Genomic DNA, 48,392 nt, shown 5'->3' with positions numbered 1-48,392 from the left:
TTCTCTTTAATATGTAACTGATCCCCATTACCGTTACTAAAAGTGCCATTCCTAAACTGCGCAATAAGCGATTTTGTTGCTCTCCTGTTTTTGGTAAAGTAGCTTTTCCAGATACGGTGGTTTTGGTCGTACCTGTAGAATTATTTTTTGTGGTGCTACCATTTTTTGAAGTTGACGTTTGATTTGATTCTTTCTTTTCGGTACTTTCTTTATTTTTATTCGTTTCAGTTGTGGTATCCACTTTACTTTGATCTTGTTTGTTGTCGTCATTCTCAGTTGGTTTATTTGTTTGATCCGTCTTTTCTTGGCGTGTAATTTCTGAGATGACTGATTTCTCTCCGGCTTCATTTTCTGTATAGTATTGAACTGTTTCCCCATTTGCTACAGCTTTAGATAAATAAATCGTCGTCGGTTCTTCTACTTTTACATCTACTAAACGAGAAGAATTGACCTTTTCTTGTTTGGCTTTTCCGATGATTTCCCCGTTCAAAACAACGTACATCGTTGTTCCTCCTGGAATAACCGCCGTCATTTGTTTTCCTTCTGTACCATAAATGAAAGCAACGTTTCCTGCTAACGCTACTGTTGTTTTGATTTTCTTATAGATAAACGTGATCGTGTTTGTTCCCTTTTCAATCATGACTTCTTGTATCGCTAACTTCGGATTAACTAGTTCATATCCTTTGATTAGTAACGCTTCTTCTTTGTGAAGCTTCCCAATCTCTAAATCAGTTATTACTTTTTTCTCCGCAATTGATTGACCTTGCTCATCGATATATCGGACAGTCAGATCGGCTTTTTCATTTTCTGACGGTGATGTTTCTTTGGCTTTATATATAAATGTAATGGTGTTGCCATCACTTTGTACTTCTATCGTTTGGACTTTGGCACTCAGCAATTCGTATCCTTCGATAAGTAACGCTTCTTCCGTATATGTAGAGCCGACTTCTAAGTCTTGGATTATTTTACCATTAGCAATCGATTGACCATGCTCATCAATATATTTCACAGTCAAATTGGCTTTTTCATTTTCTGGCGGCGTTGTTTCCTTAGTTTCATATATAAATGTAATGATATTGCCTTCGCTTTGTATTTCTATCGTTTGGACTTTGGTACTCAGCAATTCGTATCCTTCGATAAGTAACGCTTCTTCTGTATGTGTAGAGCCGACTTCCAGGTCACTTATTATTTTATCTTCAGCAATCGATTCCCCCTTCTCATTAATATACTTAACAGTTACAGCTGCTTTTTCTTTAGTCACTGGATTTTCATCATAACGGAAAGTAATGATATTGCTATTTGGATCCTCGGAAACATTGATTGTATAAGTTTCAGGCCCTACGATCGTGTAGCCATCAATCACCAGTGCATTTCCTATGTATTCTGTTCCAATCTCTAAATCATTAATTACCGTAGGTTCGGCAATCGGTTGACCAGTTTCATTATGTAAATACTGCACAGTTACTGACGAGAAACTTTCTTCAGGACTATCTTCAATTTTCTTATAGTAAAAATTGTGATGCATCTCTGCCGTTTCCATATAAATAGTCACTCTATCTGGCGAGATCAATTCATACCCTTCTACAATTTCAGCGAATAAGGTTACATCATTTCCGACGAAACCGACTTCCTCTGAAAACCAAAGTACTTTTTGTGTATCTACATCTACCCCATTGACAGATACCCATCCTATTTCCGGTTCAGGCATGGATAGGTCCAATGTTCCTGAATCATGTGGTGGTTGCACCTCATCAATCATTTCGATTTCACTTACTGCGTTGGATGCTGCCAATACGTTAGGTGCTAGCAACCCCACTACAGTGGTCATCAGCAATGCTGAGTTCATAATTGTTTTCATTTTTTTTATTTTTTTATTTTACTTTCTTTTCGTCATTTAATTTATCTGCTCCCCCAGTTATATTTGAAATTTGGCTAACCTAGCTTTTTCTTACTTTATTCTAAGGTTGGTTACTTTTATTTATGTACTTGAATCCGATTATCCACCTCCTTAAAAAACGTTATTTAAAATAAACAATAGTAGTTTAACCTACATATTAATGTTACCTGTAACATATAAGATTCGCAAGATTATTTTATTATTAAACCAAGGTTTTCTGTGTGTTAAAATAAAAAAATATCTAGTTAAGGAATTAAAATTATGATTTTCACATTCTTAAAAAAATTCACAAACGTTATTTAAAATCCGATTCTGTTTATTTAGTAAAAATGATTGATTAACAAAAAAAGCCCGTCACGGTAAATGATTAATCATTTTACCATGACGAACTGGAAATTATTTAGTTACATTTTATAAAATAGATTTAACACATAACTTCTTTAATCAAAAAATTAGTTTACTGTTTGAGAAACATTTATTTCTGTCTTCTTACTACTATACTGACTCATATTTTTAAATAATTGTTGAAGTAACGGACTTTGATTGTGTCCTTCAATTGCTGCTTGATCACGCCAATTTTCAACCATGACAAATTCATTTTCAATATCGATTGATTCGTACAATTGATAGCTTAAGCACCCGTCTTCTTTTCTTGTACTTGCAACAAGTTCATTTACTTCCGCAAGAAATTCATTTCTTTTTTCTGGTTTGATTGAAAATTTTGCATTGATAACGATCATTTTTCCACACTCGCTTTATTTAAAAGTTGTAATTTTTTCTGGAGCCAATCGAACAGATTCATATCCTTCTTCTACTGCTTTCCCAACAGATAAGATCATCACTGGAACATAACGTTCTTTGTCGAGATCAAAAGCTTCAGCCAATTGGTCTGCTTCGAATCCCCCGATTGGATTTGTTTCATAGCCGTGACTACGAGCAACTAGCATGAATTGCATTGCAGCTAAACTAGCATCAATTTTCACAACGTCATTCATTTGTTCACGTGTAAAGTTTTGGTAATAAGGAAGGATCGCAGCAAGTTGTTGGTCTCGGACTTCTGCCGGCATCTTACCTTCTGCTACTGCTTGGTCATAGATTTCTTCCCCATATTCGTAGCAGTTCATATCTCCAAAGATCATGACCATAGCTGATGAAGTATCATTTTGTCTCGTATTAAAACGGATCAATGGTTTCAATTTTGCTTTTGCTTTTTCACTTTCTGCCACCACAAAACGCCATGGTTGCATATTAACTGAAGATGGTGCTGTTGTTGTTTCTTGTATCATTTCTAACATTTCTTCATGAGAAATCTTAACCGTTTCATCATATACACGAACGGATTTTCTTCCAAATACAACACTTGAAAAATCATTGTTTACTAATTCTTTGCTCATTTTTCTCTATTCTTTCTCCTAATGTAGTTAATAAAGTTTATTCAATAATTTTGTTAGTTCGGTGATTTCTTCATCGGTCAACGAAATGCACAAAGAGTCAGCGGACTGTTGATGATTATTTTCACACTTAGCCAGTTCTCGTTTGGCTGTATCCGTCAGTAGAACAAATACTTCACGATTATTCGCTGGATTGCGTTTTCGTGAAACATAGCCTTTTTCTTCCAATATCTTCAAATGTCTAGAGATAGCTGCATTGTCTATTTTCAGATCTGTTTGAATTTGATTTTGTAAACATTTGCCTTTTTCCCATAAAAACATCAGCATTTCATATCTCGTCAAACTGAATCCAGTTTCTTTCTCGAACAAAGCTGATCCTTCTTGACTGATAATTTTGATTTTATAGAGTAACTGACTGAGTTTTCTTAAATCCATCTCCATCCTCCTTCCGTTGACTTGTCAATTATTGACTTATCAATAATATAAATGTTTTAGTGAGACTTGTAAAGCATAAAAGTTTGAATAACAAAAAAAAAAGAGAAAGCTATTCCTCTTTCTCTTTTGACTCTATACTTTTTGATGTTGGTGAAATTCACCAACATCTTTTTATGTTTATGATGTAAAAACATAGAAAAGACACCCTGAAATCCTTTAGAATTAATTTGGCTAACCAATTCATAAGAGGATTCAAGATGTCTTATACTCAGCTTATCAAAGATACCCTAAATATTCTAGACCTAACTATCTATTTCGAGGAAAATTGTTTAACCAAAGAAAGATATAAAGGGCAAATTTGCTTGATTTACAAAGGTACTCTTCAATACACGCCCGAAGAGTGTCCACATTGTCTCAAACCGACGATTGCCTTATTTAGAAAGCTGTTTTCTCGATTGTCCTTAGCGACTCGAAAAGCTGTTGAATTCATTGTTATTGATAGGTATGCGCCTTATGTTTCATTGGTTAAAAAGCTTTTCCCAAATGCTCAGTCAAAAAGAAGAAGCAAAGTTGAACGATGAAAAACGAGTTTGGCGTGCCAGTTTCAAAGATTACTTAACTGAAAGTGAGATTGTCGACCGATTGTTAGCCACTTGTCCCAACTTGCGATAAGGCTATCAGTTATATCTAGATGTTCTTTATGCAGTAAAGAAAAGAGATCATTTACTATTTGAGGACTGTTTATCCAGAGAAGTCAGCCAGCTACCTGAAACTTATGCGACAACTTTGCGAACATTTAAAAAGTTTCTGCCACAGATCCGAAATGCCCTCCGCTACAGTTATTCAAACGGACCACTAGAATGTTTAAACAACCATATTAAAGTATTAAAATGCAATGCTTATGGGTTTCGAAATTTTTATCATTTCAAACGTCGGATCATGATTCGACACGGTAAAACCATTTTAACCAAATAAAAAGAACAGAAAGAAGTTTTTCTTCTTTCTGCCCAAATTATTCTAAGATTTCTCTTTACCAACATCATTCGACAAAGAGCCTCTCTTTTAAACTATTTTTTATTTATGAGACAAGCGCTGGTTCATAAATTTTTGAAGAAGTTTCAAAAATGGCTTCTATAGTAGTTAAATCATATACATCCGCATATTTTGCAACCACTTTCCCACATTTTTCTAATATTTCTTCATGATCACTTTCTTGGTATTTTTCCACACATAACACGATACAATTTTCTAATTTATTAATGACTTCACCTACTACTACATGCTTTAAACCGATTGGCTTACACGCATATTTTTGTCCCAAAATGATTTCTTCGTTATTCATATCTCATCCACCTTTAATCGTTCTAACATTTTATAAAATGATAATAGCATTAAAATTAGATTATGAAAACCAAAAACCATTATAATTTTAGAAAAAAATCAAAAGAACGACTTTTTCGAGCGTTCTTTTGATTTCACTTATTAAAGTTATTGAATTTTTTTAAGAAATAACATCTAAAGGCACGATATCAATAAGCATTTCTACGTATTTCTCAAGATATTCTTGATCAATATGATCGTATCCGCCTGTTACACCACAATCAATATCTAGAACGCCAATCAGACGCCCTTCTTTGATCATGGGCACAACGATTTCAGATTGAGCTGCAGAATCACAAGAAATATAGTTTTCATGTTTCTTAACGTCATCAACGATCAATGTAGTTTTTGTTTGTGCTGACTCACCACAAACCCCTTTTCCTATTGTGATCCTAGTACAAGAAACACGACCTTGAAATGGACCCAAAATCAATTCTTCGCCATTATATAGGTAATAACCTGCAAAAACTGTTTCTGGTAATGTCTCGTTCAACAAAGCAGAAGAATTCGCTAAATTTGCTAGCCAATGATCTTCTGCCTCTAATAATCCTTTTTGCTGTAATAATAAAATTTGATAGGCATCTTCTTTTTGCTTTTCTGTCCACAACATCTCAACCACTCCTTCTATGAAAAAATTATAGCTTAGAAATGATTTGCTGACTAGTCATTGAGAAAAAACTGACCTTACTAGACAGAAAGACGGGAAAAGAACATCCTTCAAATATAAAATACTTTCATTATTAATTTTTAGCACGGACTCATTAGAAAATTATTCTGCTTGCTGGATCTCTTGTTCCAAGTTTGCATAATCTATTGTCGTTCCAATAAACGTTGGATCATCGCTGGGAAAATGTTGAACAAGTGTTTCGATTTTACTGATTTCGACAGTGCCTTTTGTCAGCTCAAAATCAATGACATGCCCTCCGAATTGTTTAGCTTCATCGATATAGTGCAAATGAAATCCAGCAGCTGCTACTCCTTGAAACAGTTCTGGCGTATAAAATCCAACTAACGTTCCTTGACTATTTGTTTCATGAAATTCAGGTTGAGACTCTGATATTTTTGCTAATCTTCGGTAAGGCTTTTCTTGTTTTGGCATAATACGTGTGTGGACTGTTTTAAACAGCCCAGTAATTTTTATCGCTAAAAATAAGTTGTTTCCTGCTTGACTGGCTAAAATTGATTGTTTTAATTCTTCGCCTTTTGTTTGATTTTCGACTTCAAAACGTTCATCTGTAATGAATGGGGTGATTGCTGCATAAGGAGTGGTTTCTTTTCCTGTCAGCTTAACAACTACTCCATCTGAACGCCCTTGATAAGCTTCGCCATCCAAGAAGATGACTTCCCCATCTAACCCATGTAGCGTTCCCAAACCTAAAGTCCCGTGTTTGAGTATCTGTTCAATCGTCTCAGTACCATCCATTAGTCCTGCCATCAATGCTCCTAGTGTTCCATGTTGAAAAAGTATTCTTTCACTCATCTTAGCATCTCCTTAATAGAATTGATCTGGTAAAATCGTTTCACCAAGTTTTTCATTGTCACGGTAGTCGATTGGAATATCGATGATAACTGGACCTTGCGTTTTAAATCCTTCTTCTATTGCTTGTTCCAACTCAGCGACAGAGGACACACGAAGCCCCTTAGCACCAAAAGCTTCCGCATATTTTACAAAATCAACCGGGCCAAAATCCACACCGGAAGCTCGTTGATATTTCATGATTTCTTGAAATTCTACCATATTGTAACGACCATCGTTCCAAATCAAATGAATGATCTTCAAATTTTTACGAACAGCTGTTTCTAGATCTTGAGCAGAAAATAAGAAACCACCATCACCAGATACCGAAATGATTTGTGTCTTAGGACGTACTAATGCAGCAGAGATTGCCCATGGTAAAGCAACGCCTAGTGTCTGCATCCCATTGCTAAATAATAGATGTCTTGCTTCATAACTTCTAAAATGACGTGCCATCCAAATGTAGTGACTACCTACATCTACAGTAATAGTCATCTCATCTGTCACTTTATTTTGGAGTGTATTAATGACTTCTAGAGGATGTAAAATTCCTTCGCGGTCTTTCGTTGGCACAATATCACGCTCAGTTAATTTATTTTGCAAAAAGGCTAAGTATTCTTTCGCATCACGTGACACTTGATGCGGTGTTAAAGAATCCGTCAACAGATCCAATGTTTCAGAGATATCCCCGATTAATTCTCTTTCTGGCTGCATGTAAGAATCAATCTCAGCTGGTGTTTCATCAATAACGATTATTCGAGCATCTTTTTCAGCATTCCAGTTTCTTGCTTCATATTCGATTGGATCATAACCAATCGCAATCACTAGATCACTTCGTTTCAATAACATATCTCCTGGTTGATTTCTAAACAAACCGACTCTGCCAAAGAAATAGTTTTCTAATTTTCTAGAGATCACACCAGCGGCTTGGAAAGTTTCTACCACCGGCAAGCCTGTTTTTGCTACTAATCTACGGATCGCTGCTGTTTCTTTTTTACTTGAACCTCGCATCCCAATTAATAAAACAGGTAATTTCGCTTCTTGAATACGTTCCGCTAAATAATCGATATCGCCAGCGGAAGCAGAACCTAATTGTGGATCTTTTAGAGGTTTGATGACTTCATTTTTTACAGTCGCATCTACCACATCTTGTGGGATACTAATAAAGCTTGCTCCTTTTTTCGAACTTTTAGCCATTCGATAAGCATTGGCAATCACTTCTGAAATTGTTTCTGGATCTTGAATTTCTGCACTATATTTAGTGATTGGCTGAAATAAAGCAGCATTGTCCATGCTTTGATGAGTTAATTTAAGTAGATCGCTTCGTTTGACTTGTCCTGCAATTGCAAGAACCGGATCACCTTCAGCCGTAGCGGTCACTAGCCCAGTTGCTAAATTACTAGCTCCAGGACCACTAGTAGCAATGACGACACCTGGCTCGCCTGTGATCCGTCCAATTGCTTGAGCCATAAAAGCGGCATTTTGTTCATGTCTCGTAACGATTAATTCTGGTCCTTGATCTTCTAACTCATTAAACACCCCATCGATTTTTGCTCCTGGAATCCCAAAAACATATTCGACTTGGTGATTTGCTAAACTTTCTACTACAGCTCTAGAACCTTGTTTCATTTCATCATCCATTACAATATTACTCCCTTTTCATTAAACATTCTCTCGAAAAACGCTTTTTCATTAGCACAGTTTTACAAACTGTTTCACAAAAAGAGTGTAACACAAATTTTTTCATTTGTGTAGTAATATGAAAAATAAGCTGTAGTTTCAGAAAAATTCATGAAACTACAGCTTATTTGATTAGCGATACGATTTTCCCCAAATAGCTAACCCAAGCAATCTCTCATCGATTTGCGCAACTTCAGGCAGTAGCCCCCATAAACAATAACCATTTTTTTCAAATAAACGTTGACTCGCTTGATTACTATCGAAGATAAAGGCTAGTACGGTCTCAATACCTAAGCCAGGGAGCTGTTTTTCTACAAAGTCCATAGCATACTGCCCAATACCTCTATGTTGATAGGTCTCATCAATATAAATACTGATTTCTACCGTTTGATCATATGCTGGTCGTCCATAAAAATCACTCAAACTGATCCAGCCAATGATTACTCCTGCTTCTTGCATGATCCATAGTGGGCGTTTCTTAGGATCATGGGCTTCAAACCATGCCAATTTATCCTCGATAGTTACGGGCGTTACATCGGCAGTTGATTGTTTCGTTAAAATCGATTGATTGTAAATCTCCACGATGCGAGGTAAATCTTCTTTAGCTGCTATAGAATAACGGATCATATAGTACACACCTTTTTTTGTTTAAAAACTATTATACCAGTTCAAATTTTTAAGACAAGAATCTACTGATAGGATCACTAATCAAAACAAACACGTTTTTTAGCAAATGATAGTTTTTACTTATTTTTATTACGTTTGTATTGATGAATGATTTTTAACGCTCTTTTTTTCGTTTTGATATTGGGGCTCTTTAGCCGACGATAAGCACTCGCTAAGTCTTGTTTTTCCATTGCTTTCTCCCTTTTTCAAGTCTATTTTTATCAAATAAACCGTTCACGAACTCAAATAGTAATGATTACGATTTATACAAACAATATAACTTCACCCAAAAAATTTGTCAATAAAAAATAAAATGAAATAACGATTATTTTATAATGTAAACAGCAAACAAAGATGGTATTATAAAGTAACAAAAAATTATCAAGGTGAGAAAATGAATAACACTCAATTAACGCTATATATATCCCTGGTCAAATTCCTCGGACAAGCTTTAGGGGAAAACTATGAAGTGGTTCTTCATCATCTGGAAGAAGGTCATTTTCATATCGCTGCCATTGAAAACAATCATATAAGTGGACGAGATATCCATTCTCCTGTTACTGGTTTCGCTTTAGAAATGGTGCGCTCAAAGAAATATCTTAAACAAGATTATTTAGTCAACTATGATGCACAAACAATCAACGGGAAAAAATTAAGAGGTGCCACTTTTTTTATACGCAATGATCAGCAGAAGATAGTCGGATTACTTTGCATTAATCAAGATATCAGCAAATATCAGTCACTCTCAAAGGAGATACTCGCATTAGCTGGCTTATCAACAGAAAAACAACCACTTGCAGTGTTTGATACAAATCACCTCCCCGAATCCGTTGAGATCTTGGAAGAAACCATTCAAGGGATTATCTACTCTATCGTCCCCTCCGATCTCTTGGACAAACAGACTCCTTTAAATAAAGAGTTGAAAATTAAAATCATTCGCCAATTAAATGAAAAAGGAATCTTCCAAATCAAAGGCGCCGTTTCACAAGTGGCTAAGATTCTCAACATATCAGATCCCAGCGTTTATCGTTACCTGAAGATTGCTGAAGGAGAAAAGTAAAGAGATTGCGAAAGCATCGGTTACCTCCAATGACAATAAGCAAGCATTTTTTTAACAGCTTCTCAGACATGATGGGCTTTGAAACTAAAGACGGCACTCCTCTTCACTAAGGCGTGCCGTCTTATTTCTTGGTTGTTTCACTTTTGAAACAGGCGAAAGCTATAGTAAAAACGATCTAATCAGCGAGTTGGTATCAACTCATTACCCAGATATCATTTGATCACTAATTGAACACATAACTTTTCCCATTGTCTATTACTCTTCTTCATTTTTTTTATTCAATGGTGCCAAAAACGCTTGTTTATCAAATGTTCCTTCCCACTTATCTACCATAATCGCAGAAACCATTGAGCCTGCGACGTTCAACATGGTACGTCCCATATCAACAATCGGATCGATACCAAATATCGCTCCAATACTTGCGATCGTGTGTCCAAACCCTAAGCCATTAAGAGTAACTGTCGCAGCAACGGTCGCCGTACCAGGTACACCAGCAATTCCGATGGATCCTACCGTAACGACAACGACCACCAAGAAATAAAAGGATAGATCCATTTCTGCGCCAACAGCTGATCCCATTAAAACACCAAGCATAGCAGGGAATACACCAGCACGTCCATTCATACCAATCGAAGTTCCTAAAGTAGCAACAAAATTTGCCGTTTCTTGAGACACACCTAGATCTTCTTCCAGATTTTCCAAAGTATAAGGTAAAGTTCCTACACTTGAACGGGAAGAAAAAGCAAACAATAGTGTCGTAAATGCTTTTTTGTAAAAAACAATTGGATTCACACCCATGAATAGTAATAAAATGACATAAACGATCAACATCAAAAGAACACCAGTATATAGAGCTGCAATAAATCCGATCATTCCCATAATTGCTTGAATCCCTCTAGAAATAATTGTATTACTTACTAAAGCAACAACCCCATACGGCATCAACTTGATCACGTTAGTTAAAACGGAAATGACGGTTACTTTTAATGAGTCCAACAACGTAACAAAAGGTGCCACTTGATCCGGTTTTTTGACTTGTAAGAAGCGAATAGCTCCAGCAAACATAGCCGCTATGATCACAACCGATACAATACTCCCATTATCCCCCATCACACTAACTATATTGTTAGGTATCAGTTTCAAGAAAAATTCTGGGAAACTTTGCGAAGCAATATTACTAATACTTTCTGCTTTGTCTGCTGCCAAGTCTCCAGCAAACTCTGCACCGTTAAGCCGATAGAGTTTGACAACCGCAATCCCCAATGCCGCAGAGATAGCTGTAGTCCCTAGTAATGTTGCAAAAGTTTTTCCCGTCAAATATTTTAACCGTTCTCCTTTGACATCAATCACTACTTTGATAATCGATAAGAACACGACAGGAATAGCTAGCAACTGGATCATCTTCAAGAATCCTGAACCAACTAGGGCATACCAGGCATTGATTTCCGTTCGAGCAAATTCGGTATAAATTTCGCTATCGGAACCAATCAAATCAATGACAACCCCTAAAAGCAAACCAAGAATAAGAGCATAAATCATTCGTTTTGAGAAATTAATCCGTTTGTCTTTGAGGTACTTCATTACCCCAAGGGAGAGAATCAGCAAAGCGATTCCTCCCGCAGTATAATAATTACTTACTTTCAGAAATTGAGTAAAAAAAGGTGCATCGATCAATTTATTCATCCCCTTTATTTTGCAGTATTTGCTACAACATTTAGTGCTTCCCACGTAGAAGAAAAAGGTGGTGCATAAGCAAAATCAACAAATCCTAATTCTTCAGTCGTCATTTGAGCGTGTATCGCAACAGCTAAGCCAGTCGCACGAAGAACTGTTTCATTTTTCCCGAATAGTTGGGCACCATACAACACTTTTGTTTGTCGGTCATAAACCAGTTTGATCATGATTTTTTCTTGAGTTCCATAATAATTCGAGTGATTCATTGTCTCAATACAAGTCGTTTTGATATCTAATCCTTTTTCTCTTGCCATTTTTTCAGTGATACCAGTCGCTGCTGCCTCGTACTCTCCTACTTTGATCGCACTACTGCCTAATGTCCCTGAATATTCCTGCATCTGTACACCGCTAAGATTGACCCCAACGATCCGTCCCATTTTATTCGCTGTAGTCGCTAAAGGAAGGTAAATATCCCCTAAGATTCGATGGGGAATCGAAGCACAGTCACCTGCCGCAAATACATCTTTTTGAGACGTTCTCCCGTATGTATCGATTTTAATTGCACCATTTCCTAACAATTCCAATTGATCATTCAAAAAGCTGGTATTAGGAACAAATCCAGCAGCAACGATCACCGCATCCGCCTGATAACTTCCTCTATTCGTTTTGACAGCTACCACTTGTTCATGATTTTTTTCGATCTCTAGAACAGACTCCTCCAAGGAAACCCTTACATTTTCTTCTTCAATAGCTTCTTTAATTTTAGTAGAAAATTCCGGATCAAATGAACGATTCATCAAGTGAGGAGCCATCTCGATCAAATGAATATTTTTTCCTGCTTTCGTTAACTGATCAGCTACTTCAATGCCAATAAATCCACCACCCAGGATGACAATATTTTGATAATTTGATAATTCTTGCTGTAGTCGTTTGACTTCATTAAGTTTTGTAATCGTATATACATCACTAGAATCAATACCAGCAATGTTAGGAACAAACGGCTTTGCACCGACAGCCAGCATCAGACGATCATAAGTTTCATGACTCACTTCATTTGTACTTAAATTTTTTACAGCTAACGTTTTAGTGGCAAATTCGATTGATTCTACTCGATGGCGCAACAATAATTTAATTCCTAAACGTTCGATTTGTTCAGGCGTTCGAGCAAACATCTCTTGTTCATTATTAAATTCTTCGCCTAAATAATAAGGAAGCCCACAAGCGCCGAAAGAGATATAATCCTCTTGTTCAATCACGATGATTTCTGCATCTGGATTGACTCTCTTTGCTTTGGCCGCTGCGCTCATTCCTGCAGCAATTCCACCAATGATTATTATTTTCATTCTTTCTTCCTCTTTTCTTATGCTTTAGATAAAACCCATTCGATTTCTATTAAAGCATCTTTTGGTAAGGCAACGACTTGAAAAGCTGATCGTGCTGGGAAACGTTCACCAAAGTGTTCTGCGTACACTTGATTAAATGCTTCAAAATGATTCATATCAGTTAGAAAACAAGTCGTTTTAACCACTTGATTCATGGTCAAGTCTAGCTCCTCCAACACTTGTGATATATTGATCATAATTTGGTTCGCTTGTGCTTTAATCTCTTCAGAAACGATTTCACCAGTGGTTGGATCGATTGGTAACTGTCCAGAAACAAAGATCAAGTCTCCCGCCACGCGATATTTTTCATACGGTAATTTGTTGCTACTCATTCTTTTCCTCCTTTAATAATTTTTTATCATATAATACAATTACACTAAAAAATTATCATATATTTTTAAGGCAGTCAACCACTTTCAGAGTTTTTAAAAACCGCAAAAATTCTTTTATTTAAAATAAAATTATAAAAACTAATGTTATTTAAAATCTAACGCAAGCAATTAATTTCATTGATAATTTTTTATCAAGAAAGCGTTGACACAACGGAAATGAATGTGTTATTTTTGAGATACATGAAGTAGGTTTGGAGGAAACCCATATGAATATCAATACAAAAATTCTACACGATTACCCAGTCATCGACCCAGTTACAGGCGCATCGTCGATACCTAAATATCAAACTTCCACGTTTCATCAAAAAAATGTCTTCACTCACACAGGTTTTAGTTACACTCGTTTTGGTAACCCTACTGTCGAAGCGGCGGAAAAATGTATTGCTTCATTAGAAAACGCGCAGTTCGGTTTAGCCTTTTCATCAGGAATGGCTGCTATTAACGCTGTCCTGTTCCTTTTATCCAAAGGAGATCATTTAGTACTAGGTAAAAATATTTATGGTGGAACCTTCCAAAGCATCCATCTTTTCTTAGCTCGTTTCGGGATCGATTGCACTTTTGTTGATGAAACGGATATTGATTCTTGGCAAAAAGCGATTAAAAAAGAAACAAAAATGTTTTACATTGAAACTCCTTCCAATCCATTATTAACAATCACTGATATAAAGAAAGTGACTGAATTGGCTAACGAGTATCAGATCTTAACAGTTGCAGATAATACATTTATGACACCCATTTCACAACATCCTTTAGATTTAGGTGTTGATATCGTGATACATAGTGCAACAAAGTTTATCAATGGACATAGTGACGTTGTTGCAGGTTTGGTCGCTACAAATAACGAGGAGCTGTATCAGCAATTAAAGGAACATCAAAAAGCACTGGGCGGGATTTTGGGTCCTGAAGATGCTTGGCTACTATTGCGCGGCGTTAAAACGCTGGGGTTAAGAATGGAAAAATCAGTTCGAAACGCTAGTGAATTAGCTAACTTTCTCGTCAATCATCCGAAAGTAACAAACGTTTATTATCCTGGTCTTGAACAGCATGCTGGACATTCGATCCATCAAAAACAATGCGAAGACTGTGGTGCTATTTTGTCATTTGAAGTAGATTCAGTTAAGCAAATTGAAACCTTATTCACACACTGTCGTGTACCAATCGTAGCTGTCAGTCTCGGCGGTGTGGAATCCATCCTTTCTTATCCTTGGGCGATGTCTCATGCCAGTATGCCTGAAAAGGATCGATTAGCGATGGGTGTCACTGAAACTTTAGTTCGGCTTTCATGCGGGATCGAAGATGTAGAAGATTTGATCGCTAATCTTGATGATGCGTTAAATGCTATGTAGTTTCACTCACTGTCTGATATTCATGGTGAGTTCTATCATCGAAAATAAGCCGGATAGTCCCAAAATAGTTCCTCCTATTTGGGACTATCCGGCTTATTTCTTAGAGTTAGACACTTCCGACACGCCTTCTTTTTCATCAAAATTTTTTTATTTCATCATCGGTAAAAATTTCAGAACTGTTGTATTTGGGCTATAAAAGTTCTCTTAACCAACTGTTGGCTAACATGGACTAATATCTTATTGTTCTAATAAATACCGATCGTAATTCTCGATTTTCTTATGTAATCGTGTTAAACACTCTTGCATCTCATCGATCTTTTGAATCAAATGCTGTCTTTCTGTCATCAATAATTGCTTCCTAGCAGCAATTGTCTGGTCTCCTTGCTTACACAATTTATTGTATTCGATCAACGACTCAATGGATAAGCCAGCATTTCTCATACAAATTGTAAAATCTACCCAGTTGAGGTCTTCTTCTGTATAATCACGGATTCCGCCTTTCGTGCGATGTACAGGTGGAATGAGACCAATTTTCTCATAATAACGTAATGTATCGGGCGAGATCCCTTTCGTTTCACTCACTTGTTTGATGTTCATAGTCGATATCCCCTTTTTTCTGTTCCATCTCGTTCATAAACGACTATCCTAACATTTATCTGCTTGGACAAACCCAATAAACGAATGGAGATTTATGCATGATCATCGTCGCATTTGAAACAACGTACAAAAAATGATCTAGTCTTTCGGCTCTCACTATAAGGGATTTTTCTCAAAAAAGCTAGCAGACCTAAAAAATTCGAGAAGTAACGAACCATACAGCTCCTGTTACTCCTACGAATTTTCTCTTATCATTCACTCGTACATCAAGATGTGGATTTTATTCTTTGTACACGAAATGCTTGATTCTTTGCTAAATAAAAAGGGCGTAAGTATGCAACCGTGTTGGAAAGCGGTAAAATATCTTTACTTAAATCAATGTTTAGCACTTCTTTCAAATACGTTTGACGAATCATAATGCGTTGCCATAATTCTGGATACTTTTCTTTGATTTTTGCTTGCAGTGCCTCATCAGCTAATACCACACATTCTTCCGCACTAACACCTGTATAACCCGGAACTGAAGGAATGATATCTAGTTGAAAAATCATCCCACTTTCAAGTATTTCTTGCGACTCTTGATAAATAGGTGAAGCTAACCACTCTTCATCTGCTGTCAAGTGACCAGGATTTAAATGCCAATGGAACTGTTTTTTTGGTAAAACAGTCTCAACTAGTTGATAAACTTCTTCGCCTCTCATCCCCACTTTGATTGTTTCTAACCAATGAACAATTGCTTGAAAATAAGGTTTAGCCACTTTTTCTAAATAATCCGCTTGCTCTGACGGAAGTTGTTTTTCATGTTCGATGACAAACCCTGTTCTGCTAGATAGACCACCTTTAAACCCAGTAGTTAAAGACAACGCATCCCCAAGTTTAATTGTTTTATCGGTTGGGTAAAGATTAGCATATTCGAAACGTTGCCCTGTCGCAGCAATTGTCACTACCGTGTTCGGTTGTCCTTTTCCATTTAACAATGCTCCAATTTCAGACTCTTTTACACCTACTTCAATCTTGTTTAGTGCTTGTAACATGCAACTAGAAGCTAGATTGGCACCAAATTCATAATGAGCGATCTCATTGGCATTATTTGTTCTCCGTATTCCTTTTTCCCCGATCAACAGCGAACTAGCATTTAGTAGTTCAGTCGTTTCACCTTTTACTTTTTCGATTGCTTCAATAATAAAGTGAGGAACATCGAATAGCTTGGTCGCTTCTTTCTTCCGTGTAGTAAACATTTTCCAACCAACTACCCCGATTTTTTTCTTTTCAACGAACCCTAACGAGGTAAATAATTGTTCTAAAGGTTGTTCGTGATCCATTGGTTGATTCGGCAATGAAAAAGGTGGATAATGAACCAATTCTGATTGGATTCGTGCATGTTTACATAGTTTCAGATTTTCATTTCCCAAAATCAAGGTACTTTTTCCACTATTTTCCATAACAAATAATCCTTCTTCAAACCGTGGAATAAATCCTGTAAAATATTCAAAATTGCTACCATGCTCACGATCTGCATAAATGATTAGTGTGTCAATCGCTTCTTCTCTCATCCTTTGTATCATTCGTTTTTTTCTCATCTCAATCGTTTCATCTGTTAAGAAAACCGGTGAGACATCTGCAAATGTTTTCGGCTCAGTCAACACATCTAAAATTATATTTATCTTTTCCATACTTACTCCTTTATTGATCTAATATAAGACATTCCACCTGATTATTTATCAAAGCTTGTTGCAACTGCTTGCTGGGAGGTTGATCTGTTACTAGAAAATCAATCTCTTTTAAATCACAAACCTTAAAAAAACCGGTTTTATCCATTTTTGTATGATCTGCTAAAGCAACCACCGTTTTTGCCTGTTTGACCATTTGGCGTTTGACAAGTCCTTCTTCTTCCGTATGGATGAATATCCCTTCAGACGATAAAGCAAAAACACCTAAAAATGTATAGTCTACACTGTATTGTTTTAATTTCTCAATAGTATCTGAGCCATGTAAAAAAAGTTGTGTTTTGTGCAATTTTCCCGGCAATAGCGTAATCGTAGTTGCTGACCTTTTTGCTAACAGCATCGCATGAGTCAAAGAATTAGTGATAGCTGTCAAAGGTTTCATCCCTATTTGATTGATCACACTTTCTACAGTAGTGGAGGAATCGAAAATAACCGATGAATTGTCTTTAATGATAGCTGCAGCGGTTTTTCCTAACTGAAGTTTCACTCCATTTAATTTAGTTGAACGTTGCTCATAATCAAAAATAGTTGCTTCTCTTTCTAATAAAATCGCTCCGCCGTGTGTTCTGCGAACTATATTTTTTTCTTCTAACTTCATTAAATCACGTCTGATCGTGTCTTTAGATACTTCCAGCTGTTCTGCTAAGTCATCAATCGCAGCATTTTGTTTTTCTTTCATGATTTTGATTATTTTTTTCAAACGAATTTCCCTCAGCATGAAACCGCCTCCCTTAAGTCACTTTACTACAGTTTGCAACATTTTGCAATATTTTGCAATTTATCGCATTTTGTCGCAAAAAAATCGCCAAATGCAATCAAATGATTTGTGCTATAATAAGCAGACAACGATGATTCCGTTACTGATATGAAAAAATCTTATATAGGAAAGTAGATGAATCTATGAAAATCGTTCCTCCAAAAATTTCTCCCACATTACCACTTAAGCCCTTTTCTACAATCTATTCCGAAGAGGAACCAATGCTTGAAATGTGCAAAGTAGTCAATGACGAAGCAATCGAAGCATTTTTCGATCGTCCACGTTTTTACAATATGGAATTTGATCACTGTCAATTTACAAATAGCGATTTTAGTCAGGTCGAGTTCGTAGATGTTCGCTTTACAAATTGTGATCTTTCCAACGTCAATATGACAAAAGCCTCTATCCACCGAGTAGAATTTATCAATTGCAAACTACTTGGGACAACCTTTCAAGAATCAACGATTAAAAACGTTACTTTTAAAGATTGTCTAATCAATCTAGCTGCTTTTGGCTATGCTAAAATGGAGAATAATCAATTTTGCCATTGTTCATTGGAAAACGCCGATCTTTATCATTGTCACTTCAAAGGAATCATTTTTGACAATTGTGAATTGAACGAAGCGAATTTTCAGCAAACCTCTTTAAAAGGCGTTGATTTAAGCTCCTATAATTTTGAAACATTAGGCATTACGATCAATGAATTAAAAGGTTGCCAGGTCTCAACCTACCAGGCCTTAAAATTCTCTACATTGTTAGGTCTAATTATAAAAGAGTAAGTGAATAACCTAGGTTTAATTCCCTAGAAGTAATACGATGAACACCATAAAAAGGTCATGAAAGATACAGCTAGCTCTGCTCTGCTTTGCTCGGAGCTATTTGCTTCTTTTATAACCTTTTTTAATTATCTTTCTCGGATCTAATACTTATTAAACAGACTTCACTGTTTCATCTTTATGTTTACGAGCGGTAATCACGTAAGCGATAACCAATACCAATTTCAGTAATGATATATTCAGGCTTCAACGTATTTGTTTCAATTTTTTTGCGGATATTTGACATATTGACTCGCAAAATTTGGGAATCTTCACTGTATGGTCCCCATACTTGGGTCATTAAGGTTTGATAAGTGACTACTTTACCAATCTGCTCAAATAAACATTTAAGTAATCGATATTCATTTTTTGTTAAATGGATTTCTTGGTCATTTTTATAAACCAACTGCTTATCAAAATCGATTTTCAATGCATTATTTACTACGATCAACGTCTGTTCTTCTTTGGTTTTCTTATGGCGTAAAGCTGTTCTTATACGAGCTAGAAGTTCGTTAGTCCCGAAAGGTTTGGTGACGTAATCATCTGCTCCTAAATCAAGGGCGGCTACTTTTTCATTTTCGTCCTTTCGTGCAGAGATTACCACGATCGGAAGATCCATCCGTTTCCTCAATATTTTCAAGAGATCCATTCCATCAATATCAGGTAAACCTAGATCAAGTAAAATGACATCAAATGTTTCTGCCTGTAAAGCAGTTAAAGCTTCCATCCCATTTGCTGCTACCGTTAATCTATATTGTTCTCGCTCAAAAACCACTTCCATGAAGTCGGTAATATTGGGATCATCTTCAATCAATAAGATCATCTTATTCATAAAAAACTCCTTACTTTAAATAGATTCGGACAATCGTTTCCCCATTATCGGCAATCATCTCCATTTGTCCGTTATGAGCACGAATGATCGTGTTGACAATACTTAAACCAATTCCCAATCCGTTTTTAGAATCAACAGGCACCTCATTTGGTTGAGTCAGATTATTTTGGATTTTTTGAAATTGTTCAATAGGAATCTCACCCTTATTTCTAATCTCAATCCTCGTTTCTTCTCCATTTTGGCTCACAGTCAATCGTACAGGTTGCTGTTTTTCACCGTGTCTCAAAGCATTCTCAATCAAATTGAACAAAGCTTGTTCAATTAAAATAGGATCTGCTTGGATGAATAGCATGTTTTCTGGTAATACGACATCTAATTGGCTATCTGGATACACTTTTTTCAAATGACTATACACAGCTTCGATAATTTCTTCAATCGGTTCCGCTGATTTATTCACTTTCATTGTATTCATATTGATCCGTGTAATCGATAATAAATTTTCCACCATCCGAATCAACCATTGGGACTCATCTTGAATATCTTGCAATAATTTTTGTTGGGTTTCTTTCGACACACTTTTTTCATTGTTTAACGTCTCCGCAATCCCTGAAATTGCCGTTAATGGTGTCCGCAAATCATGCGAGACCGCTCGGAGCAAATTGCTGCGGACTCTTTCTCGTTCATTCTCAAGTTCGATTTGCTCTTTCTCATTTTTCAATTGATTTTGTTCCAGAATCGTTGCCAGTTGTGTAATGAGCAACTTTAAATAGTTTAGTTGATCGTTTTGTAGGTCGTGGGAATGACTTCGTTCCATTCCTAAAACAGCTACGACTTTTCCATTAGTAAGGATCGGTAAATAGAATCCTTTTGCTCCTCCGAGGGTATCGGTTCCATTTCCTGCTTCCTGTTGGTTTTTTGCTGTCCAAACAGCTACTGCAATTTCTTCACTGATGTTAAGTCTTGATTTTTTCCGATCGACACGATGCACACTTTTCACTTGTCCTTCAGAATCAAAGAGAACCACTTCCCGATCTAACAAACGTGAAAGATACGTCGCAGTAATATCAAAAATTTGTTGTTGATCTTGTGCTAACACATATTGTTTATTCAATTCATAAAGAATTTCCATTTGATGCTCTTTTTCCATAGAATAAACTGCTTGTTTTTTTAACCGCACCATTAAGTTACTAATCATCAGAGCAACTAAAAACATGATCAAAAGAGTGAACGGATAGCCTTGTTTATAGACTGTCAATGAATAAAGCGGCTCAACAAAAAACCAATTGAACGATAGTACACTAAGGATTGATGCTAAAGCGCTCCAAAAATAACCGGAAGTCATCCGAGCGACTAATAAGACGAAAAAGAGATAGATCAACATCAGATTTTGATCACCGACGTTCAAATACTGCATCAACTCAGTAATTAAAGTGGCACAAAAAACAGCACCTAATGCATACCCTAGATCTTTCCCGCCGCCTTCAATGATTTTTCTTGTATGAAATAAAAAAGACGGTCTAGTTTCTTGAAATGGGATCAAATGGATCTCTGTATCATTCAATCGCTTCAGCAATCGGTTTTCAAACGATTCTAAAAATAATCGTTCATACCATGGTTGTCGTAGATTCTTTCCCATGATGATATCTGTGATACCAGTCATTTTAGCGTATTCAACGATCGTTTCAAAGCTTCCTTCTTCTTCCATACTGATCACTTCTCCACCAAGTTTGTCAGCAAGTGGTAAGTTTGTCGGCGTGTCTTCATGTGAACGAATCTGAATAACGACCCATTGCGCACCTAAGCCCTGCGCTAATCTTGCAGTCCAACGAATACACTTTTCTGCCATTTTAGGAAAATCGTCATTAACAATAGTCAACAACTTGCTTTGGATTCGATTGGTTTGACTACTAACTTGATTGATATGGTCGGAAGCTCTTTGGATCGCTAAACCTCTCAGATGATTCAACTTTTGTGGGGTAAAAAAATTTTTTAAGGCTCGTTTTGCATTTTCGTTGGTATAGATCTTTCCTTCTTCTAACCGTAAGATCAATTCTTCCGGCTCAACATCGATCACTTTCAAAGATGCTTGTTGAAAGAAAGTATCTGGCACGGTTTCTTTTACTTCCACACCTGTTACATTAACAACAACATCATTCAAACTTTCGATATGTTGCACATTAATCGTTGTAAAAACGTTGATTCCAGCATTCAGTAACTCTGCCACGTCTTGGTAACGTTTCTTATTTCTTGAACCATGCGCATTGGTGTGTGCTAATTCATCGATCAAAACTACTTCGGGCTTTCGCTTGATCAAGCGATCAATATCAGGTTCAAATAAAGTGATTGATTTGTAATTGATTTCTTTGGGTGGGATCTGAGGCATACCTTCGAGTAGTTGATTCGTTTCTGGTCGATCATGAGGCTCAATATAGCCAATCACGACATCTTTACCTAAGGCAAATAATTCTCTAGCTTCTAAGAGCATCGCATACGTTTTACCGACACCAGCCGCAAAACCAAAGAATACTCTTAGTTTGCCCTTCTTCCCTTGCTGTTTTTGCATAAAATCTTCTGATACACTCGATAACGACATCCTTTCCCCCTCCAACTTATCCTTTATGTAAGTCTGAGCCATTTTCTGATTGGCTAAAACCAATCAAGAAAATGGCTAGAACCGATTATGAATCAGACATCTGATCTAACGAAAGATTCAATTGTAATACATTAACGTATTTGCGGTCTGAAAACCAATCCTTATGGCTGTTTTTTTCTATTATAGCATAGATATCCGCTTCTTTAAGACCTCGCTCTTGAGCGATTTTTGACACTTGAAAATTGGCTGCTTCCACACTGATATCCGGGTCTACACCACTTGCCGAAGCAGTCACTAGATCCACCGGAACTTCTTTTTGCGCTGGGTTTTCTTGAAGTTGTTTTTTCGTTCTCTGTTCCACACGTGAAGCCTGTTCCTTGGATACCGGTGACAGTTGGCTAACTTTTTCATTCCGTCCAGAAAAATAGCGAGTTGATTCAAAAGGTTGCCCAATCAACTTCGAACCTATGACTTTCCCATCATTGGTAACTTGGCTACCATTAGCTTGTTCATTGAAAAATAGTTGACCGACCCCGGTAACTAGTAATGTATAACCCCCTCCAAAAACAAGTAAACTTAACAATAAAAAACGAATACTTCCCATAACTGTTTTTCGTATCACTTTTCTCCTTTACAAAATCACGAATGATAAAATGACATCAATCAGTTTGATAAAAATAAATGGTGCAATGACCCCTCCTAATCCGTAGACAAGTAGATTATGTCTTAGGATTTGACTAGCTGGTTTTTCCTGGTAAGCAACACCTTTCAGCGCTAACGGGATCAATGCCACAATCACCACCGCGTTATAAATGACCGCAGATAAAATAGCTGTTAAAGGCGTACTAAGTCCCATGATGTTCAATTGATCTAGTTGTGGATAGATGCTATAGAACAAGACTGGGATCACCGCAAAATATTTAGCAACATCATTGGCAATACTAAAGGTCGTTAACGCTCCACGAGTCATCAATAGTTGTTTGCCGATTTGAACTACTTGCAGGAGCTTCGTAGGGCTTGAATCTAAGTCGATCATGTTCCCTGCTTCTTTGGCAGCCTGGGTTCCTGTATTCATTGCCATCGCTACATCAGCTTGTGCTAATGCCGGAGCATCATTCGTTCCATCACCCGTCATTGCTACAAGGTGACCTTTTTCTTGGTACTCACGGATTAATTCCATTTTGTTTTCTGGTGTTGCTTCTGCCAAAAAGTCATCAACGCCCGCTTCTGCTGCAATCGCTGCCGCCGTCATGGGATTATCCCCTGTGATCATGATCGTTTTGATCCCCATTTTCCGCATATCCGCAAATTTTTCTTTCACACCATTTTTTACAATGTCTTTGAGATAAACGACACCTAAAACTTGGTAATTTTTGACAACTACTAATGGGGTTCCCCCTGCACGTGCGATTTGAGCCACTAATTGATCGCATTCTTCAGGATAGGTATGTCCATTTGCTTCCACGTATTTTTTCATAGTGTCAGCCGCGCCTTTACGAATTTCGTCCCCGCGATAATCGATCCCGCTCATTCTTGTTTTGGCACTAAAATCAATAAATTTCACCTCAGATTGCTGAAATTCACGTTCCCGTAGATTGAATCGTTCTTTGGCTAAAATCACAATGCTTCTGCCTTCTGCTGTTTCATCTGCCAAAGAGGAAAGTTGGGCAGCATCCGCCAGTTCTCGTTCACTCACTTGATGAACTGGTAAAAATTCACTTGCACGTCGATTGCCCAGCGTAATCGTTCCTGTTTTATCCAATAATAAGACATCGACGTCTCCTGCCGCTTCGATTGCTCGACCACTCATGGCAATGACATTTTCTTTTGTCAATCGACTCATACCAGCAATACCGATCGAAGAGATCAACGCACCAATTGTCGTGGGTGCTAAACAAATCAATAACGCAATCACAATGATTAAAGAAAGCGGGCTACCTTTTCCTGCTAGCAGACTACTAAAGTGAGTAAACGGGATCAGCGTAATCGAAACTGTTAAGAAAATGATCGTCAAAGTGATCAAAAAGATTTGCAGCCCGATTTCATTGGGTGTTTTTTTTCGTTGGGTGCCTTCCACCATCGCAATCATTTTATCTAAAAATGATTGCCCGTTTTCGGAAGTGACCCGTATCACTAAATAATCAGAGACGACTGTCGTTCCTCCTGTCACAGCGCTTCGATCCCCTCCGGATTCCCGAATGACTGGTGCTGATTCTCCAGTAATGGCACTTTCATCGACGGAGGCAGCCCCTTCAATAACGTCCCCGTCTGCTGGGATTTGTTCACCTGCCTGGACATAAACCAGATCGCCTTTTTTCAAATCAGAAGAACGGATCTCAATAAAGTTTTTTTCTTGCACATCTTCTAAACGGGTGATCTTATAGGTCATTACTTCTTTCTTCGCTTGCTTCAAACTATCCGCTTGTGCCTTCCCACGACCTTCAGCAACGGCTTCAGCAAAATTGGCAAATAATAGAGTCAACCATAAGAAAACCGTAATCGCAAGACTAAACCATAACGGTACATCCATCGGGTAAAAACACAAAATGGTTGTCAAAATCGCGCCTAAATAGACAACAAACATGACTGGGTTTCTTAATTGCTGTCGTGGGTCCAACTTCTTGAACGATTGACCCACAGCCCATAAATAGATTTTTTTCATTTTTCTCACTCACTTTACTGTAAAATACTCAGCAATTGGTCCTAAGGCTAATGCTGGTAAGAAACTCAAGGCGCCGATCACTAAAATGACGATAATCAACATCGTAACAAACGTTGGACTGACGGTTGATAATGTCCCTGGACTCAACGCTGCTTTTTTCTTATTCCCCATGTTTTCTGCTAGGAATAAAATCGCAACGATCGGTAGATATCTGGAAAGCAGCATCAAGAAACTGCCTAAATAGTTAATAAACGGCGTATCTGCTAATAGACCGCCAAATGAACTCCCATTATTATTCGCTAAGGAAGTTGCACCATATAATAATTCACTAAATCCATGAGGACCTTCATTAGTTAACCAAGTGAAGACTTCACTGTGGCTGATCAAGGCCATAGCTCCAAAGAGGGTCAACATTAAAGGAGTCAAAATAACTAAACTAGCCATCTTGATGTCAAACGCTTCAATTTTTTTCCCTAAATATTCGGGCGTACGACCAACTAATAAACCAGCAATAAAAACGGCTAACAAAAGAAAAGCAAGCATGCCGTATAGTCCACTACCAATCCCACCAAAAATAATCTCTCCTAATTGCATCAAAAAGAGTGGGATCGCTCCACCTAAGGGCGTAAAACTATCTAACATCGCATTGACCGAACCATTAGAAGCAGCAGTCGTGCTGACAGCCCATAAACTTGACCATCCTACACCGAAACGAACTTCTTTTCCTTCCATGTTGGCCGAACCTAACACTTGAATAAAGTTTGGTCCATAATATTCACTAACTGCTACCCCGATAAACGCTAATAGAACAAAAGTGGTTGCAACGATCAAGATCGTCCGTCCTTGTTTCCATTCTTTTACCCAAAAACCTAGTGTAAAAATCAATGCAGCAGGAATGAGCAAAATGGCAATATTTTCCAAAAAATTCGCTAAAATCGTTGGATTCTCAAAAGGATAAGCTGAATTTGCTCCAAAAAAACCACCACCGTTCGTTCCTAACTGCTTGATAGCTACTTGGCTTGCTACTGGTCCTAGATACAACCACAAATCTTTTCCTTCTAATCCTTGATAAGCTAGCCCTGATTGAAACGTTTGGATCGTTCCTTGAGAGATCAATAAGATGGCTAAAACGATGGAAAGCGGCAATAAGATATAGACTAGACCTCTGGTTAAATCTTGCCAAAAATTCCCTAGTCGTTTATTTTTCACTTGAGTCAAACCTCTTAATAAGGCAATCAAAACTGCTAAACCAACACCTGCAGATACAAAATTTTGAACTGTTAAGCCAAACATTTGCGAAAAATTCGATAAGGTAGTTTCCCCAGCATAGGCTTGCCAATTAGTATTCGTTACAAAGCTAACTGCCGTATTGAGGGCTAATGGGAAAGAAAGATTTTTAACTGTATTTCCTCCCGGCAACCATTCTTGTGTCATTAACAGACCAATCAGTAAAATGAGCGAAAAAAGGCTTAATGACAATACACTAAAAATGTAGCGTTTCGCCGTCATTTCTTTCTGACTTACTGGTCCGATTATTTTATAAAATAGTTTTTCAACGGGTTGCAAAAATCGTACACCTTTAGGTATGTTATTTTGCATGATTTGTTTAATATACCACCCAAGAGGTAACGCTAGAATTAGTAACACAAATAAAAAAAACAATCCTTGATAAATGATACTACTCATAACTCTTCCCCCTTAAATAAAAACCAGAAAAGATAAATCATTAATAAAGCACTAATCAAACCAAATATAATCATCATTTTTCCTCTCTCCTTTATGATTTGATCATACAAAAAAAGATATAAAGATAGTGTGAAACTTTAAATCGTTTCTTTACACTATCTTTATATCTCTTGATTATTTATTCTTGTCTATTTTTCTCCATTATAAAAATAGAAGAAGCGTTTCAAAAAATGTTCATTCAGTAAAGTTGCCCGCTATGTTTATACCCTCCGAACAAATGGTATTCATAGCCTTTTTTATAACGCTACTGGTGTTGCAGTTTCTTTCAGCACTTGGTTGAGTTGTTGGATTTTTTTACTTCCTTCTTCGTTCATCCACGTCATCGCCGCTTCTTTTCCGTGTTTGACAAAAGTTTCTACCCCAGCACTCCACGTTGCCCGACCACAAAGAACCCCATTGAAGGTCGATCCTGCTGTCTTGGCAAAACGTAGTGTTTCATAAAATAATTCTGCTTCGACACCGGCACTTAAAAAGATATAAGGCAAATGGGTAGCAGCAGCTTGTTCCTGGAAAAATTTCGCTGCTTCTTCTTTCGTATGTACGAAATCCGTTTGACCATATCCTTCTACATAGTGCATGTTGACAGGAACTTCCACTTTCAAGACATCGACATTGAATCGCTCTTCAGAAAACTTCTCCATCATTTTTATGACTTTGCCAGGTTTTTTCATCGCATATTCTTTTGATTGACTATCAGAAATGTTTTGATCATATGAAACTAATTCTAAAAAGAATGGTAAATTTTCTGCCTGTCATTCTGAGCCGATCCGTTCAATAAATACCTGTTTTCGCTCATTGATTTCGTCACTTTCATCAACATCATAATAAATTAAGAATTTACAAGCATCTGCACCTGCCTCTTTTAGATTCTTAACTGAACAAGTAGGTAAAAGATCAGGAAGTCTTCCAGGCACGGTACTATCATATCCCGTTTTTTCATAGGCAAGAAGTAAGCCAGCTTCTTGCGCTTTCGCTTTCGCTGCAGGCAAGCCATACTCTGGGTCTAACAAAATCGCTGACGCATCTTTTGTTAGTTGCGAAGACACGATCATCTTAAATTCTTCCAGCTCTTTCGCACTTGCTTCTTCTCCTTTTGCTTTGGTAAGCATTTTACGTAATGCACCTCGTTGATCAATTGCTAAAGCGGCAAAGATTTGTTCTTTATTCCAGAGTTTTTTTTAATGTTTCATTTTTCCATCCATTGCTTCTATGTCACGCTCCTTTTTAGTCTTCGTATTCGCCCATTTCCCATTTTTTAAGAAATTTTGCAAAAAATTCCGGCTTCTCTTGCGAAGCATTTGTGCTTTCACACTGGTTGATTTTTTCGATCAACTGTTTGTTTTTATCTGTTTCTTGATATTCTGCCTGAATAAAGGCTTCGATGACATCACAAATCAAAAATTCTCCTGTGATTCTGGCGCCAAAACCAATGACGTTCGCATTTAGTTGCTCTTTTGCATAGATGGCACTGGTCATATCACGAACCAACGCACCTCTTACTCCAGGTACTTTATTGACTGCATTGGTAATCCCGACACCTGTTCCACATAAACATACGCCTAAATCAACTTCTTTTTTAACTACTGCTTCTCCAATTTTTTTCCCATATATCGGGTAATGTGTGCGGGTAAAATCATAGGTCCCTACATCCAATACTTCATGCCCTTTTGATTTCAAAAAATCCGCAACTGCTATTTTTGTATCTGTTACGATGTGGTCACATCCAATTGCTATTCTCATTATCTGCTCCTTTCTTAACCCATTTCATTTAACATATCTACACGAATCTGATGACGACCACCACTATAAGATGCGGTCAAAAATCCCTTAACGATATTTAACGCAAGCTCTTTACCAACAATCGCTGCGCCTAAGGTAATGTTTCCTTTGCCTAATTGAAAAGTCGTTTCTTTTTTATAGATATTAGGTATCCTTTTATTTTCTCCGCGTACATAGTGAATACCGCTCAATTGGCTAAATTCTTTGATGATCCATGCCATTTGCACCTCATCTGTTGCTTCACAAATAATTGAACTTGGGATCATTGTCATCAACGCTAAATCTTCCCCTAGTTCATTGACGCGTTCCTTTCCATTTCGATTAGAAGCGAAATATTCCCCAAAAATATTGATGGTATTTCCACCGTATCCTTCGGAAATAAATAATTGATCAAAAATTTTTCGAATCGCATGAGAATCAAAAAGATGAATAAAAGGTTGGTAGCCAGCTAAACTTAACCCCGCTGCAATACCTACCATGTTCTCTTCATCCACAGGCATGTTGAGATATCTCTTTGGGTGTTCATTTTTTAAATCAACCCAATTACTAAATGATTCAAACTTATTTTCTAACGCAACGATATTGTGGTTTTTTTTCATTAATTCATTTAATGTATCAACTATGCAAGTACGAAGTTCTTTCCTTACAGATAACGAGTTACTTAACTGAACCATTTAGCTCATCCTTTCAAGCTTTTCTTGTAATTTCAAAATCGTTTTTTCTATCTCTTGATGGAATGTTTTAGGAATTTTTTTACTTGAATCCTCATGATCGTCCATTGTTAAGTCTGATAGCACTCGCTCTGGATAACTTTCTAAAACAATACAGAAGGCTTGTGTCGTCCTCATTTTATACTCTTCAATCGCCTCATTGATTGCTTTGATATTTGTCCCATCAACGAGCAACGTATAAAACCCAGCCTTCTCTGCTTTTCTTTTCAATAGATAAGATTTCTCATACCTTTTGCTTAACTGTTCTCGTTTTCTATAACCACTATCAATAATTACCAAGCAATGATCTAATTTAAAATGAGCAATACACTGAAATACTTGCCAGCAACGTTCATCTTTTAATTCGTCTTCATCCATCACTAAATAAACATCATTTTCCTTATTTGCTATTTTTAATCCCATCGCAAGACCTGCAGCTATTGCAACACCGTTATTTAAGTCCCCGATTGTCACATCGATTCCAGGAGTCTTTGAACGATCTAACTTTTTAGGGAGTCTGTCCCCTTGATGACTCATCGTCCATAGCCACTTCTTATCAAAATACCCTAGATTAGATAAAGTACTATATAATTCCAATACCGCATGACTTTTAGCTAAAACTAATTGATCACGATTTCCCCAATCTGGTTTTTTCGGGTCAATCTTCATCTGTTTGCCGTATAAAACAGCTAACAATTTGATCATAGAAAAAGAACAATCCATTGATTCTTCTCCTCTTTGTTTAACACTTATCAAAATATCTAGTTGAATGTTTAATGCTAATTTTTCCAATTGAGTCACTTGTTTATGATCAATAGCCATAACGATTCCTCCTATAAATGAATTAGAGAATAATTCATGATGCCATACAGATTTTTCACATGATATGTATACTTGCTCTTTTATGATCTGATAAAAATAAGATGATACTCCTTAATCTACAACCTCACTGGACACTTCCCTCCTTTTGAACTGAGTGTACAGCCATTTTATGTCATCTTATGTCCCCTTTTCCTTCCCTACCCCTTCATATATAACATAAGTACACATCTCATAATATATTCAGTATATTCATTTATAAAATAAAAAAATAGAAAATATTTAATAAGATAAATTTGTTATAATAAAAACAAAAAGTCTGTTATCATAAAAAAATATTACAACAAAAAGATTACATTATCAATATTAAGAATAAATATACATATAATAAACGAGATACACCTCACTATTAAAAATGTTATTTTAAAATAACGACAAAAAATTTTTATCTTATTCCATTACCAAACTACCTCACTGAAACCGGAGTAAATTGTTTTGTTAAAATTGAAGAAAATTCGTGAAAGATCGTGCCTAGAACAGAAAAAATAAGCCTGACTTTGACGTAATGAATCAAAATCAGACTTACTTTCTTTTTAGGTTAATGATTGTTTCAGACCTTTCATTTTACAAAAGAATACGCTACGCTCTCAACTACTATCCCAGTTACTAATCAATGTGTAATAGTTAAACAATTCGTGCACAATACTGAAAATGGCTTCTGGTTTTTTGAACAAAGCGATGAGCTATTTATAGCCAGTAGATCTATGGGAACAAATAAACGAACACCAAGCGTTTTTTGTGTTTCTCTTGAGGTCGTGAAAAGAGTGTTTTGACCTGAGTGCTCACCAAGTAAAAACTGCGACGAGTAATCGCAGGAGCATTAAGGATGAAAATCTCGAAACAGCTCCTCATTTTTGAGATTTTTTGACTTATCGCCGAAGGTCAGCTCTTTGAACACCGTTTAGCAAGAGGCTGTGAAAGAAGCGTTTAGCTCCGAGCGAATAAGCGATGATTTTTTTAAATAGCTCCTCATATTTTAGAAAATCATCGCTTATTGTTGAGGAGTTGCTTCTTGAACGCCGTTTAGCAAGAGGCTGTGAAAAGAGCGTCTTGACCTAAGCGTTAAGGATGAAAATCTCGAAACAGCTCCCCATGTTTTGAGATTTTTTGACTTATCGCCGAAGGTCAGCTCTTTGAACACCGTTTATTCGTTTTTAGAGATACTAGAAGATACTGAGAGAACTTTTGTCCCAGTCCCGATGCTTATTTGAACAATCCCATTGAATGAATAACTCTATGATTTCTAGATAAAAGATTTTCAAACAAAAATACAAGTTTTTTCACTCATTTTTTGCTATACCAATCGATCAATATCATACTCAAACCCATTTTGATTGCTTAACTGTTTGTAGAACTCACCACTTTTCTTGATCGTCCGTTTTTGGGTTGGCAGATCAAGAGAAATTAGTCCATAACGGTTCTTATATGCATTGATCCAGGACCAGCAGTCAATAAAGGTCCAAAGATGATACCCTTTGATATTACAGCCGTCATCGATTGCTTTCCAAAGATAAGCGAGGTGATCTTGGATATATTCGATCCGGTAATTATCAATCACTTGCCCACTTTCATCCATAAAACGTTCCTCATCTGCTACGCCCATCCCATTTTCAGAGATAAAGGATTCGATATTCCCATAGTTTTCTTTGATATCCATGCATAAATCATGGATACCTTTTTCATAAATTTCCCAACCACGATATTCATTCATCCGACGTCCCGGCATCACATGATTCTCAAAAAACCAATCCGGTAAGAACGGACCATCTTGATTGATTGCAGTTAAACGAGCCTTCACACGACGTGGTTCATAATAGTTCAATCCTAAGATTTGTGCCGTGTTCTCTTTGATACAACGCAGGTCTTCCTCGGTATAATCCGTTGGCAATTGATCATATTCACGTAAAAGGTTAATTAATTTTTCTGGATAAACACCCTTGACCATTGGATCTAAAAAGCTGCGAACATAAAAAAGATCCGCAATTTCAGCTGCCTTCACATCAGCGGGGGTTTGACTCCTTGGAAACGTCGGGCTTAAATTCAAGATAACACCTATTTTACTGTTCAAATTCAACTCTTTGTGTGCTGCAATTGCTTTCGCGTGAGCCAAAATAGTAAAGTGAGCCGCTTGCGCTCCTCGTTTGAAATCAATCAAATTTGGATAATGGAAGTCTTCCAGATATGACCCTAAGATCGGCCCCAACGGTTCATTGAAAGTGAACCAGTGATAGACGAGATCGCCAAACTCCTTGAAACAAGTAACTGCAAATTGCACATATGCATCGACAACTTCCCGTGATTCCCAACCGCCTTTATCCTGTTGGGCTGCTGGCATATCAAAATGATAAAGATTGGCGAATACTTTAATACCATTGTTATTCATCTCAGTAAATAAATCCCGATAAAATTCAACCGCTTTTGGATTTACCTCCCCTACTCCATCATCTGGGAACATCCGCGCCCAAGAGATCGAGACCCGAAAGGAATTATGTCCGGTTTGCTTCATCAGTTGAACGTCTTCTTTATAATGATGAATGTGATCTGTCGTAATTTCTGAACTAATCCTTTGATAAAAACGGTATGGTTGTTCTTTGTACCAACGTTCCCAAACCGTTTCGGCTTTTCCAGTTTCACCACGACCTTCTGCTTGCTCAGCTGACCAAGCAGAACCCCACCAAAAGTTTTCTGGAAATGTTAATTGTTGTTTGTTCATTGTATCCTCCTAAAATGACATTCTCTTGAGTACTACTCCATCATAACACCGTTTCCAATAAATTGGAATATTTTTTTATTAAAAAATATATACTTTTTATAAATGTTAATTGTTTTACCCTTTAAAGATTGCTAAAATTAAAGAAAGGTATATAATTATTTATATCTTTACGTGGTAACTATAGGAGGGAAAAAATGAAGAAGAATGCGAAATATATGGAAGTTTATTCTGATGTAAAAAAGAAAATTGAAAACGGTACTTACGCAATCGGTGAAAAATTACCAACTGGTTCCGAATTGGCAAAACAATATCATACGAGTAAATTGACAGTAAAAAAAGGATTAGACATGTTAGTTTCTGAAGGAGTTTTACATAGTCGAAGTGGATTTGGAACCGAAGTTTTGCGCAAACCGATCCATAATTCGAAAGTTTTCGGTCCAAGCGAAGGTTTTATGAGCGTAGTTGGCGAAGAACATGTAGACTCTGAAATTCATATGTTTTCAATTGAATTACCGTCAAAAAAAATAGCAGAGCGATTACAGATTAACGACAAGGAATACATTTATAATATTGTTCGCAGTCGTTTTGTCGATCAACAACCCTATTCATTGGAACAAACTTTTATGCCGCTATCAATTATTCCTGGTTTGGAACCTAAACACTTGAAAAAATCGGTTTATTCCTATATTCGCAATGAACTGCAGTTAGAGATCAATGCTTCTCACGTTTGGATGAAGGGCGTACTGGCAACCGAGTTTGATGCAAATATATTAGGAATTGATGCCGGAGACTTTATGATCGAAGTTGAAAAAAGTGTTTCTTTGGCAAACGGGACTCCTTTTGAATACTCCATTACAAGGCATTTGTATCAAGATTTTGTTTTTGAAGCCGTTTTTGTTGAAAAATGATTGAAAGAGCTGAGGAAATCAGCTCTTTTTTTTGCCCTTTTTCATTAAAGTATATAATTTTAAAAAAAGTTATTTACTTTTATCAAATTCCGTTCTATTATTGAACTACGGTAAGTGCTTACAAATAAAAAACAAGGAGAATATACCATGAAGAAAACAAATAAGAAGGAACAGGTGTTTGAACGATTTGGTATGATCGCATCGAAGCTAGGAAATCAAATTCATATGCGTACATTACGCGATGCATTTGCAACATTCATGCCATTTATGATGTTAGCTGGATTCGTGACTTTGATTAATTACGTTATCTTAGAACCAACTGGTTTTATGGGTAAAATTGTTAAACCCGAAACATTAATGAAAGTTCAAGAAATTGGCATGTCGATCGCCAATGGAACATTGAGTATTACGACGCTATTAGTTGTAGCTGCAGTTTCTTATCATATGTGTGTTAGCAGACATTATACAAATCATATCGCAGCGGTTTTAGTTTCGATCTCAACTTTCATCGTTTTAACACCAATGAAAATGATGTTCACTCCGGAAAATGCAAAAAAAGCGATTGAAGTAACCGGAGTTATTCCAGGTTCCCATACAGGTGCATCAGGAATGTTTGTCGGAATCTTTGTTGGATTAGTAGCTACTGAGCTATTCATTAAATTATCTACAAATGAAAAATTGCAAATCAAACTATCTGGAAATATTCCGCCCGCAGTGTTGAAGTCATTCAATGTATTGATCCCGATTATGATTACTGTTACTGGTTTTGCGATTCTATCTTTCGCTGTCAATCAGTTATTCAACATGGACGTAAATGGCGTGATCACTAAAGCGATCACGGGACCTTTAAGTCACATCACAACTGGTTTACCTGGCTTTATCTTAATCACATCAATCGCCAATTTATTCTTTGGTTTTGGAATTCATCAAGCTGTAATTTCAGGTTCTTTACTTGATCCGTTCTTACTACAAAACATGCAAGAAAATATGGCAGCTTATGCAAACCATGAACACATCCCACATATTATCAACATGGCTTTCAAGGATACTTTTGCTGTTATGGGTGGTTCAGGAAATACGATCGCCTTATTGATTGCGATTTTCATCTTCAGTCGTCGAAAAGATTATAAAGACTTTGCTAAACTATCGGTAACACCAGCGATGTTTAATATCAGTGAGCCGATCATCTTTGGATTACCGATCGTATTTAACTTGAGTCTAATTATTCCGTTTGTGTTAGCACCAATCTTCTCGTTAGTAACTGCCTACTTTGCGACTGCAGCCGGCTTAATCAATCATGTGGTAGTTCAGATACCGTGGACCACACCACCAGTTATTTCAGGATTCCTTGCGACAGGTGGAGATTGGCGAGCAGCAGTACTGCAAGTTCTAATCATTGCGGTTAGCGTATTTATCTATCTACCATTCCTACGCATTGATGAACACGTAACGGCAAAAATGGCTCAAAAGGAAGCTGAAATCACTAATCAATAATTGACACCTCCGCTCCTAAAAAAGTAGACTTTCTCGTTTAGTAAATATGTAAAAAAAGTCCTCAATTCTCTTAACAACCGACCTTTGGGATCATCGTTGCATTTTGAATAAGTTAAAATTATGAGACTGATGAATCAGAACAGATTCTTCAGTCTCATTTTCAGTTAACTTGCCAATGACAAAACGATTGTTAGTAAAAACATTCAAAAAAAGTTCTTATTATTCAAGAACTGTCGCAATTTATATTTTTAGACACTCTCTAGCAGGATTTTTTTCTGATCTCTTTAATACGCATAGCGTTTGCGTGTAGTACATATAAACTTGATAAGCTGATTACGTTCACCTACCAGATCTGTCGCCCCTTTGGTATGAATAGGACTGTCATCGTGTCATCTGATTGACGTATATTTAAGATATACCAAAGTGACTCGACTTTTTGCTCCTTGTTTGCCACTCTTGCAAATCTATAATGTCAAACAATCTAGACTTACTGCTTATAAAAATAATCAAAAAAAGAACCCTTGAAATTCAAGGGTTCTTCCACTATCAGATAACGATAGATTAACGACGGATTTCTTTGATACGAGCAGCTTTTCCGTGTAATGCACGTAAGTAGTACAATTTTGCACGACGTACTTTACCGTAGCGAACGACTTCGATCTTTGCAACACGTGGTGTATGCAATGGGAATGTACGTTCAACGCCTACTCCGTTAGAAACTTTACGTACTGTATAAGTTTCGCTGATTCCAGCTCCGCGGCGTTTGATTACAACACCTTCAAATAACTGGATACGTTCACGTGTACCTTCGACAACTTTCGCATGAACACGTACAGTGTCACCAGGGCGGAAAGCTGGGATGTCAGAACGTAATTGTTCTTTTGTTAATTCTTCGATTAATGGATTCATTGATCTTTTCTCCTTATTCCAAACATTCTTATGAGTTTTCCCTCACAGCGGAACATCGTAATAGTTAAGTGCTTTTGCACTCACCATAAGATACTATCATACTATCAATTTAGTGTAAAGAGTCATATTGATATTTCTTATTCTATTTCGTCTGATTCTTCTTTTTTGACTTCTTCTAACAATTTCAGCATTTGTGGAGTCATTGATAATTGTTCCAATAAGTCAGGTCGGCGTTGATAGGTTCTTCTTAAGGATTCTTTCAGTTGCCATTCTTCAATCAATTTATGGTTTCCATTTGTTAAAACTTCTGGGACTTTCATCCCGTTAAATTCTGCTGGCCGTGTATATTGAGGATGTTCCAATAATCCCGTTGAATAAGAATCTGTTTGAGCGGATGTTTGATTTCCTAAAACATCCGGTAGTAAGCGGACTGTTGCATCAATCATCACCATTGCGCCAAGTTCGCCACCAGTCAAGACATAATCACCTAAAGAGACTTCATCCGTAACTAGCGAACGGATTCGTTCATCATAGCCTTCGTAATGTCCACAAATAAATACTAAATGTTCTTCATTCGAAAATTCTTCCGCCATCGCTTGATCAAATCGTTTACCAGCTGGATCCAATAAAATCACACGTTTTTTTGTTTCAGGATTTGCTTGTTCAATAGCTTTGATATTGTCATAGATAGGTTGGACTTTTAACAACATCCCTGCCCCGCCACCATATGGATAATCATCGACCGTTTGGTGTTTATTATCGGAATAGTCTCTAAAATTAGAAACATTGATCTCTAACAATCCTTTATTGACCGCTTTACCGATGATCGATTCACCCATTGGTCCTTCAATCATTCGTGGGAAGAGTGTTAAGACATCAATTTTCATCATCGATCAATCCTTCTGGAATCTCGACGTAAATGACCCCATTTTCTAAATCAACTGTTTTAACCACTGAGTCAATATAAGGAAGCAAAACATCTTTTTTCTTTGGTCGTTGGACTACCCAAACATCGTTAGCACCTGGTGAAAGAATTTCTTTGATTTTACCTAGTTCATTCCCATTTTCCTCAACGACCTTTGCTCCAATGATCTCATGATAATAAAATTCATTTTCTGGCAACTCAATCGTTTCTTCTTTTGAAACTTTTAAAATACCATCTCGATATTTTTCAACATCATTGATTGAAGGATGCCCTTCAAAACTTAACAAGTCAAAATTTTTATGTTTACGATGACTTTTGACGGTTAATTCAATTGGCGCTTTCTTCTCTTGAAACAAGGTAAGTACAGCACCTTTTTTATATCGTTCTTCTGGAAAATCTGTGGTAGAAATGACGCGCACTTCTCCTTTGATCCCTTGAGTATTTACGATTTTTCCAACATTTAAATATTCAGTCAACTTGTATCCCCTTTTCCTTTTCACACATGTTTCAACCAAACAATGGTTTTTAAATGGCTGAACGTGTTTTTGACGTATCTGCCTTATTTTAGCATGTGTGCATATGCAATTCTACTTTCTTTTCGCTTTTCTATATCATTTTCCAATCATTTATTGGTTCATAGAAACAGCCATTTTCAATGCGGAAAGAGTATCTTTGTGGGTAACAGTATAAACATTTTTAGGCTCTTGCCAGCTTACTTGTGTAGCTTGTTGGGAAGAATCATTCATTTCAACCGTAATTTTTCCGTACTTCTCAGGAGCAGGCAAACTTGCTTTTTCTAAGTAAGCAACGATTTCTTTGGCTAACGGTACAGGATCTTGTCCTTCAATATTACTTGCCCGGACACGAATACTCCAATTTCCTTCTTGCCATTCTAGAATACTAGATCCCGCTGCTCCTTGTTGATAGCCAGTAATATTGTAGCCCAAATCGACTTGTCGGCCGTTTGTATCAACCGTAACTGGTTGCAAGGCATCAATTGCTTCTTGACTAGAAGCAAAGCCATACTGGTAAAGATAAGAAGCCATCGGGGTTTCTTGATTTAACTCTTTGGCATTTAAGACATAGGCTTTGGGTAGGTCATAGTATAAGATTGAAAAGCCCTGTTTGGTTTCGGCAGCAGCGATGTTTAATTTCCCTGTTGTAATCGGTATCTCTTGTGGCATCGGTGTTGTTGGGTATTTTTCTTTCAGTTCTTCAAATGCGGTTTGTGCTTGTTTATTCTGTGTAGATGTTTCTGTTTTTGTAGTCGCCGTTTCCGTTGTATTTCCAGACATCTCAGAGCTTTCACTCTTTTTGGTTGTTGATTGAGTATCTGTTTCTTTGGAACTACTATGACTCGTTGAATGAGTCTCTGGTGTCGCCGTATCAGTTGTTTCAGTAGAATTATTTGTTCCTTGACAGGCACTTAAAAGTAAAAGAGCTGGTATCAATAATGCAACTTTTTTCATAGGTATCTACTCCTTTCTATACTTTAAGGATACGCTTTCTATAATCATTTGCCAAGTAGTCCCCTCAAAAAGAAAAAAGCTGTCTCGTCAAGACGAAACAGCTTTTTTTATTCCTTATGATCGATAATATTTAAACGCACTTTTTTCGGTGCATTTGTTCGTACCCCGTAAACGATCGTACGAATTGCTTTCGCAACACGCCCTTGTTTACCGATGATACGACCAATATCTTCAGGAGCCACAGTTAGGTTATATTCATAGAAGTCTTTTGACTCAGTGACTTCTAACTGGACTTGTTCAGGATAAGTGACTAACGGACGAACGATTGTTAAGACTAATTCGCTTAAATCTTTCATATCCGATCACCTTATTTCTTTGAGAATTTAGCTTCGTGGTGTTTTTGCATAACGCCTTCTCTTGAAAGGATGTTACGTACAGTATCAGAAGGTTGCGCACCTTTAGATAACCAGTTAAGAACTAAATCTTCTTTTAAAACTACTTCTGCAGGGTCTTTCAAAGGATTGTAAGTACCTACAGTTTCGATGAAACGTCCATCACGAGGAGAACGTGAATCAGCTACGACGATACGGTAAAAAGGACTCTTTTTAGAACCCATACGTTTTAAACGGATTTTAACTGCCATTATATATTTCCACCTCCATTGTTTTATTCACAAGTTGTAGTGTAACAGTTTTTTTTTACCCTGTAAAGCTTTTTTTCTTTACAGCTAATAAAAAATTTTTTCAACTCTCTTTTTTATTGAAAAAAAGAATTCCTGTCACTAAAAAGGCAGCAATCATCAAACCTGTTACCACTAAAGAAAAAGAATAGTTACTCGAATCAATCCTTTCCCCTAATGCGTTCGAAACTGTCGTTAAATAAAAAGGAGAATACTCAGCAACTTTTGTAAACATAGATAACAGATAACAGCCAGCCACACAAATCCCTCCACAAGCTAGCACAAAATAGCCAGAAGAAATAAAGGAGGACAACCATAGAAATAAAGTATATAACCACACACCCCATAAATAATAATAAAAACTTCTTGTCCCTAATTGAACAACCAGCTCATTATCCCAATAAATAGCAGTATAAAAGTAAGTAATGAAGGAGCAACCCCAAAAACCAACTGCCCAAAAAAACTGTCCCATGATCCATTTAGTAAAATAAATTTTCCAGCGAACCATTCCTTTGGTTAAAAGATTAATCAATGTTCCTTTTTGATATTCATTCGTCAATGTCGAGCTAAACAATAACAAAAACAATAAAAGAAACATAGGCATGTTTTTATAAAATTGTCCCCAAGAAGTCAGCGCATCTACATTGACTTCCCCGATTTTCATACCAGATGCTGCTAAATTTTCTGACATCGATTGAACGATGTAGGGTGTTAATTTGGCTATCAGTGGATTCATGATCCCAAAAATGATCGTTAATGAAAGCAACAGTAATAATCTACCTGTACGCCAATTTTCCTTCCATTCTTTTTTTGAAAATGCGAGTAATTGCTTCATTTGTCCACCACTTCCATAAAAATTTGTTCTAAGGAAGGTTCTAAACGATGAATCGATTGAATCGGTAATTTGTGATCAACAATTAAAGATAGTGCACGAAGTAAGTCTTCGTTAGTTCTGCCAGGATAAATAAGGGTTTCATTTTTCATGATTGCTCCCGGCAAAAGCGATAAAAATTCTTGAGAATGTTTCACAGTTGGAAATTGGATTTCAAATCCTTCATTTTTAGGATGGGTTTTCAATTCTGCTACCGTGCCTGATAAAACGATTTCTCCTTTATTTAAGAAAGCCACTTCATCACAAATTTGTTCCACGTCTGATAGAATATGTGTGGAAAAAAGGATCGTTGTTTGCTCTTTGACACGTAATAAGATATCCAAAATTTCTTTACGCCCCAATGGATCCAACGCCGAAGTCGGCTCATCACAAATAAACAGTTTTGGTTCGTTCAGTAACCCTTGGGCAATCCCCAAACGTTGCTTCATCCCTCTTGAAAAAGTCCTAATCCTTTTTTTCTCGTGAGCCAATCCGACTAACGCTAATAACTCTTGCGTTTTTTGTTGGATTTTATGTTTAGGCATCTCGGTGATTTCCCCGCATAATTGCAAATACTCTTCGGCGGTAAGGTAGTCATAAAACATCGGAATATCTGGCAAATAGCCGATCCAGCGATTCGTTTTTGTTTGACCATAGTGAACCGTTTCATCATTAACCTTGATTGTTCCAGCATCTTTTTTTAGCAACCCCAAAATCAATTTCATCGTTGTCGTTTTCCCTGCACCATTTTTTCCAATAAACCCAAAGATCGTCTTTTCCTTGACGGTAAGGGAAAGATGGTTCAACACTTTTTTTTCACCAAAAGATTTTGATACATCGATTAGTTCAAGGATCGCCATTATGCCTCCTCCTTACCGAACACGAAATACAAGATTGGACCAACAAATTGAAATCCTATGAGAATTACGATGATCCAGAGTGTTCGACTGCCAAATCGATAATGCATATGAGTCAAAATATGATAAAGGGCATAAAAAAATAACCCAAGTTGTATGATCACTAACGGGATCAAAAATGGTAAAAACTCGTTAATATGCATTTGTTCCACCTACCAATTTCATCTTTTTATTTGATGCTGCGTTACCCAAAGTCATGCGATGATGTGTACCGATGTTTCAATGAGAAACATTCTTTATCAAAAGTTCATGTACTACACTCTTTTCTAAAAAAATCACACAAACTCCTTCAGACAAGACTTCTATTCACTAATTATAGAAGATCCATGTCAAGTGAAGCAAATATATATATGCAATAACTACTATAAGTAGTCGAAAAAAGTAGTTAAGTTAGTCACTATGTTCCTCAAGTGTTTTTATTTGCTGAGTTTACTTATTTTTTGTAAGATAAATATAGAAAGTTTGAAGGAGGAATTGTTTTATGACTAAAAAAATTGGATTTTTTGTAGGTAGTTTGCGTAAGGATTCGTACAATAGAAAAGTAGCAGAGGCTTTCGCTAACATGCTACCTGAAGGATATGAAGGTGTTTTTATAAAGATCGATGATCTGCCTTTTTATAACGAAGATCTTGAAACTCCAGAGAATGCTCCTGTTGAATGGAGTCGTTTCCGTGATGAGGTCAAGGAATTAGCAGGTGTTGTTTTTGTTTCTCCAGAATACAATCGTTCGGTTCCTGCTGTACTTAAAAATGCACTAGATGTAGGCTCTCGCCCTTACGGTCAAAGCGCATGGGACGGCAAACCTGGGTTAGTTGTCACTGCTTCCCCTGGCGGTATCGGTGGATTTGGCGCGAACCATCACCTACGTCAATCACTTGTATTCTTAAATGTTCCTACCTTACAACAACCTGAAGCTTATATTGGTAATATTGCAAACTTAGTTGATGAAGAAGGTCATATTGTGGAAGGAACACTCAGCTTCTTCCAAACGATTCTAGATGCTTATCTTGATTTTTTAAATAAATTAACTAAGTAAAAATTAGCTTTGATAAGCGATGGGTCGAATCAAATAGATCATATATGAAGGAAACAATCGAAAAAAGGTTGTGACCTGTCTAGCTCTGAAAAACAAGCCGAAGAATCCGAAAATAGCTTCTCCTATTTTTGGAATTCTTCGGCTTGTTTTCAATACATGAATAAGACCACGAAAAAAGCGATAAGCTCCGAGCGGATCAGAAAGGATTTGTTAAAATCGCTCCTCATGCTTTGAAAAATTTTCATTTCTCTTTATGTTCTTTTTTCCGAGACTTCTCTTCCCTTTTACTAAACCAGTATTATCCACGATTACTTACATAATGCAATTCAATGAACTCTCCAAAATAATTAGTATCAACTAGTTTCAATCGTTCTTCGTATGCGCCTTCTTGAAACAATCGAATACCTTCTCCTAAAAGCACAGGTGCGATTTGGATCCACCATTCATCGATCAAATGATTTTCGATCAAAGGTTTCAACAAATTCCCACCACCAACGACCCAGACTGTTTGGTTAGAATGTTCTTTTATGTTTTTCACGAATGAAACAGGATCTTCATGAACAACTGTTGCATCATTTAATACCAATTCTTTGTTAGTAGAAAATACAAAATTCTTTTTTTCAGGATACAGATGGTCAGTTGCTAACAATTTTTTGGCTTCCTGATAAGTTTTTCTTCCCATAATCGTTTGATCAATTGTTTGATAAAAAGCCTCGTAAGTTGTTTTTTCTCCAGTTGGTGTGTCAAATAGCCATTGTAAACTATCCTCTTTTGTTGCTAAGTAGCCATCTAAACTAATGGCTCCATAAAAGACGATTTTCCCCATCATGTTCACTCTCCTTTTCCCATCTGGCTGACTTCTTGTTTGCGAAAGCAATGATCTAAATGGTCATTGACAATTCCCACAGCTTCTAAAAAAGCATATATGGTTGTGCTTCCGATGAATTTAAAACCGCGTTGTTTTAGATCTTTAGCGATTTGATCAGATAACGGGCTCGTTGTTGGTACCTCATTTTGTTCTTTATACGAGTGATTGATCACTTGATGATCCGAAAATGACCACAAATAATCCGCAAAACTACCAAATTCATGTTGGATTTTTTGGACACCCTGAGCATTGGCTACCGCTGCTTCAATTTTACGACGGTTACGAATGATCCCTTTATTTTCCATCAACTCATTGATTTTTGCTTCTGTATATTCGGCTACTTTACCGATCGAAAAAAAGTCATAAGCTTCATCAAAGGAGGCACTTTTATTCAAAATCGTTTGCCAGCTTAATCCCGCTTGATTGATATCTAACATCAATTTACGAAAAAGTAATTGATCATCATATTCTGGAACACCCCAAACTGTGTCATGATAATGTTTCATACTTGCTGTTTGCTCACCCCAAGGACATCTTCGTTTCATTCTCTTCACCTCTTAGCTTTATTGTACCATTCCTTTGTTTCTCTATCTAAAAAGAGGAACGCTATGGCAGGTAGTTTTTGAATTGGACTTATCTATTATTATGCAAAAAAAGAATCGCAAAGCCAGCAGAAGCTAACTCAACGATTCTTTCGATGGATGAAACGGTAAACAAAATTCTACTATTATAATAGAAGTACGATAGACGTACGATAGACGCTTTATTTCCGTTTTTTCTTTTTCTTTTTGTTTTTCTTGATCATGCGATTCATCGCCATTTTTCCAAGTTTTCCTTTGACACCTGTGCCAAACATTTGGTCCATTCCAGGAATATTCATATCTCCCTTAGACATTTGTTGCATCATTTTGCGTGATTCTTTAAATTGCTTAATCATGCGGTTAACTTCAACCACACTGTTACCAGAACCTGCGGCAATCCTTCTGCGACGACTTGGATTTAATAAATCAGGGTTTTCTCTTTCTGCAGGTGTCATTGAGTAAACCATTGCTTTTTTACGTTCGACATCTTTAGGATCTACTTTGACATTTTCAATCCCTGGTACTTGGTTCATCCCAGGAATCATTTTGATCAGATCCTCTAACGGTCCCATCCCCATCACTTGATCCAACTGTTCAATGAAATCATTGAAATCAAATGAATTTTCCCGCATTTTTTTCGCTAATTCTTCTGCTTTTTTCTCGTCATAGTCTTGTTGCGCTTTTTCGATCAACGTCAACATATCGCCCATACCAAGAATACGGCTTGCCATACGGTCTGGATGGAAAACTTCAAGATCTGTTAATTTTTCCCCTGACCCGATGAATTTGATTGGTGCGCCAGTCACAGAACGGATCGAAAGTGCTGCACCACCACGTGTATCACCATCTAATTTAGTAATAACTACCCCAGTGATCCCTAGTTGTTGGTTAAAACTATCTGCCACATTGACAGCATCTTGACCGGTCATCGCATCGACAACCAACAAGATTTCATTTGGTTGTGTTAATTCTTTGATTTGTTTCAATTCATCCATCAGGGTTTCATCGATATGCAGACGCCCCGCCGTATCGATCAGAACATAATCATTTTTCTTTTCTTTTGCTAATTCCATCCCTTGACGAACGATCTCAACTGGACTAACATCTGTTCCCATATCAAAAACAGGGACATCTAATTGTTGCCCTAGAACTTTCAATTGATCGATCGCAGCTGGACGATACACGTCACCTGCGATTAGTAAAGGACGTGCATTTTCATTTTTCTTTAAATAGTTGGCTAGTTTACCAGTAAACGTCGTCTTACCTGCCCCTTGCAAACCTGCCATCATGATGACTGTTGGAATTTTTGGTGATTTATTCAATTCAACAGTTTCTGCCCCTAAAGTGATCGTCAATTCTTCATCAACGATCTTAACGATTTGTTGTGCAGGTGTTAAACTTTCTAATACTTCTACACCAATCGCCCGTTCTCGAACACGCTTTGTAAAGTCTTTTACTACTTGTAAGTTTACATCGGCTTCTAGTAATGCAAGGCGGATCTCCCGCATCATTTCTTTGACGTCAGCTTCTGAAACTTTCCCTTTTTTTCTTAACTTGCTCATTGCCTGTTGAAGGCGCTCAGTTAAATTTTCAAATGCCATGATTTCTTCATTCCTTTATTCTTCAATTTCTTGGATCTGTTTCACATAATCAAGGAGAACTTCATCTTTAGGATAAGTTTCCTTTACATAAGTTTTCATTTTTTCTAATAACTGTTCCCGAACAATATAATTAGAGAAAAGATGGAGTTTCTTTTCATAATCTTCTAAAATCTTACTGGTTCGTTTGATATTATCGTATACTGCTTGGCGACTTACTTCATACTCTTCTGCTATTTCTCCTAATGAAAAATCGTCTGCATAATACAACTCCATATAATTCATCTGTTTTTCGGTTAAAAGCGTAGAATAAAATTCAAAAAGTGCGTTCATTCGGTTCGTTTTCTCGATTTCCATTCTGTTCACCTCGCAATTTCAACCATTCTTCATCAGAGAGTACGGTCATCTTTTGTTGGATAAAATAAGCAGTTGCTACACCAGTTCCAGACTTCAAGGTTCCTGAAAAACTCCCATCATAAATAAGAGAGGAACCACAAGAAGGACTTTTCGCTTTTAATATCACTAAATCTATTTCTTGCTCTTTTAATTTTTGATAAGCATGGATTGCCCCTTCTTGGTAGGCTTTTGTGACGTCTTCACCATTTGTAGTGATCACTTTTGCCTGACCATTCCAAACGTCAAATCCATCGCCACCAACGATTTCTGCTGGGGCTCTAGGAGTTGAAAGACCGCCCATTACTTCAGGACAAACCATGATCGCTTTACCTTCAGCGACCAGTTTCTTTAATTCCGGCACAGCTTTTTCTTGTCCATCATACCGACATAAGACACCGCCTAAACAAGCGCTAATTCCGATCAATTGCCACTCACTCCTTTATCCAACAAAGTGCCTTCCTATTATACCATTTATTTAGTTGGTAAAATAGTCCTTCTACTGGATTCTATGCTAAAATAAGAAATGTCTATTCATGACACTTAATTAAAAAAACCAGGCATTAGTTGATAGCTGTTTTTAAATAAACAAAAAGAATGAACGCAAGAAAAGGGAGAAGTTATGAAAAAAGTATTAGTGGTAGATGATGAACCTTCAATCGTCACATTGTTGACATTCAATCTGGAAAAAGAAGGGTATCAAGTAACAAGTGCTTTAGACGGACAAAAAGGACTGGAATTAGCACTGGAAGAACCTTTTGATTTTATGATTTTAGATGTGATGCTGCCTTCTATAGATGGTATGGCAATCACCCAAAAGTTAAGACAAGAAAAAATTGATACTCCAATTTTAATGCTAACAGCCAAAGATGACCAGGTCGATCGGATCATCGGTTTGGAAATTGGTGCTGATGATTATTTAACAAAGCCTTTCAGCCCTAGAGAAGTACTTGCTCGAATGAAAGCTATTTTTCGCCGCATCGAACCACGCCATGTCCAACAAGAAGAAGCAGAACCTGCTTACCTAACGATTGGACAGATCAAAGCAGATTTAACGAATTTCCAAGTAACCGTAGAGGAACGACCGATCGAATTAACGCCAAAAGAATTTGAACTGCTCGTTTATTTTATGAAACGAAAAGATCGTGTAATTGATCGTGATACGCTGCTAAATCGCATCTGGAATTTTGATTTTGCAGGTCAAAGTCGAATCGTTGATGTCCATGTCAGTCACTTAAGAGAAAAAATCGAAAGAGACCCTAAACATCCAAAATATTTAGTGACAGTTCGCGGTTTTGGCTATAAATTTCAGGAACCAAAACGATGAATTGGAAAAAAATTTCTGAGCGTGTCTTCTTTTTCATTCTCTTAGTGGGACTCTTTTTCGGTGGCTGGCAAATGATTTCTCAATATTTCAAACAACAAATCATCGAGCAACAAGAAAGCTATCTTTCAAAAAAAGGGCAATTGCTGATCCAGCAATTGACTATTGATGATTTATCTTCGAAGCATAATCAATCAGTTTTAACAGACTTTGTTCATCAATCAAATGAACGACTAACCTTATTAGCTCCAAATGGTACAATCCTATTCGATACGACCGATCACTCACTACGAGGGCAGCGAAATACTCGTCCAGAAATCAAAGCAGTCCTTGATGGCGGCTCACTAGGTACTTCTTTAAGAATGAGCAGTACGTTAAAGGAAGAACTATTATATGTAGCACTACCGATCAAGAAGAATGGGCAGTTGGAAGCCATTATTCGAATCGCAGAACCAACAAACGGCTTTTTGCCAAGAACAGAAAATTTTCGTCGTTGGGTCTTTTTCTTCTTTTTGGTTTTCTTCGTTGTTTTGTCCAGTATGAGCTATTATTTGGTTTATCAACGTAACCGTCCCTTGAAAACCGTGCTGCCCGTCTTAAAGAAAATGGTCAAAAACCCTGATAAAACCGAGACCATCATGCAAACTTCTGATCAATGGGAAGAACTTTACCAAACGATCAATGCTTTGAGTGAACAAATGAGTAAAGTCTATCGTGCCTATACGACCACTGAAGAACAATTGTATACTCTATTGAATGAATTAATGATTGGTGTCTTTTTGATCGATTCAGAGTCACATCTGCGGCTATTGAATCCAAAAATGCAGGCACATTTAGGGGTACATGATTATCAGCCTAATCAACGGTATACTGAGATCATTCAAGAGCCAAAATTAATCCAATTGATTCACCAAGTTACGCCAAATGAACCATTGATCCATCAAGAAATTACTATTTCAGAGGGACAACAAACATTAGACATCAGCTTACGTTACTTCAATAGTTCTGAAGAGACTGGGCAGATTCTAGGCGTGGCTTATGATCTCACAAAAGTCAGACGATTAGAAAAACTGCAAAAAGACTTCGTAGGAAATGTTTCTCATGAACTTAAAACACCGGTTACTTCATTGATCGGATTTACTGAAACACTGCTGGATGGAGCCAAAGATGACCCAAAAATATTGAATGAGTTCCTATTGATCATGCAAAAAGATGCGATTCGTTTAGATAAGCTGATCCGAGAAATCATTCAGTTATCAAAAGATGAAGAAACGGCACACGAAACGCAAACCATCCATTTAGCAACTTACTTTGAACAAATCATTCAAAGTTACCAACCAATGATCGAAAAGAAACACTTAACCCTGGAAATGCAACAGAAAGAACAATCATTTACAACTCAAACTGAACTCTTATACCCGATCATCAAAAATCTGATCGAAAATGCAATCCAATATTCTAAAGAATCAGAGAAAATAATCATCCGTTACGAGGTTGACAACCAATTGACATTCTCCGTCCAAGACTTTGGTATTGGGATTGATCGTGAAGATCAAGAAAGGATCTTTGAGCGCTTCTATCGAGTGGATAAAGCACGTAGTCGACACTCAGGTGGTACTGGTCTAGGTCTGGCTATTGTGAAAGATTACGTCAATCTCTTGGGTGGTACGATCAAAGTGGAAAGTCATCCAGGAATGGGGTCGACTTTTACCGTCACCATCCCTCCAGCATGATCACCTTTAAATCTTCAAAAAATGAATGAACAAGTGAAATAGCGGAACAGAAAAAAAT

General features: G+C 37.0%; 47 protein-coding genes and 2 pseudogenes. 9 read left to right on the top strand and 40 right to left on the bottom strand.

The features are described from left to right. From AB3I42_RS13320 to AB3I42_RS13305, 4 genes are all read right to left on the bottom strand, one after another. A partial coding sequence (locus AB3I42_RS13320; protein WP_368022553.1) for a MucBP domain-containing protein occupies positions 1–1,858 on the bottom strand: 1,858 nt, incomplete at its 3' end. 491 nt (positions 1,859–2,349) lie between these two features. Then, positions 2,350–2,637 carry a putative quinol monooxygenase gene (locus AB3I42_RS13315; RefSeq protein WP_010718425.1) on the bottom strand — a complete coding sequence of 96 codons (288 nt, stop codon included), beginning with the start codon at positions 2,635–2,637 and terminating at the stop codon, positions 2,350–2,352. Positions 2,638–2,652: 15 nt separating this feature from the next. Continuing rightward, entirely contained in the window at positions 2,653–3,291 is a 639-nt protein-coding gene (locus AB3I42_RS13310) for a nitroreductase family protein (RefSeq protein WP_010737891.1), read from the bottom strand. A 27-nt stretch (positions 3,292–3,318) separates the two neighbouring features. Beyond that, the gene (locus tag AB3I42_RS13305; protein ID WP_010737892.1) at positions 3,319–3,723 is read right to left on the bottom strand and encodes a MarR family winged helix-turn-helix transcriptional regulator; all 405 of its coding nucleotides are present in this window, start codon (positions 3,721–3,723) and stop codon (positions 3,319–3,321) included. 257 nt (positions 3,724–3,980) lie between these two features. Between AB3I42_RS13305 and AB3I42_RS13300 the strand changes: the two are divergent. Then, a pseudogene (locus AB3I42_RS13300) lies at positions 3,981–4,698 on the top strand (transposase). Between the two features lie 103 nt (positions 4,699–4,801). Here AB3I42_RS13300 and AB3I42_RS13295 read toward each other — a convergent pair. The 6 genes from AB3I42_RS13295 to AB3I42_RS13270 form a co-directional block, all read right to left on the bottom strand. Further along, positions 4,802–5,065 (bottom strand): hypothetical protein, encoded by a 264-nt coding sequence (locus AB3I42_RS13295; RefSeq protein ID WP_010737894.1) that lies wholly within the window; start codon positions 5,063–5,065, stop codon positions 4,802–4,804. A 159-nt stretch (positions 5,066–5,224) separates the two neighbouring features. Beyond that, positions 5,225–5,710 carry a GAF domain-containing protein gene (locus AB3I42_RS13290; RefSeq protein ID WP_368022554.1) on the bottom strand — a complete coding sequence of 162 codons (486 nt, stop codon included), beginning with the start codon at positions 5,708–5,710 and terminating at the stop codon, positions 5,225–5,227. A gap of 162 nt (positions 5,711–5,872) precedes the next feature. Beyond that, positions 5,873–6,583 (bottom strand): acetolactate decarboxylase, encoded by a 711-nt coding sequence (gene budA / locus AB3I42_RS13285; RefSeq protein WP_010718430.1) that lies wholly within the window; start codon positions 6,581–6,583, stop codon positions 5,873–5,875. A 12-nt stretch (positions 6,584–6,595) separates the two neighbouring features. Further along, positions 6,596–8,260 carry an acetolactate synthase AlsS gene (alsS, locus tag AB3I42_RS13280; RefSeq protein ID WP_306690616.1) on the bottom strand — a complete coding sequence of 555 codons (1,665 nt, stop codon included), beginning with the start codon at positions 8,258–8,260 and terminating at the stop codon, positions 6,596–6,598. Between the two features lie 171 nt (positions 8,261–8,431). After that, the gene (locus AB3I42_RS13275; protein WP_010737897.1) at positions 8,432–8,926 is read right to left on the bottom strand and encodes a GNAT family N-acetyltransferase; all 495 of its coding nucleotides are present in this window, start codon (positions 8,924–8,926) and stop codon (positions 8,432–8,434) included. Positions 8,927–9,042: 116 nt separating this feature from the next. Further along, the gene (locus AB3I42_RS13270; protein ID WP_010718433.1) at positions 9,043–9,156 is read right to left on the bottom strand and encodes a putative metal homeostasis protein; all 114 of its coding nucleotides are present in this window, start codon (positions 9,154–9,156) and stop codon (positions 9,043–9,045) included. A 203-nt stretch (positions 9,157–9,359) separates the two neighbouring features. Here AB3I42_RS13270 and AB3I42_RS13265 point away from each other — a divergent pair, with 203 nt between their 5' ends. Beyond that, positions 9,360–10,025 (top strand): transcriptional regulator, encoded by a 666-nt coding sequence (locus AB3I42_RS13265; protein ID WP_181914384.1) that lies wholly within the window; start codon positions 9,360–9,362, stop codon positions 10,023–10,025. 255 nt (positions 10,026–10,280) lie between these two features. Here the strand turns inward: AB3I42_RS13265 and AB3I42_RS13260 are convergent, their stop codons facing one another. From AB3I42_RS13260 to AB3I42_RS13250, 3 genes are read right to left on the bottom strand one after another with little or no spacing between them, the layout of a single operon-like run. Next, entirely contained in the window at positions 10,281–11,708 is a 1,428-nt protein-coding gene (locus tag AB3I42_RS13260; protein ID WP_368022552.1) for a cation:dicarboxylase symporter family transporter, read from the bottom strand. 5 nt (positions 11,709–11,713) lie between these two features. Next, a complete protein-coding gene (locus tag AB3I42_RS13255; protein ID WP_368022551.1) occupies positions 11,714–13,042 on the bottom strand; it encodes a CoA-disulfide reductase in 1,329 nt (442 codons plus the stop codon). Between the two features lie 17 nt (positions 13,043–13,059). Beyond that, positions 13,060–13,413: a Rid family detoxifying hydrolase gene (locus AB3I42_RS13250; RefSeq protein ID WP_010737901.1), complete on the bottom strand. Its 354-nt coding sequence runs from the start codon at positions 13,411–13,413 to the stop codon at positions 13,060–13,062. A 266-nt stretch (positions 13,414–13,679) separates the two neighbouring features. On the opposite strand from AB3I42_RS13250, the gene AB3I42_RS13245 reads away from it, so the two are divergent. Beyond that, positions 13,680–14,819, top strand: coding sequence for a PLP-dependent aspartate aminotransferase family protein (locus tag AB3I42_RS13245; protein ID WP_081123460.1), 1,140 nt, complete (start codon positions 13,680–13,682; stop codon positions 14,817–14,819). Positions 14,820–15,056: 237 nt separating this feature from the next. Here the strand turns inward: AB3I42_RS13245 and AB3I42_RS13240 are convergent, their stop codons facing one another. The 3 genes from AB3I42_RS13240 to AB3I42_RS13230 all read right to left on the bottom strand — a co-directional run bounded on the left by AB3I42_RS13240 (position 15,057) and on the right by AB3I42_RS13230 (position 17,861). Then, positions 15,057–15,416, bottom strand: coding sequence for a MerR family transcriptional regulator (locus AB3I42_RS13240; RefSeq protein ID WP_010737903.1), 360 nt, complete (start codon positions 15,414–15,416; stop codon positions 15,057–15,059). 266 nt (positions 15,417–15,682) lie between these two features. Further along, positions 15,683–17,089, bottom strand: coding sequence for a Xaa-Pro peptidase family protein (locus AB3I42_RS13235; protein WP_034866856.1), 1,407 nt, complete (start codon positions 17,087–17,089; stop codon positions 15,683–15,685). Between the two features lie 10 nt (positions 17,090–17,099). Next, positions 17,100–17,861: a DeoR/GlpR family DNA-binding transcription regulator gene (locus tag AB3I42_RS13230; RefSeq protein WP_010737906.1), complete on the bottom strand. Its 762-nt coding sequence runs from the start codon at positions 17,859–17,861 to the stop codon at positions 17,100–17,102. A 182-nt stretch (positions 17,862–18,043) separates the two neighbouring features. Here AB3I42_RS13230 and AB3I42_RS13225 point away from each other — a divergent pair, with 182 nt between their 5' ends. Further along, a complete protein-coding gene (locus AB3I42_RS13225; RefSeq protein ID WP_368022549.1) occupies positions 18,044–18,679 on the top strand; it encodes a pentapeptide repeat-containing protein in 636 nt (211 codons plus the stop codon). A 181-nt stretch (positions 18,680–18,860) separates the two neighbouring features. On the opposite strand, the gene AB3I42_RS13220 is transcribed toward AB3I42_RS13225, so the two are convergent. The 10 genes and pseudogenes from AB3I42_RS13220 to AB3I42_RS13175 all read right to left on the bottom strand — a co-directional run bounded on the left by AB3I42_RS13220 (position 18,861) and on the right by AB3I42_RS13175 (position 32,629). After that, positions 18,861–19,547 carry a response regulator transcription factor gene (locus AB3I42_RS13220; RefSeq protein WP_010737908.1) on the bottom strand — a complete coding sequence of 229 codons (687 nt, stop codon included), beginning with the start codon at positions 19,545–19,547 and terminating at the stop codon, positions 18,861–18,863. Between the two features lie 10 nt (positions 19,548–19,557). Further along, the gene (locus tag AB3I42_RS13215) at positions 19,558–22,140 is read right to left on the bottom strand and encodes a sensor histidine kinase KdpD (protein ID WP_288322687.1); all 2,583 of its coding nucleotides are present in this window, start codon (positions 22,138–22,140) and stop codon (positions 19,558–19,560) included. 85 nt (positions 22,141–22,225) lie between these two features. Further along, positions 22,226–22,759, bottom strand: a complete 534-nt coding sequence (locus AB3I42_RS13210; RefSeq protein ID WP_034700806.1) for a potassium-transporting ATPase subunit C — start codon at positions 22,757–22,759, stop codon at positions 22,226–22,228. A gap of 12 nt (positions 22,760–22,771) precedes the next feature. Beyond that, a complete protein-coding gene (kdpB, locus tag AB3I42_RS13205) occupies positions 22,772–24,802 on the bottom strand; it encodes a potassium-transporting ATPase subunit KdpB (protein WP_368022548.1) in 2,031 nt (676 codons plus the stop codon). Between the two features lie 9 nt (positions 24,803–24,811). Beyond that, positions 24,812–26,488: a potassium-transporting ATPase subunit KdpA gene (gene kdpA, locus AB3I42_RS13200; protein ID WP_034866848.1), complete on the bottom strand. Its 1,677-nt coding sequence runs from the start codon at positions 26,486–26,488 to the stop codon at positions 24,812–24,814. 296 nt (positions 26,489–26,784) lie between these two features. Further along, positions 26,785–27,750, bottom strand: a pseudogene (gene lacD / locus AB3I42_RS13195) (tagatose-bisphosphate aldolase). A 22-nt stretch (positions 27,751–27,772) separates the two neighbouring features. Then, positions 27,773–28,288 carry a galactose-6-phosphate isomerase subunit LacB gene (lacB, locus tag AB3I42_RS13190; RefSeq protein WP_010718449.1) on the bottom strand — a complete coding sequence of 172 codons (516 nt, stop codon included), beginning with the start codon at positions 28,286–28,288 and terminating at the stop codon, positions 27,773–27,775. 14 nt (positions 28,289–28,302) lie between these two features. After that, positions 28,303–29,001 carry an RpiB/LacA/LacB family sugar-phosphate isomerase gene (locus tag AB3I42_RS13185; RefSeq protein WP_181933836.1) on the bottom strand — a complete coding sequence of 233 codons (699 nt, stop codon included), beginning with the start codon at positions 28,999–29,001 and terminating at the stop codon, positions 28,303–28,305. After that, positions 29,002–29,859 carry a hypothetical protein gene (locus AB3I42_RS13180; RefSeq protein ID WP_034700825.1) on the bottom strand — a complete coding sequence of 286 codons (858 nt, stop codon included), beginning with the start codon at positions 29,857–29,859 and terminating at the stop codon, positions 29,002–29,004. Positions 29,860–31,210: 1,351 nt separating this feature from the next. Then, positions 31,211–32,629: a glycoside hydrolase family 1 protein gene (locus AB3I42_RS13175; RefSeq protein WP_368022547.1), complete on the bottom strand. Its 1,419-nt coding sequence runs from the start codon at positions 32,627–32,629 to the stop codon at positions 31,211–31,213. Between the two features lie 194 nt (positions 32,630–32,823). On the opposite strand from AB3I42_RS13175, the gene AB3I42_RS13170 reads away from it, so the two are divergent. After that, on the top strand, positions 32,824–33,537 hold the full coding sequence (locus tag AB3I42_RS13170) for a GntR family transcriptional regulator (RefSeq protein WP_010718458.1): 714 nt from the start codon (positions 32,824–32,826) through the stop codon (positions 33,535–33,537). A gap of 147 nt (positions 33,538–33,684) precedes the next feature. Next, complete coding sequence (locus tag AB3I42_RS13165; RefSeq protein ID WP_181914381.1) at positions 33,685–35,031, top strand: PTS sugar transporter subunit IIC; 1,347 nt, start codon at positions 33,685–33,687, stop codon at positions 35,029–35,031. A gap of 561 nt (positions 35,032–35,592) precedes the next feature. Here AB3I42_RS13165 and rplS read toward each other — a convergent pair. The 9 genes from rplS to AB3I42_RS13120 form a co-directional block, all read right to left on the bottom strand. After that, positions 35,593–35,940, bottom strand: a complete 348-nt coding sequence (rplS, locus tag AB3I42_RS13160) for a 50S ribosomal protein L19 (protein ID WP_002286913.1) — start codon at positions 35,938–35,940, stop codon at positions 35,593–35,595. A gap of 137 nt (positions 35,941–36,077) precedes the next feature. Then, complete coding sequence (gene trmD, locus AB3I42_RS13155; protein WP_306690618.1) at positions 36,078–36,827, bottom strand: tRNA (guanosine(37)-N1)-methyltransferase TrmD; 750 nt, start codon at positions 36,825–36,827, stop codon at positions 36,078–36,080. Then, positions 36,817–37,341, bottom strand: coding sequence for a ribosome maturation factor RimM (gene rimM, locus AB3I42_RS13150; protein WP_010718461.1), 525 nt, complete (start codon positions 37,339–37,341; stop codon positions 36,817–36,819). The genes trmD and rimM overlap by 11 nt, the downstream gene beginning before the upstream one ends. 150 nt (positions 37,342–37,491) lie before the next feature. Then, the gene (locus AB3I42_RS13145; RefSeq protein WP_010737912.1) at positions 37,492–38,334 is read right to left on the bottom strand and encodes a hypothetical protein; all 843 of its coding nucleotides are present in this window, start codon (positions 38,332–38,334) and stop codon (positions 37,492–37,494) included. A 107-nt stretch (positions 38,335–38,441) separates the two neighbouring features. Beyond that, positions 38,442–38,690, bottom strand: a complete 249-nt coding sequence (locus tag AB3I42_RS13140; RefSeq protein ID WP_010718463.1) for a KH domain-containing protein — start codon at positions 38,688–38,690, stop codon at positions 38,442–38,444. A gap of 11 nt (positions 38,691–38,701) precedes the next feature. Beyond that, the gene (gene rpsP, locus AB3I42_RS13135) at positions 38,702–38,977 is read right to left on the bottom strand and encodes a 30S ribosomal protein S16 (RefSeq protein ID WP_010718464.1); all 276 of its coding nucleotides are present in this window, start codon (positions 38,975–38,977) and stop codon (positions 38,702–38,704) included. Between the two features lie 100 nt (positions 38,978–39,077). After that, positions 39,078–39,848 carry an ABC transporter permease subunit gene (locus tag AB3I42_RS13130; protein ID WP_010718465.1) on the bottom strand — a complete coding sequence of 257 codons (771 nt, stop codon included), beginning with the start codon at positions 39,846–39,848 and terminating at the stop codon, positions 39,078–39,080. Further along, positions 39,845–40,744 carry an ABC transporter ATP-binding protein gene (locus AB3I42_RS13125; RefSeq protein ID WP_010737913.1) on the bottom strand — a complete coding sequence of 300 codons (900 nt, stop codon included), beginning with the start codon at positions 40,742–40,744 and terminating at the stop codon, positions 39,845–39,847. Before AB3I42_RS13125 ends, AB3I42_RS13130 begins: the two co-directional genes overlap by 4 nt. Beyond that, the gene (locus AB3I42_RS13120) at positions 40,744–40,944 is read right to left on the bottom strand and encodes a PLDc N-terminal domain-containing protein (protein ID WP_181914380.1); all 201 of its coding nucleotides are present in this window, start codon (positions 40,942–40,944) and stop codon (positions 40,744–40,746) included. The genes AB3I42_RS13125 and AB3I42_RS13120 overlap by 1 nt, the downstream gene beginning before the upstream one ends. 338 nt (positions 40,945–41,282) lie before the next feature. Between AB3I42_RS13120 and AB3I42_RS13115 the strand changes: the two genes are divergently transcribed. Further along, positions 41,283–41,837: an NADPH-dependent FMN reductase gene (locus tag AB3I42_RS13115; protein ID WP_010737915.1), complete on the top strand. Its 555-nt coding sequence runs from the start codon at positions 41,283–41,285 to the stop codon at positions 41,835–41,837. 298 nt (positions 41,838–42,135) lie between these two features. On the opposite strand, the gene AB3I42_RS13110 is transcribed toward AB3I42_RS13115, so the two are convergent. From AB3I42_RS13110 to AB3I42_RS13090, 5 genes are all read right to left on the bottom strand, one after another. Beyond that, entirely contained in the window at positions 42,136–42,663 is a 528-nt protein-coding gene (locus AB3I42_RS13110) for a dihydrofolate reductase family protein (RefSeq protein ID WP_014834542.1), read from the bottom strand. 5 nt (positions 42,664–42,668) lie between these two features. Continuing rightward, entirely contained in the window at positions 42,669–43,250 is a 582-nt protein-coding gene (locus AB3I42_RS13105; RefSeq protein ID WP_010737917.1) for a DNA-3-methyladenine glycosylase I, read from the bottom strand. A 218-nt stretch (positions 43,251–43,468) separates the two neighbouring features. Next, positions 43,469–44,887: a signal recognition particle protein gene (ffh, locus tag AB3I42_RS13100; protein ID WP_010718476.1), complete on the bottom strand. Its 1,419-nt coding sequence runs from the start codon at positions 44,885–44,887 to the stop codon at positions 43,469–43,471. A gap of 15 nt (positions 44,888–44,902) precedes the next feature. Beyond that, a complete protein-coding gene (locus AB3I42_RS13095; protein WP_010718477.1) occupies positions 44,903–45,241 on the bottom strand; it encodes a putative DNA-binding protein in 339 nt (112 codons plus the stop codon). After that, positions 45,201–45,704 (bottom strand): DUF523 domain-containing protein, encoded by a 504-nt coding sequence (locus tag AB3I42_RS13090; RefSeq protein ID WP_010718478.1) that lies wholly within the window; start codon positions 45,702–45,704, stop codon positions 45,201–45,203. Before AB3I42_RS13090 ends, AB3I42_RS13095 begins: the two co-directional genes overlap by 41 nt. A gap of 195 nt (positions 45,705–45,899) precedes the next feature. On the opposite strand from AB3I42_RS13090, the gene AB3I42_RS13085 reads away from it, so the two are divergent. Next, entirely contained in the window at positions 45,900–46,604 is a 705-nt protein-coding gene (locus tag AB3I42_RS13085) for a response regulator transcription factor (RefSeq protein ID WP_010718479.1), read from the top strand. After that, entirely contained in the window at positions 46,601–48,334 is a 1,734-nt protein-coding gene (locus AB3I42_RS13080) for an ATP-binding protein (protein ID WP_010718480.1), read from the top strand. Before AB3I42_RS13085 ends, AB3I42_RS13080 begins: the two co-directional genes overlap by 4 nt. Positions 48,335–48,392: the final 58 nt, after the last annotated feature.

It is taken from the genome of Enterococcus sp. C53, assembly GCF_040887425.1.
Classification (GTDB): domain Bacteria; phylum Bacillota; class Bacilli; order Lactobacillales; family Enterococcaceae; genus Enterococcus_B; species Enterococcus_B hirae.
The sequence above is the reverse complement of the archived record's forward strand: the minus strand, read 5'-3'. Positions and strand labels throughout refer to the sequence as shown.

Bases quoted from the DNA above. Each gene is read 5' to 3' on its own strand.
- AB3I42_RS13315 (WP_010718425.1), bottom strand. From the start codon at position 2,637: ATGATCGTTATCAATGCAAAATTTTCAATCAAACCAGAAAAAAGAAAT.
- AB3I42_RS13310 (WP_010737891.1), bottom strand. From the start codon at position 3,291: ATGAGCAAAGAATTAGTAAACAATGATTTTTCAAGTGTTGTATTTGGA.
- AB3I42_RS13305 (WP_010737892.1), bottom strand. From the start codon at position 3,723: ATGGATTTAAGAAAACTCAGTCAGTTACTCTATAAAATCAAAATTATC.
- AB3I42_RS13295 (WP_010737894.1), bottom strand. From the start codon at position 5,065: ATGAATAACGAAGAAATCATTTTGGGACAAAAATATGCGTGTAAGCCA.
- budA (WP_010718430.1), bottom strand. From the start codon at position 6,583: ATGAGTGAAAGAATACTTTTTCAACATGGAACACTAGGAGCATTGATG.
- alsS (WP_306690616.1), bottom strand. From the start codon at position 8,260: ATGGATGATGAAATGAAACAAGGTTCTAGAGCTGTAGTAGAAAGTTTA.
- AB3I42_RS13275 (WP_010737897.1), bottom strand. From the start codon at position 8,926: ATGATCCGTTATTCTATAGCAGCTAAAGAAGATTTACCTCGCATCGTG.
- AB3I42_RS13270 (WP_010718433.1), bottom strand. From the start codon at position 9,156: ATGGAAAAACAAGACTTAGCGAGTGCTTATCGTCGGCTAAAGAGCCCC.
- AB3I42_RS13265 (WP_181914384.1), top strand. From the start codon at position 9,360: ATGAATAACACTCAATTAACGCTATATATATCCCTGGTCAAATTCCTC.
- AB3I42_RS13260 (WP_368022552.1), bottom strand. From the start codon at position 11,708: ATGAATAAATTGATCGATGCACCTTTTTTTACTCAATTTCTGAAAGTA.
- AB3I42_RS13255 (WP_368022551.1), bottom strand. From the start codon at position 13,042: ATGAAAATAATAATCATTGGTGGAATTGCTGCAGGAATGAGCGCAGCG.
- AB3I42_RS13250 (WP_010737901.1), bottom strand. From the start codon at position 13,413: ATGAGTAGCAACAAATTACCGTATGAAAAATATCGCGTGGCGGGAGAC.
- AB3I42_RS13245 (WP_081123460.1), top strand. From the start codon at position 13,680: ATGAATATCAATACAAAAATTCTACACGATTACCCAGTCATCGACCCA.
- AB3I42_RS13240 (WP_010737903.1), bottom strand. From the start codon at position 15,416: ATGAACATCAAACAAGTGAGTGAAACGAAAGGGATCTCGCCCGATACA.
- AB3I42_RS13235 (WP_034866856.1), bottom strand. From the start codon at position 17,089: ATGGAAAAGATAAATATAATTTTAGATGTGTTGACTGAGCCGAAAACA.
- AB3I42_RS13230 (WP_010737906.1), bottom strand. From the start codon at position 17,861: ATGCTGAGGGAAATTCGTTTGAAAAAAATAATCAAAATCATGAAAGAA.
- AB3I42_RS13225 (WP_368022549.1), top strand. From the start codon at position 18,044: ATGAAAATCGTTCCTCCAAAAATTTCTCCCACATTACCACTTAAGCCC.
- AB3I42_RS13220 (WP_010737908.1), bottom strand. From the start codon at position 19,547: ATGAATAAGATGATCTTATTGATTGAAGATGATCCCAATATTACCGAC.
- AB3I42_RS13215 (WP_288322687.1), bottom strand. From the start codon at position 22,140: ATGTCGTTATCGAGTGTATCAGAAGATTTTATGCAAAAACAGCAAGGG.
- kdpB (WP_368022548.1), bottom strand. From the start codon at position 24,802: ATGAAAAAAATCTATTTATGGGCTGTGGGTCAATCGTTCAAGAAGTTG.
- kdpA (WP_034866848.1), bottom strand. From the start codon at position 26,488: ATGAGTAGTATCATTTATCAAGGATTGTTTTTTTTATTTGTGTTACTA.
- lacB (WP_010718449.1), bottom strand. From the start codon at position 28,288: ATGAGAATAGCAATTGGATGTGACCACATCGTAACAGATACAAAAATA.
- AB3I42_RS13185 (WP_181933836.1), bottom strand. From the start codon at position 29,001: ATGGTTCAGTTAAGTAACTCGTTATCTGTAAGGAAAGAACTTCGTACT.
- AB3I42_RS13180 (WP_034700825.1), bottom strand. From the start codon at position 29,859: ATGGCTATTGATCATAAACAAGTGACTCAATTGGAAAAATTAGCATTA.
- AB3I42_RS13175 (WP_368022547.1), bottom strand. From the start codon at position 32,629: ATGAACAAACAACAATTAACATTTCCAGAAAACTTTTGGTGGGGTTCT.
- AB3I42_RS13170 (WP_010718458.1), top strand. From the start codon at position 32,824: ATGAAGAAGAATGCGAAATATATGGAAGTTTATTCTGATGTAAAAAAG.
- AB3I42_RS13165 (WP_181914381.1), top strand. From the start codon at position 33,685: ATGAAGAAAACAAATAAGAAGGAACAGGTGTTTGAACGATTTGGTATG.
- rplS (WP_002286913.1), bottom strand. From the start codon at position 35,940: ATGAATCCATTAATCGAAGAATTAACAAAAGAACAATTACGTTCTGAC.
- trmD (WP_306690618.1), bottom strand. From the start codon at position 36,827: ATGAAAATTGATGTCTTAACACTCTTCCCACGAATGATTGAAGGACCA.
- AB3I42_RS13145 (WP_010737912.1), bottom strand. From the start codon at position 38,334: ATGAAAAAAGTTGCATTATTGATACCAGCTCTTTTACTTTTAAGTGCC.
- AB3I42_RS13140 (WP_010718463.1), bottom strand. From the start codon at position 38,690: ATGAAAGATTTAAGCGAATTAGTCTTAACAATCGTTCGTCCGTTAGTC.
- rpsP (WP_010718464.1), bottom strand. From the start codon at position 38,977: ATGGCAGTTAAAATCCGTTTAAAACGTATGGGTTCTAAAAAGAGTCCT.
- AB3I42_RS13130 (WP_010718465.1), bottom strand. From the start codon at position 39,848: ATGAAGCAATTACTCGCATTTTCAAAAAAAGAATGGAAGGAAAATTGG.
- AB3I42_RS13125 (WP_010737913.1), bottom strand. From the start codon at position 40,744: ATGGCGATCCTTGAACTAATCGATGTATCAAAATCTTTTGGTGAAAAA.
- AB3I42_RS13120 (WP_181914380.1), bottom strand. From the start codon at position 40,944: ATGCATATTAACGAGTTTTTACCATTTTTGATCCCGTTAGTGATCATA.
- AB3I42_RS13115 (WP_010737915.1), top strand. From the start codon at position 41,283: ATGACTAAAAAAATTGGATTTTTTGTAGGTAGTTTGCGTAAGGATTCG.
- AB3I42_RS13110 (WP_014834542.1), bottom strand. From the start codon at position 42,663: ATGGGGAAAATCGTCTTTTATGGAGCCATTAGTTTAGATGGCTACTTA.
- AB3I42_RS13105 (WP_010737917.1), bottom strand. From the start codon at position 43,250: ATGAAACGAAGATGTCCTTGGGGTGAGCAAACAGCAAGTATGAAACAT.
- ffh (WP_010718476.1), bottom strand. From the start codon at position 44,887: ATGGCATTTGAAAATTTAACTGAGCGCCTTCAACAGGCAATGAGCAAG.
- AB3I42_RS13095 (WP_010718477.1), bottom strand. From the start codon at position 45,241: ATGGAAATCGAGAAAACGAACCGAATGAACGCACTTTTTGAATTTTAT.
- AB3I42_RS13085 (WP_010718479.1), top strand. From the start codon at position 45,900: ATGAAAAAAGTATTAGTGGTAGATGATGAACCTTCAATCGTCACATTG.
- AB3I42_RS13080 (WP_010718480.1), top strand. From the start codon at position 46,601: ATGAATTGGAAAAAAATTTCTGAGCGTGTCTTCTTTTTCATTCTCTTA.